The sequence below is a fragment of the Agromyces seonyuensis genome (assembly GCF_009789225.1).
GTDB lineage: Bacteria > Actinomycetota > Actinomycetes > Actinomycetales > Microbacteriaceae > Agromyces > Agromyces seonyuensis.
This window is the reverse complement of record NZ_WSTA01000001.1, coordinates 57,672-112,120: the sequence shown is the minus strand read 5'-3', so window position 1 is coordinate 112,120 and position 54,449 is coordinate 57,672. Positions and strand designations below refer to the sequence as shown.

Below are 54,449 nucleotides of genomic sequence, written 5' to 3'. Positions count from 1 at the left end.
CCGGCCGCTGTACGTGCGGCCGAGCTCGGCCAGCTCGTGCTGGAACGTCGGGTCGAGTTTGGCGAGGTCGTACGCCTCGGCGATCTCGTCGATGGCCTGCACGAGCGACTCGGGGACGAAGCGTCCGCCGAAGTCGCCGAAGTAGGGACCGGTCTGGTCGCGGAGAGCCATGTCGCGCCTCCAAAGGAGCAAGGGATCGGGAAGTCGGGAGCGCCGCCGGAGCGACGGAGGTCAGACCGCGCGGAACGCGGCGAGGTTGGCGACCGGGTCGCCGCCCGTGACGAGCGCCTCGCCGACGAGCACGGCGTCGGCGCCGGCCGCGCGGTAGTGCGCCACGTCGGCGGGCGAGAGCACCGCGGATTCGGCGACCTTGATCGCGCCGGCCGGGAAGCGGGCGACGAGGGTGCCAAAGAGATCGCGGTCGAGCTCGAACGTCGAGAGGTTGCGCGCGTTGACGCCGATGAGCCCCGCACCGAGCTGCGCGGCCCGGTCGAGCTCCTCGGCCGAGTGGGTCTCGACGAGCGGCGTCATGCCGAGTTCGACGATGAGGTCGTACAGCGTGCGCAGGGTGGCGTCGTCGAGCGCCGCCACGATGAGCAGCACCAGGTCGGCGCCGGCCGCCCGGGCTTCGAAGACCTGGTAAGCGGTCGCGATGAAGTCCTTGCGGAGCACCGGCAGCGACACGGCTCGACGGACGGCCATGAGATCGTCGAGCGATCCGCCGAACTTGCGCTGCTCGGTGAGCACGCTGATCGCGCTCGCCCCACCGGTCTCGTAGAGCGAGGCGAGGGCCGCCGGGTCCGGGATGCTCGCGAGCGCGCCCCGCGAGGGGCTCGACCGCTTGATCTCCGCGATGACCTTCACGCGCTCCGCCGGGGCGAGCGCCGCGAGGGCGTCGACGGCTGCGGGCGCGGCGAGCGCCTCCCGTTCGACCACGTCGAAGGGTCGGAGCTGCCGGCGCGTTTCGGCGTCGGCGACGGAGCCCGCCGTCAGATCGGCGAGCACGACTCAGTGGCCCTTGGGCTGGTACTTCGGTCCGTCGACGCCGTAGCCGGCGCGCTTCAGCAGCCAGCCGGCGAGGAGGCCGACGACCACGAGCGCGGCGGAGGCCCAGACGAGCCACACCACCGAGAAGAAGAAGGCCACCGTGCCGATCGTGAAGGCGACGAGCATGATGACGACCGCGGTCCAGGCCGCCGGCGAGTGTCCGTGGCCGGGTTCGATGGACTCAGAGGTCATGTGTTGCTCCTTGATGTTCGATGGGGATGCGGGGGAAGTCTATCGTGCGGCCTCGGACCGCCACGTGCGTGTGACCGGGGCCGGTCGCGCCTGCGCGGCCTGCTCGGCGCCTCACGTCGGGTCGTCGCCGCGGGTCAGCTCGTCCCAGTCGTCGACGGCGCGATCGCGTGCGTTGCCCGCGGGACGCTCGCCCTCGAGGCGGACCGCGCGGTACTTGCGGGAGGCTGCCGGCCAGCGCTTCGACGTGACGAGCACGAAGACGCCGACGGCGACGAGCACGGCGCCCGCGAAGATGCCGACGATCGGCCAGAAGGTCGGAGCCAGGGAGTCGACGAGTTCGGCGGTGCCCGATCCCGCGACCCCCGTGGCATCCGTCACGACCCGCGCGACCGAGCCGAGCGGGTCGGCGAGACTGAGCGCGGAAGCGAGCACCATGCAGGCGCCGAGCAGCGCCTCGAGCACGGCCAATACGACGCGGATGCCCGGGCCGGCGATGCCGAGCGCGGCGGCCAGCGCCAGCCCGGTGAGCGAGAGCGCGGCGAGCGCCGGCGACGCGACCTCGCCGGCGACGGCGTGGGTCGTCTCGGACCAGGCGCCGGGCACGAGCTCGATCGTGAACCAGGTCTGGCTCCACGCGAGGAAGCCGAGCCCGGCACCGAGGAGGGTCGCGATGATGGAGGTCGACTTGGCGCGGCGCATCACGACTCGATCCGCCGCATCGCGTTCGCGACGGCGACGGCGCGCAGCGGCGCGGCCGCCTTGTTCTGCGACTCGGCGAACTCCGACTCCGGGTCCGAGTCCGCGACGAGCCCGGCACCGGCCTGCACGCGCGCGACCCCGTGGGAGATCGTGGCGGTGCGGATCGCGATCGCGAGGTCGGCGTCGCCGGCGAAGCCGAAGTAGCCCACCACTCCCCCGTAGGCGCCGCGGCTCGCGGGCTCGAGCTCGTCGATGATCTCGAGTGCGCGCGGCTTCGGCGCACCGGAGAGCGTGCCCGCCGGGAACGTCGCCCGGAAGGCGTCGACGGACGTGCGGCCCGGTGCGAGGTCGCCCTCGACGGAGGAGACGATGTGCATGATGTGGCTGAAGCGCTCCACGCGCATGAACTCGGTCACCTCGACGGAGCCGGGCACCGACACCTTCGCGAGGTCGTTGCGGGCGAGGTCGACGAGCATGAGGTGCTCGGCGCGCTCCTTGGGGTCGGCGAGCAGCTCGGTCTCGAGGTCGGCGTCGGCCTCCGGCGTCGCGCCGCGGGGCCGGGAACCGGCGATGGGATGCGAGTAGAGCCGGCCGTCCTGCACCTTCACGAGCGCCTCGGGCGACGAGCCGACGATCCAGTACGGCTCGCCCGCCGCGTCCTCGAGGCTCAGGAGGTACATGTAGGGGCTCGGGTTGAGCGAGCGCAGCACCCGGTAGACGTCGATGGGATGCGCCGTGGCGGGCGTCTCGAAGCGCTGCGAGATCACGACCTGGAAGACGTCGCCGTCGCGCACGTACTCCTTCGACCGTTCGACGGCCGCGATGAAGTCGTCGTGCTCGGTGCGGTGGGCGATCTCTGGGCGGACGTCGAAGTCGATCGCGGCGAGCTGCGCCTCGAGCGGCCGGTTGAGCTGGGACTGCAGTTCGTCGAGCCGCGACTGCGCCTCGCTCCAGAGGCCGTCGGCCTCGGCCGCGCCGTCGTTCAGCACGTTGACGATGAGCTGCACCGTGCCGCTGCGGTGGTCGAGCACGACGAGCTCCGCGACGAAGCCGAAGGCCTGCGCGGGCGCTGCGCCCTCGGCGGGCGGACGGTTCGGCAGGTGCTCGAGCTCCCGCACGGCCTCCCAGCCGATGAAGCCCACGAGACCGCCGGTGAGCGGCGGCAGACCCGGCACGGCCGCCGTCGCCCAGCGCGCGTGCAGGGCGGCGAGTGCGTCGAGCGGTCGCTCGGGGAGCTCGCCGCCGAAGGCGCGCTCGGCGTCGAGGCCTTCGTCGATCCAGCGCGCGCGATCGTCGGCCTCGGTGAGGATGCCCCAGCTCGACACGCCCACGAAGGAGTAGCGCGACCAGATTCCGCCCTGCTCCGCCGACTCCAGCAGGAAGGTGCCGGGTCGGCCCCCGGCGAGCTTCCGGTAGATGCCGACGGGCGTCTCCCCGTCGGCGAAGAGCTCGCGCACGATCGGCACGACCTTGCGCCCGGGGGCGATGCGGTCGAAGTCCTCGCGGCTCGTGGTCTGGGTCATGGCTCCTCGATCGGGGGATGCGTGGGGTGCGGGATCAGGGTGCTGAGTCAGGTGACCGGGAGTTCGCCCTGCACGACGGCGAGCGGGTCGCCGTCGAAGCAGGTGCGGGTGCCGGTGTGGCAGGCCGCGCCGACCTGCTCGACGCTCACGAGCAGCGTGTCGCCGTCGCAGTCGAGGGCGGCGCCGCGCACGTACTGGGCGTGGCCGGACGTGTCGCCCTTGCGCCAGTACTCCTGGCGGGAGCGCGACCAGAAGGTGACGCGGCCCTCGCTGAGCGTGCGGCGCAGGGCCTCTCGGTCCATCCAGGCGAGCATGAGCACCTCGCGGGTGTCCCACTGCTGGATGACCGCGGGCAGCAGCCCGTCGGCGTTGAACGCCGCCCGGTCGAGCACGGACCCGGTCGCATCCCAGTGCTCGCTCGTGAGCTCGAATTCCTCGGCGTCGCCGGCGGCGGCATCCTCGTTCGTCGGATCGGTCATCGCACGATCGCCCCCTCGGCGGCGAGGGCCCGCTTGACCTCGCCGACGGTCACCTCGCGGTTGTGGAAGATCGATGCGGCGAGCATCGCGTCGGCGCCCGCGCGCCAGGCGGGGGCGAAGTCGGCGGCCGAACCGGCACCGCCGGAGGCGATCACCGGCACGCTCGAGAGCTCGTGCATGAGCGCCGTGAGCTCGAGGTCGAAGCCGGCCTTCGTGCCGTCGGCGTCGATGGAGTTGACGAGCAGTTCGCCGGCGCCGAGCTCGACGGCGTGCTTCGCCCACGCGAGCGCGTCGAGCGCCGTCTCGGTGCGGCCGCCGTGCGTCGTGACGACGAACCCGGACTCGGTGCGATCGGAGCGCTTCACGTCGAGCGAGAGCACCAGCACCTGGGCGCCGAAGCGGTCGGCGATCTCGGAGAGCAGCGCAGGCCGGGCGATCGCCGCCGAGTTGACGCCGATCTTGTCGGCGCCGTGGCCGAGCAGGCGCGCGACGTCCTCCGAGGAGCGCACACCGCCGCCGACGGTCAGCGGGATGAACACCTGCTCGGCGACGCGCTGCACCATCTCGTAGGTGGTGGCGCGCTCGTCGACGGTCGCGGTGACGTCGAGGAACGTCAGCTCGTCGGCGCCCTGGCCGGCGTAGAGCGCCGCGAGCTCGACGGGGTCGCCCGCATCGCGCAGGTCGAGGAAGTTGACGCCCTTGACGACGCGGCCCGCGGCGACGTCGAGACACGGGATGACGCGGACGGCGAGGCTCATCGAGACCCTCCCTTACAACCGCGCCGCGTGGATGGCCGAGACGAGGATGGCCCGCGCGCCGAGCGCGTAGAGGTCGTCCATCACCCGGTTCATGCCCTTGCGCTTGATCATGACGCGCACGGCGACCCACTCGGGATCGTGCAGCGGCGACACCGTCGGCGACTCGAAGCCCGGCACGGCCGCCGTGGCGTGCTCGAGCTCGGCGACCGGCACGTCGTAGTCGAGGAGCACCCAGTCGCGGGCGACGACGACGCCCTGGAGACGACGAACGAGCGTCGCGATGCCGGGGATCGTCTCGTCGGTGCCGATGAGCACGGCATCCGATTCGAGGATGACCGGGCCGAAGATCTCGAGGCCCGCCTTGCGGAGGGTCGAGCCGGTCGACACGACGTCGGCGACGGCGTCGGCGACGCCGAGCTGCACGGCCGACTCCACGGCGCCGTCGAGCTTGACGAGCGTCGCGCTCACGCCGCTGCGGGCGAGGAACTCGCCGACGAGGCCCGGGTAGCTCGTGGCGATGCGGACGCCCTCGAGCTCGGCGAGCTCGCTGAAGGCGCCCGCCGGTGCCGCGAAGCGGAACGTGGAGCCGCCGAAGCCGAGCGCGGCGATCTCATGCGCCTCGCTGCCGGAGTCGAGCAGCAGATCGCGGCCCGTGAGGCCGACGTCGAGCGCCCCCGAGCCCACGTACGTGGCGATGTCGCGGGGACGGAGGTAGAAGAACTCGACCCCGTTGGCGGGGTCGGAGACGACGAGGTCGCGCGGGTCCTTGCGGCCCGTGTACCCGGCCTCCCAGAGCATCTGGGCGGCGGTTTCGGAGAGGGCGCCCTTGTTGGGCACGGCGATACGGAGCATTCCCTGGCTTTCGTGACGGTACGGATCGGACATCTGGGCGGACCTCAGAGATGTCGGTACACGTCGGCCGGGCTCAGGCCTTTGGCGAGCAGGAGCACCTGCAGGTGGTAGAGGAGCTGGGAGATCTCCTCGGCGGTCTCGTCGTCGCTCTGGTATTCGGCGGCCATCCAGACCTCGGCCGCCTCCTCGACGATCTTCTTGCCGATGGCATGCACGCCGGCGTCGAGTTCGCGGACCGTGCCGGAACCCTCGGGGCGCGTGCGAGCCTTCTCGGACAGCTCGATGAAGAGCTCGTCGAACGTTTTCACGCGTTCTAGGCTATCCGCCTTTCGCGCACGACCCGGACCGGATGACGACGCGCGACCCCGCCTCCGCTCAGTGCGCGTGCGCGGCGGCGAGCGCCCGCAGTTCCTCGATGCGGTCGGCGGGCACCTCCCCGCCGTAGACGGCGGAGCCCGCGACGAACGTGTCGGCGCCGGCCTCCGCCGCGATCGCGATCGTGTCGGCGGCGATGCCGCCGTCGACCTGCAGCCACACGTCGAGCCCCGACGCGTCGACCGCCTCGCGCAACCGACGCAGCTTCGGCATCGTCGCCGGCATGAACGACTGGCCGCCGAACCCGGGCTCGACCGTCATCACGAGGATCTGGTCGAACTCCGGGAGCAGTTCGAGATAGGCATCCAAGTCGGTGCCGGGCTTCAGCGCGATGCCGGCGCGCGCACCGATCTCGCGGAGTCGACGCGCGAGCGCGACCGGCTCGGCCGCCGCCTCGGCGTGGAAGGTCACCGAGTAGGCGCCGGTCTCGGCGTAGATCGGGGCCCAGCGATCGGGGTCGTCGATCATGAGGTGCAGATCGAGCGGGATCGGCGTGACCTGCTGGAGCCGCTCGACCATCGCGAGTCCGAACGTGAGGTTCGGCACGAAGTGGTTGTCCATGACGTCGATGTGCGCGAGGTCGGCGTTGGCGATGCGCCCGAGCTCGCGCTCGAAGTTGGCGAAATCGGCGGCCAGGATGCTCGGATTGATCCGCGTCGTCATGGCCGCCAGCCTACTTCGGCCGGATCAGGAGCCTGCGACGTCCCGCTTGCGGAGCAGCGCGATGAACATCGCGTCGGTGCCGTGCCGGTGCGGCCAGAGCTGCACCGTGAACGGGTCGCCCGCGAGATCGAGCTCCGTGTTCGCGACGCCCTGCACGACCTCGGCGGTCGGCAGCTGCTCGAGCACCCCGGCGTGGCGGGCGAGCGCGCCGCCGAGCGAACCGAAGGTCTCGGCCGTGTGCGGCGAGCACGTCACGTAGGCCAGGATGCCGCCGGGCTTCAAGGCCGCGATCGCCGCGTCGACGAGCTCGCCCTGCAGCTTCGTGAGCTCGGGGACGTCGGTCGGCGCCTTGCGCCAGCGCGCCTCGGGTCGGCGGCGGAGGGCGCCGAGGCCGGTGCACGGGGCATCCAGGAGAATGCGGTCGTAGCCGCCGGCGCTCTCGGGGACGTCCGCGATCGCGCGGCCGTCGCCGACGAGCACCGGATGCTCGCTCGGCACGGCCGCCAAGGCATTGCGCACGAGGTCGGCGCGCACCGGCACCGCCTCGTTGGAGACGAGGACCGCCCCGCCCGCGAGCGCCTCGGCCGCGAGCAGCGCGGCCTTGCCGCCGGGACCGGCGCAGAGGTCGAGCCAGCGCTCCCCCGGCCGCACCGGCGTCGCCCGGCTGAGCGCGAGGGCGGCGAGCTGCGAGCCCTCGTCCTGCACGCGCACGCGCCCCTCGTGGCCGGCGACGAGGTCGAGCGGGTCGGCCGCGGTGAAGCCGACCGGCGAGTAGGAGTCGGCGGTGCCGAGCTCGGCGGGCTCCGGCAGGCCGAGGCCCGGCAGGGCGACGAGGTTGACGCGGGGCGAGGCGTTGTCGGCGTCGAGCAGGTCGCGGATCTCCTCGCCACGGCCCTCCCGGTCGAGTGCGGCGCGCAGGGCGCGGATGATCCATTCGGGGTGCGAGGTCAGCACCGACAGGCGGCCATCCTCGTCGAGGGCGTCCTCGGCGAGCCAGGTCTCCCACTGCTCCGCGGTCGAGCGGGAGACGGTGCGCAGCACGGCGTTCACGAAGCCCGTCGCCCACGGCGCGAACTTGTGCGCGAGGCCGACCGACTCGTCGACGGCCGCATGCGTCGGCACGCGCATCGAGAGCAGCTGATGGACGCCGAGCCGGAGGATGTCGAGCGCGTCGGGATCGATGCGGTCGGTCGGCCGGTCGGCGGCGAGTTCGATGATCGCGTCGTAGGTGCCGCGGCGCCGGAGCGTGCCGTAGGTCAGCTCGGTCGCGAGCCCGGCGTCCGCACGGTCGAGCTTGGCGCGCTCGATGCGCACGGGCAGCAGGAGGTTCGCGTACGCCTCGTCGTCGCGCACGGCCTGCAGCACCTCGAGCGCGACGATGCGCGAGAGCGCGACGTAGTTCCGACTCGTCTGCCGGCGGGGACCGGAGCCGCCGCGGCGATCGCCCTGGCGTCCGCCGGAACCGCCGCCCTGGCGGCCTCCGTGTCGCTGTCGTCCGCCTTCGCCGCCCTGCCGCGGGCCGCCGCGTCGCTCGTCACTCACCTCTCAAGCGTAGGCGACTCGCCTCCGCCTCCCCTGGGCTACGAATACCCCTTTCGCGCCGGCCGCGCTCCGTCCCCTCCGCGAGTGGGTAGATCTCGCGGGTCGAGCGGGGCCGCAACCGACCACACCTACCCGCTCGCGGGAATGGCGCGGTCAGGCGGGATCGACCGCGAGGGCGGCCGGGAGTCCCCGGCCCCAGTCGGCCGCGTGCATCGGCCCTTTGCCCGCGGGCTGGACGCGCACGAGCTCGAGCGCGCCGTCGGCCGTGCCGACGAGGACGCGGCGCTTCTCAGCGCGGAACTCCCCCGGTTCAAGATCGGGCGCGTCGACGGCGGGTCGGGCCTCGAGCACCTTCAGACGGGCGCCGGCCACCGGCATCCAGGCGCCGGGCTCGGGCGTGACGCCCCGGTAGCGGGCGAGGAGTTCGGCCGCCGGTCGGGTCGGGTCGAGGCGGCCGTCCTCGATCGAGAGCTTCGGTGCGAGGGTCGGCTCGCCCGTCTGCGGCACCAAGACCGCCGTGCCGTCGGCGATACCGTCGACGACCCCGGCGAGCAGCTCGCCGCCGACGACCGCGAGATGCGCGAGCAGCTCCCCCGCGGTGCGCTCGCCCGCCGCCTCGCGGAGCTCCGCGAAGACGTCGCCCGCGTCGAGCGCCGGGACGAGCTGGAACACGGCCGCGCCGACCTCGGCGTCGCCCGCGATGAGGGAGTGCTGCACGGGCGCGGCACCGCGCCACTTCGGCAGCAGCGAGAAGTGCAGATTGATCCACCCGTGGGACGGGGTCGAGAGCAGCGGTTCCCGCACGAGTCCCCCGTACGCGACGATGACGCCGAGATCGGGCTCGAGGGCGGCGATCGCGGCCGTCGCCTCGGCATCCAGCTTCGCCGCCTTCACGACCGGCAACCCCAAGCGCTCGGCCGCCTGCGCGACCGGGCTCGGCGTGAGCACGCGCTTGCGTCCGAGGGGCGCATCCGGCCGGGTCACGACCGCGACGATCTCGTGCCCGGATGCGGCGAGCCGTTCCAGGGACGGGACGGCGGCATCGGGGGTTCCGGCGAAGACGAGACGCAGAGCGGGCATCCCTCCATCATCCCGGATGCGGGATGATCGTCGCGCGGGGGCGGAGGCCGACCCGGCTCCCCACGCCTGACCCGACCTGAGAGGCGCACGCATGGAACCGCAGCACACCGATCCGACCCGCGAACGGAGCATCCACTGGGAGGACACCGCCGTCGGCCTCGCCGCCCTGCCGACGACGTCCGGCATCGACTACCTCCGCGCCATCCGCGACGGGGAGTTGCCGCCCGCGCCGATCGCGAGCGCCGTGCTGATGCGGCTGACGACCGTCGAGGACGGCCGTGCAGAGTTCGAGTGCACCCCCGACGAGTCGCTCTACAACCCGATCGGTTCGGTGCACGGCGGCCTGCTGTGCACCATCCTCGACTCCGCACTCGGCTGCGCCGGGCACACGACGCTGCCCGCCGGCACCGGCTACACGACGATCGAGCTCAAGGTCAGCTTCCTGCGGCCCGCCCGCGCCGGCCACCGGCTCACCGCGCGCGGCCGCGTCGTCAAGCCGGGCCGGCGCGTGATCTTCGTCGAGGGCGAGGTCGTGGATGCCGACGGCGAGACGATCGCGACGGCGACCGCGTCGCTGCTGGCGTTCCCGATCGGCTGAGGCCGTTCTCCCGAATCGCCTCGCGTCCAGTCACCGGACGAGGGCCTCCCGCATGGCCGGCTGGAGCAATCGTATTGCGCGGCGACCGAGATACCGGCGGGATGTGCGCTCACGGCACCTCGGGGTCGTCGAAGCGCACCCGGAGCTTGCGGGCGCGCTGCGGCGGTCGACCGGCCACCGGCTTGCGGCGCTCGGTCGCGAGGCGCACGAGTTCGGCGCGCACCGCCCGCGCGAGCAGCGCGCCGTGGCCGTAGTCGACGCGGACGATCGCCCGCAGCCGTCCCTCGTCGACCGGGCTCGGACCGAGCACGTCGATCACTGCCCCGGCGTCGCCCGCCTGGAGCCGCTCGAGCACCTCGGTGAGCGTCTCGGGGAGCGCCTCGAGGCTCACGGCGCGGACCGCGGGCGGGAAGCGGAGCTCGCGACGGGCGGCGAGTTCGGCGGCGACCCAGCGGTCGTGCCGCCAGGTCGCGAGCGTCGTGCCGAGCGCCCCGCCCACGCCGACGAGGGCCACCGGTGCACCGGGCGCCGCGAGGGCGGCGGCGTTCGACCACCAGCGCAGGCAGTCTTCGGCGACGCGCAGGCTCTCGCGCAGCAGCATCCGCTCGCCGTCGAGCAGGAGCACGGCGCGGTAGCCGCCCGCGGCAACGGGCTCGGCGCCGCGCGTGGCGACGACGAGCCGCGGCGAGGCATCCACGTGCTCGATCGTGCGCTCGCCATCTGAGCGGACGATGCGCACGTTCGGGAAGGCGCGGCCGAGCTCCTCGGCGGTGCGCGCGGAGCCGGCGCCGGCCGGGACGAGCTTCGCTCCCCCGCAGTTCTGGCACTTCCAGCCGCCCGCACCGGCGCCGCACAGGCGGCACTGCGGCGCACGGCCCGCCGTCGGCAGCGCGAGCGTGCCGCCGCAGCGGAGGCAGTGCGCGGCCTCCCGGCAGTCGCCGCAGACGACGAGCGGCGCATAGCCCGGCTGCGCCACCTGCACGAGCACCGGTCCTTCGCGCAGCGCGTCGCTCGCCGCCTTCCAGGCGCCGGACGGGATGCGGGCGTGCTCGCGCGGGTCATCGGCATCGCCCTGATGGGCCGTGAGGATGACGTGGGGCTTGGTCGCACGCTCGCGCGGGATCGCCCGCACCCAGCCGACCTCCACGAGCCGCTGCACCTCGACGGTGCGGGTGTGCCCGAGGAAGAGGAGGGCCGAGCCGGTGAGCTCCTGGCGCAGCAGCGCGGCGTCGCGCGCATGGATGCCCGGCGCGAGGGGTTCGCGATGCAGCGCGTCGCCGTCGTCCCAGATCGCGATGAGGCCGAGCCGCTCGGCGGGCGCGTAGACGGTGGACCGGTTGCCGACGAGGATGCGGGCGTGCGGCTCGGTCGCGGCGAGGAACGACCGGTATCGGTCGGCTCCGGACTGGCGCGCATCGGTGCGCAGCACGCGCGACGGGTCGACGAGCGTCTCGAGCGCCGCCTCGACCTGCGCCTGGTCGCGGGCGTCCGGCACGATGATCAGCGCAGTGCGGTCGTTCGCGAGCGTCGCAGCAGCGGCCTGCGCGAGCGTGAGCGCCCACGCGCCGACCCAGCGTCCGTCCGGCAGCGCGACCGGGGCGGGGATCGCCGCCAGCGTCATCCGCTCCCCCGCCGCGAGCGCCGCCTCGACGGCTCCGGGCGCGTAGCCCGTCACCGCAGGACCGCCGTCGGCGGCAGGCGCCGGCAGCGGGCCGGGCTCGGGATGCCCCGCGAGCCACGCCTTCTCGGCGCGCACGTACCGCGACGGGATCGCGAGGCGCACGACGTCGCTCGCGGTGCCCGCCGCGCGGTCGGCCGCGCGGCGGGCCAACTCGTACACGGCGGGCCGGAGCAGTCCGACGGCGCCGACGACCTGCTCGACCTCGCTGAGGCGTCCCTCGTACTCGCTCGTCTCGACGAGCTCGACGATCCACCCCTGCGCGATGCGCCCGCCCGTGCGGAGCGGCACGCGCACGCGCGCGCCGACCACCGCCTCCGCCGCCATCGCTGCGGGGACCCGGTAGTCGAACAGCTGGTCGAGCTGCGGCAGCGGCGAGTCGACGAGCACCCGGGCGACGGGGCCCTCGCTCATCAGAGCTTGGCTGCGGCCCTGAGGTCGTCGACGCGGTCGAGGCGCTCCCACGTGAAGTCCGGCAGTTCGCGGCCGAAGTGGCCGTAGGCCGCCGTCTGCGCGTAGATCGGACGCAGCAGGTTGAGGTCGCGGATGATCGCGGCCGGGCGGAAGTCGAACACTTCGGAGATCGCGGCGCTGATGACGTCGTCGGCGACGTGGCCGGTGCCGAACGTCTCGACGTAGAGGCCGACGGGCGACGCCTTGCCGATCGCGTAGGCGACCTGCAGCTCGAGGCGGTCGGCGAGCCCCGCGGCGACCGCGTTCTTCGCGGCCCAGCGCATGGCGTAGGCGGCCGAGCGGTCGACCTTCGACGGGTCCTTGCCCGAGAAGGCGCCGCCGCCGTGGCGGGACGCGCCGCCGTAGGTGTCGATGATGATCTTGCGGCCGGTGAGGCCGGCGTCGCCCTGGGGGCCGCCGATCTCGAAGCGGCCGGTCGGGTTGATGAGGATCTTCAGGTCGGGCGTCGCGAGGTCGACGCGCTCGATCACGGGCCGGATGACGAGTTCCTCGACCTCGGCGCGCAGCTGCTCGGTCGAGACCGCCGGCGAGTGCTGCGTCGACAGCACGACGGTGTCGATCGTCTTCGGCACGAGTCCGTCGTAGCCGATGGTGACCTGGGTCTTGCCGTCGGGACGGAGGTAGTCGAGCTCGCCCTGCTTGCGCACGAACGCGAGCCGCTCGGAGAGCCGGTGCGCGAGCCAGATCGGCAGCGGCATGAGCTGCTCGGTCTCGCGCACGGCGTAGCCGAACATGATGCCCTGGTCGCCGGCGCCCTGGCGGTCGAGCTCGTCGGCGCTGAACTCCTCGCGCGACTCGAAGGCCGAGTCCACGCCCTGGGCGATGTCGGGCGACTGCCCGCCGATCGAGACGGAGACGCCGCACGAGCGGCCGTCGAACCAGACGTCGGACGAGTTGTAGCCGATGGAGGTGACGCGCTCGCGCACGATCGACGGGATCTCGACGTAGCCCGAGGTCGAGACTTCGCCGGCGACGTGCACGAGGCCCGTGGTGACGAGGGTCTCGACGGCGACCCGGGCGGTCGGGTCGACCGTGAGGATCGCGTCGAGGATGCTGTCGGAGATCTGGTCGCAGATCTTGTCGGGGTGCCCCTCGGTGACGGACTCCGACGTGAACAGGCGCAGAGCGCTCATACGTGCATCTCCTCGATTCGGTCTTGCAGCGGTTCGGGTTTCGGGCTCGGGATGCGCCCCGCCATAGTCTGTCGTACCCGCGGCTTCGGGGGCAGTGTGTTTCCCCCGACTCCGCCGGACTCGGGTTTCGGGTCAGCGCCGATCGGCGAGCACGGCATCCAGGATGCGGTGCGCCACCGACAGTTTGTCGCCGTGCGCCCGGTCGACGACGGCGTCGTCCGGTCCGACGACGACGATCCGGTTCTCGTCCGCGGCGAACCCATCGTTCCAGCCGACCCGGTTGACGACGAGGAAGTCCGCGCCCTTGCGTCGGCGCTTGTCGCGGCCGAGTTCGAGGAGGCGCTCGTCGTCGGGCTCGGTCTCGGCGGCGAAGCCGACGAGCGTCGTGCCCGCGTGCGGGCGCTGTCCGAGTTCGGCGAGGATGTCCGGGTTGCGCACGAGCTCCAGCGTGAGCCCCGAGCCGGAGTCGTCCTTCTTGATCTTGCCCTCGCTGACGTCGGCGGGGCGGAAATCGGCGACCGCGGCGGCCATGACGACGAGGTCGGCGCCCTCGGCCGCGTCGAGCACCGCGGCGCGCAGCTCGGCGGTGGTCGACACGGGCACGACCCCGCAGCCCGCGGGGGTGCGCGTCTCGAGGTTCGCCGCGATGAGCGTCACCGACGCACCGCGAGCGGCTGCGGCGGCGGCGATGGCCGCCCCCTGCTTTCCGCTCGAACGGTTGCCGAGGAAGCGCACGGGGTCGAGGGGCTCGCGGGTGCCGCCGGCGGTCACGACGACGCGCTTGCCGGCGAGGTCGCCCGGGCGCGCGGTGTCCTGGACGACCGCGAGCGCCGCCGCGACGATGTCGTGCGGCTCGCTCATGCGGCCGGGTCCGGAATCGGTGCCCGTGAGCTGCCCCGAGGCGGGGCCGACGAAGGTCACCCCGCGCGCGAGCAGCGTCGCGACGTTGGCCTGGGTGGCGGCGTTGCGCCACATCTCGGTGTGCATCGCGGGCGCCACGACGAGCGGCGCCTCGCTCGCGAGCACGGTCGTGCCGAGCAGGTCGCCGGCGAACCCGTTCGCGAGTTTCGCGAGGAAGTCCGCGGTCGCGGGCGCGATGACGATGAGGTCGGCGCGCTGCCCGAGTGCGACGTGGCGGACCTCGGCGACGCCGTCGTAGAGGTCGGCCGTCACCGGATTGCGGCTGATCGCCTCGAGGGTCGGCGTGCCGACGAAGCGCAGTGCGGCCTCGGTCGGCACGACGTGGACGTCGTGGCCCGCGAGCACGAGCTCGCGGACCACTCCCACCGCCTTGTAGGCGGCGATGCCGCCGGTGATGCCGACGACGACGTTGAGCCCCACGGGCGGCGGACGCGCTTACTCGGTGGGTGCGGCGAGCGGGCGGAGGACGAGCTTGTCCTCGTTGATCTCGTGCATCGCCACGGTGAGCGGCTTGTCGTCGATCGACGAGTCGACGAGCGGGCCGACGTTCTGGAAGAGCGAGCCCTCGTGGAGGTCGGCGTAGTAGTCGTTGATCTGGCGGGCGCGCTTGGACGCGAAGATCACGAGCTGGTACTTCGAGTCGACCTTGGAGAGCAGGTCGTCGATGGGCGGGTCGATGATGCCGGAGAGGTGTTCGGCCATGGGATTGCTCCTTGCTCGGTGGCTGAGTCGGCGCGGTGCGCCGGGACGGATGCCGGGTGGCCCGGCTCCGTCGGTACGGAAAGCTCGGCGCTAGGGGCGCTGCGTCGCCCCGCGCGGATTCATCAATTCTACGACCTTCTCGGCGGCCTCGCCCACATCGCGGTTCACGACGGCGTGGTCGAACTCCTCGACGGCCGCCAATTCGACCTTCGCGGTCTCGAGCCGGCGCTGCTGCTCGGCGGGCGATTCGGTGCCGCGGCCGACGAGCCGGCGCACGAGTTCGTCCCACGTCGGCGGCTCGAGGAACACCAGGGTCGCCTCGGGCATCGCGCGGCGCACTTGCCGTGCGCCCTGGATGTCGATCTCCAGGAGGACGGGGTTGCCCGAGGAGATCGCGGCCTCGACGGGCCGGCGCGGCGTGCCGTAGCGGTAGGAGTTGTGCACGGTCGCGTGCTCGAGGAGCTGCTCCTCGGCGATGAGCCGGTCGAACTCGGCGTCGTCGACGAAGAAGTAGTGCTTGCCCTCGACCTCGCCGGGACGCGGCGCGCGCGTCGTCGCGGAGACCGAGATCGCGACCTCGGGGAAGTGCTCGCGGATGTACTGCGCGACCGTGCCCTTGCCGACGGCCGTCGGCCCCGCCAGCACGACGAGCCGGTTGCCCGTGCCGCCGTGCGCGGCGATCCACGTCGCGATGTACTCGCGCAGCCGGCGCCGCTGGAGGCGGCCCAGGCCGCCGACGCGCTTGGCGTCGGCGATGCCGAGCTGGTCCATGATGCGTGCGGCCTTCGTCACGCCGATCGCGGGGATCGACGTCAGGTACTCGGTCACGCGGAGCCGGCCCTCGGGGCTGTCGGGCTCGGCGAAGGCGACGCGCAGCACGTCGAGCGGACTGCGCTCCCCCGACGCGATCTCGGCCTTCACCGCGGCGCGGGCGCGACGGGCCGCGACGGCGGCGCGGGACGCGGCGACGCGGTCGACCTCCGGCGGACGGCGGTGGGCGGCGGCGCCCTCGGGCTCAGACATCGAGACCTCCGATCTCTTCGACGCGACGGGAGACGGCGTCGACGATCCCGTCGGGACCGGCGCCGAGCACCGAACGCGACTCGCTGACGATCACCCCGCGCGCGAGCGCGCCGAAGATCGTCTTCGTGTCGGCCGGCCGGGCGCCCTGGGCGCCATAGCCGGGTGCGAGGACGGGGACGACGGGGCCGTCGGGCGGCGACTGCCGGTCGATGCCGAAGTCCTCGAGGCGCAGGGTGGCGCCGATGACGACGCCCATCGAACCGGTCGACTTCGCGCTCGCCTCGGGCTGCGCGGCGTTGAACGCGGCGACGCCCGAGAGCATCGCCGCCGCGACCGTCGAGCCGGCGCGGCTCGAGGTCTGGAGCACGGCCTGCTGGAGCGCCGCGGCCTCCGGATTCGAGGTGGCCGCGAGCACGAACGCGCCCTTGCCGCGCTCGGCGGCGTACGCGAGCGTCGAAGCGAGGGAGCCCAGGCCGAGGTAGGGCGACAGGGTCACCGCGTCGACCTCGAGCGGCGAGCCCGGCCGGAGCCACGCCTCGCCGTACGCCTCGACCGTGGAGCCGATGTCGCCGCGCTTCGCGTCGCCGATGACGACGAGGCCCGCGTCGCGCGCCCGGGCGAGCACGCGTTCGAGGGCGGCGAAGCCGGCGGCGCCGTGGCGCTCGAAGAACGAGACCTGGGGCTTCAGGATGCCCGCGCGGCCGTACACCGCGTCGACGACCCGGAGGCCGAACTCGCGGACGCCGGCGGCGGAGTCATCCAGCCCCCACGCGTCCAGGAGCGACGCATGCGGGTCGACGCCCACGCACAGGCGCCCGCGCTCGGCGAACGCCTGCTCGAGGCGATCGCCGAACGTGGTCGTTTCGGTCGCCGTCACGCCGGCGCCTCCGCGCGACGGTCGGCGTATTCCTGCAGCGAGGTCACCTCGAACCCGCGGACCTCGAGGGAGGCGACGGCCGCCTGGAGTTCGGCGATCGTCGTGAACAACGGGAGGTTGGAGGACACGGCGGCCGCGCGGATCTCGTAGCCGTCGGCGCGGGACGAACCGCCCGCGGGCGTGTTGATGACGACGTCGACCTCGCCCCGGTGGATGAGCTCGACGATCGACTCCTCGCCGGAGGCGCCCTTCTCGCTGTACTTGCGCACGGTGCGCGCGGCGATGCCGTTGCGGCTCAGCACCTCGGCGGTGCCCTCGGTGGCGAGGAGCTCGTAGCCCAGTTCGCGCAGGCGCAGCACGGGCAGCACGATGGTGCGCTTGTCGCGGTCGGCGACCGAGACGAAGACGGTGCCCGACTTGGGCATCCCGCCGTACGCGGCGAGCTGGCTCTTCGCGAAGGCCCGCGGGAAGTCGCGGTCGATGCCCATGACCTCGCCGGTCGAGCGCATCTCCGGGCCGAGGAGGGAGTCGACCATGCGGCCGTCCTTGGTACGGAAGCGGTGGAAGGGCAGCACGGCCTCCTTGACGGAGACGGGCGAGTCGAGCGGCTGGCGCGAGCCGTCGGCCTCGGGCAGGAGCCCCTCGGCCTTCAGGTCGGCGATCGACGAACCGGTCATGATGCGCGAGGCCGCCTTCGCGAGCGGGATGCCGAGCGCCTTCGAGACGAAGGGCACGGTCCGGCTCGCGCGGGGGTTCGCCTCGAGGACGTAGAGCACGCCCGCGCCGATGGCGAACTGCACGTTGAGCAGGCCCTGGACGCCGATGCCCTGCGCGATCGCGAGGGTCGCCTCGCGGACGCGGTCGATCTCGGCGCGGCCGAGGGTGACGGGCGGGAGCGTGCAGCTCGAGTCGCCGGAGTGGATGCCGGCCTCCTCGATGTGCTCCATGATGCCGCCGACGTAGAGCTCGGTGCCGTCGTAGAGGGCGTCGACGTCGATCTCGGTCGCGTCGTCGAGGAAGCGGTCGACGAGCAGCGGGTGGCCGGGGCCGACGATGCCCTGCCCGGCGATGCGGGCGAAGTAGTCGCTGAGCGACGCCGTGTCGTAGACGATCTCCATGCCGCGGCCGCCGAGCACGTAGCTCGGGCGCACGAGCACCGGGTAGCCGATCTCCTCGGCGACCTTGATCGCGCGGGCCTCGTCGGTGGCGGTGCCGTTGCGCGGTGCGAGCAGGCCCGCGGCGTCGAGGATGCCGGAGAAGAGCCCGCGCTCCTCGGCGAGGTCGATCGCGTCGGGGGTCGTGCCGAGGATCGTGATGCCCGCGGCTTCGAGGCCCTTGGCCAGGCCGAGTGCGGTCTGGCCGCCGAGCTGCACGACGACGCCGACGAGCTCGCCCGAGGCGGACTCGGCGTGGATGACCTCGAGCACGTCTTCCAGCGTGAGCGGCTCGAAGTAGAGGCGGTCGCTCGTGTCGTAGTCGGTCGAGACCGTCTCGGGGTTGCAGTTGATCATGATCGTCTCGAAGCCGGCGTCCGCGAGGGCGAACGAGGCGTGCACGCACGAGTAGTCGAACTCGACGCCCTGGCCGATGCGGTTCGGGCCGGAGCCGAGGATGACGACCTTCTTGCGGTCCGAGGGCTCGACCTCGGTCTCGGCGTCGTAGCTCGAGTAGTGGTACGGCGTGAGCGCGGGGAACTCGCCGGCGCACGTGTCGACCGTCTTGAAGACCGGGCGGATGCCGAGGCCGTGGCGCAGGCCCCGCACCTCCGCTTCCTGGAGGCCGCGGAGCTGGCCGATCTGGGCGTCCGAGAAGCCGTGGTCCTTGGCGAGGCGGATCGCCTCGGCGTCGAGCTCGGGGGCGGCCGCGATGGCGGCGGCGACCTCGTTGATGAGCACGATCTGGTCGAGGAACCAGGGGTCGATCTTGGTGGCCTCGAACGCCTGCTCGACGGTCGCGCCCTTGCGCAGCGCCTGCTGCAGCACGACGATGCGGCCGTCGGTCGGGGTCTTCGAGATCTCGAGCAGCTCGGCGACCTCGCGGGGCTCGGCCTCCCAGTGGAAGGACGAGCCGCGCTTCTCGAGGGAGCGCAGCGACTTCTGCAGCGCGGTCGTGAAGTTGCGGCCGATCGCCATCGCCTCGCCGACCGACTTCATGGTCGTCGTGAGCGTCGGGTCGGCGGCGGGGAACTTCTCGAACGCGAAGCGCGGGGTCTTCACGACGATGTAGTCGAGCGTCGGCTCGAACGAGGCCGGCGTGACGCGCGTGATGTCGTTGGGGATCTCGTCGAGGCGGTAGCCGATGGCGAGCTTCGCGGCGATCTTGGCGATCGGGAAGCCCGTCGCCTTCGACGCGAGGGCCGACGAGCGGGAGACGCGCGGGTTCATCTCGATGACGATGACGCGGCCGTCGACGGGGTCGATCGCGTACTGGATGTTGCAGCCGCCGGTCTCGACCCCGACGGCGCGGATGATGTCGATGCCGATGTCGCGCAGCTTCTGGTACTCGCGGTCGGTGAGCGTGAGCGCCGGGGCGACCGTGATGGAGTCGCCCGTGTGGACGCCGACCGGGTCGACGTTCTCGATCGAGCAGATGACGACCGTGTTGTCGGCCGTGTCGCGCATGAGCTCGAGCTCGTACTCCTTCCAGCCGAGGATCGACTCCTCGAGGAGCACCTCGGTCGTGGGCGAGTCGTGGAGGCCGGCGCCCGCGATGCGGCGGAGGTCCTCCTCGTCGTAGGCGAAGCCCGAGCCGAGGCCGCCCATCGTGAAGGAGGGGCGCACGACGAGCGGGTAACCGAGGTCCTCGGCGGCGGCGAGCACCTCGTCCATAGTGTGGGCGATGTGCGAACGGGCCACGTCGGCGCCGCAGTCGAGCACGAGCTGCTTGAAGAGCTGACGGTCCTCGCCGCGGCGGATCGCGTCGGTCTTGGCGCCGATGAGCTCGACGTCGTACTTGGCGAGGATGCCCGCCTCCTCGAGCGCGATGGCCGCGTTGAGCGCGGTCTGGCCGCCGAGGGTCGGCAGGACGGCGTCCGGACGCTCCTTGGCGATGATGCGCTCGAGCACCTCGGAGGTGATCGGCTCGACGTAGGTCGCGTCGGCGAAGTCGGGGTCGGTCATGATCGTGGCCGGGTTCGGGTTCACGAGGATGACGCGCACGCCGTCTTCGCGGAGCACGCGGCACGCCTGGGTGCCGGAGTAGTCGAACTCGGCGGCCTGGCCGATGACGATCGGGCCGGAGCCGATGACGAGGACGGAGTTGATGTCGTCGCGCTTGGGCATTACTTGCGGTTCTCCTTGCTCGCAGCGTCGTCGGCTGGGTCTCGATACGCGGCTCCGCCGCTACTCGACCCGCCTCGCCGGTGCTGACGCACCATCTCGGCGAAGCGGTCGAAGAGGTAGTTGGCGTCGTGGGGGCCCGCGGCGGACTCGGGGTGGTACTGCACCGAGAACGCGGGGATGTCGAGGCAGTTCAGTCCCTCGACGACGTCGTCGTTGAGGTCGTAGTGGCTGACCTCGACGCGGCCGAAGCCGGCGGCCGACTCGCTGATCTCGCCGATGGGCGCGCGCACGGCGAAGCCGTGGTTGTGGGCCGTGATCTCGACCTTGCCCGTCTTGGTGTCGAGCACCGGCTGGTTGATGCCGCGGTGGCCGAAGGGCAGCTTGTAGGTCTCGTAGCCGAGCGCGCGGCCGAGGAGTTGGTTGCCGAAGCAGATGCCGAAGTAAGGCAGGCCGTCGCGCAGACCCTCGCGGAGCAACTCGACGTGGCGGTCGGAGGCCGAGGGGTCGCCGGGGCCGTTCGAGAAGAACAGGGCGTCGGGCGCCAGGGCGCGGACGTCGTCGATCGTGACGGTCTGCGGCAGGACGTGCACGTCGAACCCGCGCTCGGCGAGGAAGTGCAGGGTGGAGGCCTTGACGCCGAGGTCGAGCACCGCGACCGAGCCGACGCGCTCGCCCGTGGCGGGCAGCGTGTAGGGCTCGGCGGTGGAGACGGCGCCCGAGAGGTTCTGGCCGCTCATCTCGGCGCCGCCCTGCACGAGGGCGAGCTGCTCGTCGGCCGCGAGGGCGGCATCCTCGCCGGAGAAGACGCCCGCGCGCATGGCGCCGGCCGATCGGAGGTGGCGCGTGAGCGCGCGGGTGTCGATGCCGGAGATGCCGACGACGCCCTGGGCGATCAGGTCGTCGTCGAGCGAGCGCTCGGAGCGGAAGTTCGAGACGACACGGGAGGGGTCGCGGACGATGAAGCCGGCGACCCAGATGCGGGCCGACTCCTCGTCTTCGGTGTTCATGCCGGTGTTGCCGATGTGCGGCGCCGTCATGAGGACGATCTGGCCGGCGTACGAGGGGTCGGTGAGCGTCTCCTGGTAGCCGGTCATGCCGGTGGCGAAGACGGCCTCGCCGAGCGTGCGGCCTCGGGCGCCGTAGGCGCGCCCCTCGTAGCGGGTGCCGTCCTCGAGGACGAGTACGGCGGGTTCGCGGTCGAGCAGGGGCATCATGCCTCGCTTTCGGTGTTGATCGAGTGCTGGGAAGCGGTCGTGGCGGCCGCGGGCGTGGGGACGGCGGGCTCGGCCGCCGTGTCGTCGTTCGGAACGGCGTCGGCGGCGGCTTCCTCGTCGGCGGCCGCGGGGACCGCCTCGACGGGCGCCTCGCCGGAGGCGATCGCCTCGACGGCGTCGATGAGCCGGGAGGCGTCGCGCTCTTCGCGGGCGCGCAGCGAGCTCGTCAAGAGGGCCGGGCCGGCGTTCTCGCCGTCGGCGAGCGGCTCGCCGCCCGTGCGCTCGGCGAGCCAGGTGATCGCGACGAGGCCTCCGGCCTCGACGCCGCGGTCGATGGTCCAGCTCTGCCGCTCCGCGCCGACGATGCGGTCGGCGGGCAGCCAGATCGCGGCCTCGCCGGCGACGCGGAGTTCGACGCCGGCCTCCTCGACGCGCACGCGCGCCGTGCCGCGGAAGGCGAGCCCGGAGATGGCCAGGCGCTCGATCGGGTCCTCCGCCGGGGTCGTCGCGACGTAGAGGACTTCGCCCTCCCACGTCGCGGATCCCTCCGTCACGGGCAGCGGGTAGGCCGAGAGCACCTCGTCGCGCTGCACGCGGCGACGCCAGGAGCGCAGCATGAGGAGCACGGCTCCCACGACGATCGCGATCGACACGACCGCGCCGACGACCATGTACGGCTCCATGTTCAGCGCTCCGAACCCGCGGCGAGGGCCGCGATCTCATCGGCCGGACGCAGCGCGCCGTCGCGCACGGTCGCGTAGCCCTGGTGGAAGGTGTGCACGACCGCGCCGGGGAGGGTGCGGCCGAGGTAGGGCGAGTTCACCGAGCGGCCGCGCAGATCGCCGAGGCCGAACTCGCGCGAGGCGGCCGGGTCGACGAGCGTGAGCTCGGCGGGAACGCCCGCGACGAGGTCGGCGCCCTGACCGGCGAGGCGGCCGATTCGCGCCGGCGTCGCTGACATGACGCGGGCGACGCCCGCCCAGTCGAGGTGGCCGGGCTCGACGAGCGCGGCCTGCACGACCGAGAGCGCCGACTCGAGGCCGACCATGCCGTTGGCGGCGGCGTCCCACTCGACCTCTTTGGCCTCGAGCGGGTGCGGGGCGTGGTCGGTGGCGACGATGTCGATCGTGCCGTCGGCGACCGCCTCGCGCAGCGCCTGCACGTCCTCGGCCGTGCGCAGCGGCGGGTTCACCTTGAACCGGGCGTCGTACCCGGCGATCAGATCTTCGGTGAGGAGCAGGTGGTGGGGCGTGACCTCGGCGGTCACGGCGATGCCGCGGGCCTTGGCCCAGCGCACGACCTCCACCGAGCCGGCGGTCGAGAGGTGGCAGATGTGTAGGCGCGAGCCGACGTGCTCGGCGAGCAGGACGTCGCGCGCGATGATCGATTCCTCGGCGACCGCGGGCCAGCCGGCGAGGCCGAGCTCCCCGGAGAGGGCGCCCTCGTTCATCTGGGCGCCCTGCGTGAGGCGGGGCTCCTGGGCGTGCTGGGCGACGACGCCGTCGAACGCCTTGACGTACTCGAGCGCACGGCGCATGAGCAGGGGGTCGAAGACGCAGAAGCCGTCGTCGCTGAAGACGCGCACGTTCGCCTGCGAGGCGGCCATCGCGCCGATCTCGGCGAGCCGCTCGCCCTTGAGGCCGACCGTGACGGCGCCGATGGGCTGCACGGTCGCGTAGCCGGCGGCGCGGCCGATGCGCGCCTCCTGCTCGACGACGCCCGCGGTGTCGGCGACGGGATACGTGTTCGCCATCGCGAAGACCGCCGTGTAGCCGCCCGCGGCCGCGGCCTGCGTGCCGGTGAGGATCGTCTCGGACGCCTCGTAGCCGGGCTCCCGCAGGTGCGTGTGGAGGTCGACGAGGCCGGGCAGGGCGATGAGGCCGTCGGCGTCGATGGTCTCGGCCCCGGAGGCCCCCGCGATCGAGCCGACCTCGGCGATGAGCCCGCCCTCGAGCTTCAGGTCCGCGCGCGTGCCGTCGGGCAGCGTCGCGCCCCGGATGATCGTCGCGGCCATCAGTCGAGTCCTCCGGAGAGCAAGAGGTAGAGGGCGGCCATTCTCACTGAAACTCCGTTCGCAACCTGCTCGCGCACCGTGGACTGCGGCGAGTCGGCGGCCGCCGCAGCGATTTCGAGGCCGCGGTTCATCGGGCCGGGGTGCATCACCATGGTAGTCGCCGGAAGCTGGGCGAATCGTCCGTCGTCCAGCCCCCAGAGACGGGAATACTCCCGACTGTCGGGGAAAAACGCCCCGTGCATGCGCTCGGCCTGGATGCGCAGCATCATGACGACGTCGGGATGCTCCGCCAGCGAGGCATCCAGGTCGTGCGAGATCTGCGCGGGCCAGCCGGCGGTGTCGACGGGGACGAGCGTGGGCGGCGCGACGAGGGTCGTCTCGGCGCCGAGGGTCTCGAGCAGCCACACGTTCGAACGGGCGACGCGCGAGTGCAGGATGTCGCCCACGATGACGACGCGGATGCCGTCGAGGCCCTTGCCGCGGGCCGCCGCGCCGTGGATGCGCCGGCGCATCGTGAAGGCGTCGAGGAGCGCCTGGGTCGGGTGCTCGTGGGTGCCGTCGCCCGCGTTCACGACGCCCGCGTCGATCCAGCCGCTCGTCGCGAGCAGGTGCGGGGCGCCGGAGGCGGGGTGGCGGATGACGACGCCGTCGGCGCCCATCGCCTGCAGGGTCTGCGCGGTGTCCTTCAGGGACTCGCCCTTGGAGACGCTCGAGCCCTTCGCCGAGAAGTTGATGACGTCGGCGGAGAGGCGCTTCGCAGCGGCCTCGAACGAGATGCGCGTGCGGGTCGAGTCCTCGAAGAAGAGGTTGACCACGGTCTTGCCGCGCAGCGTCGGGAGCTTCTTGACCTCGCGCTCCTGCACCGCCGCCATGTCCTCGGCGATGTCGAGGAGGCCGATCGCCTCGTCGCGGGTCAGGGCCTTCGTGGAGAGCAGGTGGCGCATCAACGGCCCCCTTCGATCGTCACGGCGTCCTCGCCGTCGATCGCGGCGACGCGCACGTTGATGCGTTCGTCGGTCGAGGACGGCAGGTTCTTGCCGACGAAGTCGGCGCGGATCGGGAACTCGCGGTGCCCGCGGTCGACGAGGACGGCGAGGCGCACGGCGCGGGCCCGTCCGAAGTCGGCCAATGCGTCGAATGCGGCCCGGATCGTGCGGCCAGAATAGAGCACGTCGTCGACGAGCACGACCGTCTTGCCGTCGATGCCGCCGGCCGGCAGCTCCGTGGGGTGCGGGGTGCGGGTCGTCGTGCGGGCGAGGTCGTCCCGGTACATCGTGACGTCGAGCGATCCGGCTTCGATCGTCGAGCCGGGCTCGATGCGGCGGATCTCGGCGGCGATGCGCCGGGCCAGATCGACGCCGCGCGTCGGAATACCGAGGATGACGAGATCCGAACTGCCGCGATTGGATTCGAGGATCTCGTGGGAGATGCGGGTCAGAGCCCGTTGAACGTCGGCTTGGTTCAGCACGGTGCGCGCCAAAGCAGCGACTCCCTTCTCCGCCTCACAGGACGGTCTTCAAGGTTGCCTAACGGTCTGAGAGCCTATCAGCCCTCCGGACGCCGATCCGGCGCGCGGCCCGCGGTGAGGAGACGCGGGAACGGGAAAGGGCGGAGCGCCTGCGCGCTCCGCCCCGTCTCGCTCGCGGGGGTGCTCGTGCTCATCGGGCCGTCCGGCCCCGCAGCGCCTTGGAGGCGATGACGAGCGCCGCGGCGATCAGCACGACGTTCTTCGCGATGTACTGGCCGGTCAGGCTCGGGCCGGTCTCGGTGACGAGCTCGGCCGGGAAGAGCACCACCGGCGAGAGGATGCCGACGAAGCAGAGCGCGAGGACGACGAGTCCGGCGCGGGCGAACTTCCCCGAGATCAGCAGGAGGCCGGCGGCCGTCTCCATGACCGCGGTGACGACGAGCGCCGCGTACCCGGTGACGAGGCCGAAGGACAGTGCGGCCCAGGTCGACTGCACGAGTTCGTCCATGGGGCTGACGCCCGGGAAGAACTTGAGCACGCCGAAGGCGACGAAGACGGCGCCGAGGCTCACGCGGAGCGCCGCGATGCTCCAGCGCTCGAGGAACGCCTTGAGCGCGGCTTCGGCGCGGGCGCCGCGGTCGAGGATCCCGGCGACGACGACCGGGACGGGGCGGTGCCCGACCGGCTGGATACCGGGCGTGGGGGCGATCGACGTGGACATGGCGAAGCAGCTCCTTCCAGAGCATCGGTGCAAGGCGGGGACGGGACGCGAGGTGCGACGACGATCAGTGAACCGCTCCCCCGGAACCCCGGCATCGGGGCTGGCGCCGAGGTTTCCTCAGCGTTCCCACTGGGCTTGCGAGCGACGATCTGCTCATGTGCGCGGAATGCTCCGCTGCGCGCACGCCGTTCACCTCGTGCGGGCAGAATCGCGGCGTGGACGACCCCGCGCACCCCGGCGCCCCCGACGATCACCCCGGCGCCCCCGGCGAAGTGTTCAGCGCGTTCCTGCGCCTCGGCCTCACCTCGTTCGGCGGGCCGATCGCCCACCTCGGCTACTTCCGCGCGGAACTCGTCGAGCGCCGGCGCTGGATCGCGGATCGGGACTACGCCGAGCTCGTCGCCCTCGCGCAGTTCCTGCCCGGTCCCGCGTCGAGCCAGGTCGGGTTCGCACTCGGTCTCCGCCGGGCGGGCTGGCGCGGCGCGCTCGCCGCGTGGAGCGCGTTCACCCTGCCCTCGGCCGTGCTCATGGTCGCGGTCGCCCTCGGGGCGCCGCTGTTCGGCAGCACCGTCGGCGCGGGCATCCTGCTCGGCCTGCAGCTCGTCGCCGTCGCCGTCGTCGCGCACGCGGTGCTCGGCATGGCGCGCACCCTCGCCCCGGATGCCGCGCGCGCGAGCATCGCCGTCGGCGCGGCCGTCCTCGTGCTGCTGACGGGGCTCGCGTTCGCTCCGGTCCTCGCCATCGCCCTCGGCGCGCTCGCCGGGCTCCGCTGGTGCCGGGACGCGTTCGCCTCCGACGATGCGGGAGCGTCATCGGCCGCCCCGGCGACCGCATCTGGCTTCGGGGTCTCCCGCCGAGCCGGCCTCGTCGCGCTCTCGGTGTTCGCGGCGCTGCTCGTCGCTCTGCCCGCCGCGGCCGCCCTGCTGCCGGGGAGCCTCCTCGATCTCGCCGACGGCTTCTTCCGGGCCGGCGCGCTCGTCTTCGGCGGCGGGCACGTCGTGCTGCCACTGCTCGAGGGCGTCGCGGTCGACGGCGGTCTCGTGACGCCCGCGGAGTTCCTCGCCGGGTACGGTGCGGCGCAGGCGGTGCCCGGTCCGCTGTTCACGTTCGCCGCCTACCTCGGCGCGTTCGCCGCCCCCTGGCCGCTCGCGCTCGTGAGTGCGGCCATCGCGCTCGTCGCAGTCTTCCTGCCCGGGATGCTCCTCCTCGTCGCCGCCCTGCCGTTCTGGGACCGGCTCCGAGCCCGACCGGCCGCGCGGGCCGCGATGGCCGGCGCGAACGCGGCCGTCGTCGGGGTGCTCGGCGCCGCCCTCTACGACCCGGTCTTCACGACGGCGGTCACGGACCCGGCATCCTTCGCGCTGGCGCTCGCCTGCTTCGCGCTCCTCGTCGCCTGGCGCATCCCGCCGTGGGTCGTCGTCATCGTCGGTGCGGCCGGCGGCGTGCTGCTCGCCCTCGCGCAAGGCGGGTGACGAGCGACGCCTCCCCCGGAGCACGACGACGGCCGGCCCCCTGCGGGAACCGGCCGTCCTCGAGGTGTCGCCGTCCGTGCGACTCCGTGCGCGCGATGCGTCCTAGGACTGCCCGCCCGACGTTATGAAGTCGATGATCGCGTCCGCGTCGGAGACCGAGCCCTGATAGCTCGTACCGTTCACGATGAGCGTCGGCGTGCCCTGGATCGCCTCGACGTCCGCGCCCTCGATGCCGGCGAGGGCCGCGTCGTTGGAGGCCTGCACCCAGGACGTGTAGGGCATCTCGTCGACGCACTCCCCGAGGCCCTCGATCCCGCCGTCCTCGAGCACGCCGTTGATCTCGGTGTTCGTCAGGCCCTCGGTGCCCTCTTCGGGCTGCGCCTCGTAGAGCACCTGCATCGCGTCGAGCAGGGCGTCGGGGTCCTCGACGGCGACGCACGTGAGCGCGGAGCCCGCGCGCGACGAATAGTAGGTGCCCGCGGAGACGCGGTCGAGGAAGTTCATGGGGTGCAACGAGTACGTGATCGTGCCGTCGTCGACGAGGCCGGCGATCTGCTCGCCCGCGGCCTCCTCGAACTGCTGGCAGATCGGGCAACGCAGATCGAACCAGAGCTGCACGTCGATCGAGCCCTCGCCGGTGACGAGCGCATAGTCGTCGAAGTGCGCCGCGCCCTCCGTACCGGTCGGGACGGCCTGATCGCTCGGCAGCACGTCGCCGCCGCTCCCGCCGCTGCCCCCGCTCGCGCAGCCGACGAGCAGCAGTGCGGCCAGCAGGGCGGTGCCGAGCGCTCCGGCGCGGCGTGTTCCTCGAGTCATCGGTGTTCCCCTCTCACTTCTACCGAGCGTAGTCGTCACCTCGGCGGGTCGCGAGGGCGAGCGATCCTCAGCTCCGAGGAGGCGCGATACGGTCGGAAGCATGCGGAATCTCCCGTCTCGCACCTGGTCGGTCGCGCTGGCCCTGCTCGCGGGACTCTGGTCGCTCGTGCTGCTGCCGCTCATGCACCTGGAGTTCTCGGGCTCCGGGATGCCGGGGTGGGCGACGGACGTCCTCGACCTGGCGCCGTACGACGCGCTCGTGACGGCGACCGCGGACCTCGACGGCTACTTCCTGTACGGCTCGCTCGCGGCCGTCTCGTTCGCGCTGCTCTGGTTCGCGACCGGTCCGGTCCTCGCCCGGCTCGGTTGGAGCGGTCGGGTGCTCGGCGCGCTCCTGCTCGCCGGGGCGCCCGTCACCGTGCTGAGCTACGTGAGCTGGCCCGAGGATGCCCCGCTGCATCCGATCTGGGGCGCCGAGGGGCTCCTGCTCATCGTGATCGGCGCCTGGGGGTTCATCATCGCCGCCGTCGCCCCGCGGGAGCGGGTGCCGCTCTGGGAGCGTCTCGTCGTCGGGCTCACGCTCGTCGTCGCCGCGCTCGCCACGGTGCTCCTCGGCTACTGGCCGCACGGCACCCTCGTCGGACTCTCCGTCGAGTTCGCCGCGCTCGCCGCCTGGGCGCCGCGCGCCGACGCGCCGGACTTCGACGACGCGGACCGTGCGGGCTGACAGCTGACACGCGAACGGCGGCCGCGAGGCATCCTCGGATGCCCGCGACCGCCGTCGGATCGTCGTCGCCGGGGTCAGCCCCGCGAGTGCGAGATGGCCGCCAGGAGGCCGTTCACGAAGCTCGACGAGTCCTCGGTCGAGAGCTCCGTGGCCTGATCGACCGCTTCGGAGATCGCGACCGCGTCGGGCACGTTCGGGTTGTGCAGGATCTCCCACGCGCCGACGCGGAGGATCGCACGGTCGACGGCGGGCATGCGCTCGAGCGTCCAGCCACGGGCGTGCGTCTGGATGAGCTCGTCGATCTCGACGCGGTGGTCGACGATGCCGTCGACGATCTCGCGCGCGTAGAGCCACGACGCCTGACGCTCGGGCTCGTTCGCCGCGCGCTCGGCCTCCGCGAGGAGGAGCTGTTCGACGGGGACCTGGCGGACGTCGGCTGCGTAGAGCAGGTCGATCGCGCGCTTGCGGGCCTTGGTGCGGGCGCTCACTAGTCGTTCACACGGCCGAGGTAGTCGCCCGAACGGGTGTCGACCTTGACCTTCGTGCCGGTCTCGAGGAAGAGCGGCACCTGGATCTCGTAGCCGGTCTCGACGGTGGCGGCCTTGGTGCCACCGGTCGAACGGTCGCCCTGGAGGCCCGGCTCGGTGTAGGTGATCTCGAGCACCACGGACGCGGGCAGCTCGACGTAGAGCGGGTTGCCGTTGTTCAGGGCGATCGTGACCGACTGGTTCTCGAGCATGAAGTTCGCGGCGTCGCCCACGACGACGTCGGGGACCGTGATCTGGTCGTAGTCCGACTGGTCCATGAACACGAAGCCGGAGCCGTCGTTGTAGAGGTAGGTGAAGTCGCGGCGGTCGACGTTCTCGATGTCGATCTTCGCGCCCGCGTTGTAGGTGCGGTCGACGACCTTGCCGGTGACGACGTTCTTGAGCTTGGTGCGCACGAAGGCACCGCCCTTGCCCGGCTTGACGTGCTGGAACTCGATGACGCTCCAGAGCTGTCCGTCGATGTTGAGGACGATGCCGTTCTTGATGTCAGCGGTCGAAGCCATGGAGTGATCCGTTCGTGGGGTTCAGTTGCAGGAAGATGCTCGGGCGGAAAAAACGCCCCGTCAAGCCTAGTCCGGCGCGCCGTCCCGTTGCCACTCGCGGGGCTGGCGATCCGCCGGGAATCCCGCGCCCGGCACGGATGCCGATCACCGGTCCCGTCGTCGTTCCAACTCACAGCCCGTTTTCAGGTTCGCGGGACCAAACCGGCCCCCTGAGGGGTTTCATCCTGTGACGCCGGAACGACCGGCGCATGGACGCCGCAGCCGGCGGCGCACCGAAGGGGGTCCACACCAGATGCCACGCGAGTACCGCAAGACCGACGACGCCATCGCCCGCCTCACGCCGAACCAGTTCGCCGTGACGCAGGAGGCCGGCACGGAGCCGGCCTTCCGCAACGCCTACTGGAACCTCCACGACGACGGCATCTACGTCGACGTGGTCTCCGGACAGCCGCTCTTCAGCTCCGCCGACAAGTACGACAGCCGATCCGGCTGGCCGAGCTTCACCCGACCCATCCAGTCGGACGCCGTCACCGAGCACGTCGACCGCACCCTCTGGATGAAGCGCGTCGAGGTGCGCTCGAGCGGAGCCGACAGCCACCTCGGCCACGTGTTCGACGACGGACCCGCCGACCAGGGCGGGCTGCGATACTGCATGAACTCCGCCGCCCTGCGGTTCGTGCCGGCCGAGGAGCTGACCGAGCAGGGCTACGGCGAGTACGCCGACCGTTTCGGAGCCGCCGGCTCCGAGGCATCCATTCAGACGAACGCGCCGGCCGAGACCGGCGACGAGGAGGACGCATCATGACGAGCGGACCCGCCGACACCGGCGCCGTCACGCACCGCGACGGCACCGCGACCGCGGTGCTCGCGGGCGGCTGTTTCTGGGGCATGGAGGACCTCGTCCGGAAGCTCCCCGGCGTGCTGGGCACGCGCGTGGGCTACACGGGCGGCTCCAACGACCACGCCACCTACCGCAACCACCCCGGCCACGCCGAGGCCCTCGAGATCGTCTACGACCCGGCGAAGACGGACTACCGGAGCCTCCTGGAGTTCTTCTTCCAGATCCACGACCCGTCGACCCTGAACCGCCAGGGCAACGACGTCGGCACGAGCTACCGCTCGGCGATCTTCCCGCAGGACCCGGAGCAGGAGCAGATCGCCCGCGACACCATCGCCGACGTGGATGCCTCCGGCCTCTGGCCGGGGCCGGCCGTGACGACGATCGAGCCCGCCGCCCCCTTCTGGGAGGCCGAGCCCGAGCACCAGGACTACCTGGAGCGCATCCCCTGGGGCTACACGTGCCACTTCGTGCGCCCCGGTTGGAAGCTGCCCCGTCGCGAGAGCGCCGAGGCCTGAGTCCAGGAACGAACGCCGACGAACGAAGGACGGCCGTCCCGCACGTGCGGGGCGGCCGTTCCGCGTGCCGGGGGCTCAGCCGCCCGCGCCGACGCACGTCACGACCGCGGCGGGCCCGGTCGCACTGCGTTCCGTGATCGATTCGCCGTCGACGAGGATGCGGCAGGTGATCGACGTCGCGTCGTTCGACGCCTGCGCGACGAGGGAGACGAATCGAGCGTCGGCATCGGCGACGACCTCGTAGGTGCGCTCGAACGGCGGGATGACGTCGTGCTCGGTCTCCTGACCGAACGACGCGCCCGCGAGCGTCGCATAGGCGACCGTGCGGATCGTCGACCCGTCGGTCTCGACCTCGTAGACGACCACGGTCGCGCCGGCCCGAGGCACCCCCGGCTCGCTCGGCACGGGCTCCAACGGCGCGACGGTCGCGGACTCGATGATCCGTCCGATCACGCTCGCCGTGCCGACGATCGTCACGATCGAGATGACGACGACGACGAGCACCGCGAGGATGCCGACGACGAGACCCGCGATCGACGTGCCGCGCGGCCGATTGCGCACCGCGAGCCCGCCGACGGCCAGCCCGACCGCCACGAGCCCGAGCACCCAGGCTCCGAAGCTCGCGAACGGGATGACCGCCAGGACGAGCGCCGCGATGCCCACGATGAGCGCGGCGAGCCCGAGGCCGTTGCCCGGTCGGTCCGCCGGCCCCCCGCCGGTGCTCGAGGGCGGGAACCCGCCGACGCCGCTCCGCCCTGGAGGCTGCGCTCCGCTCATCCCGCGCTCCTCTCCGATACCGGAAGTCTCCCGTCGCCGCGACCGCGCGGCAACCGGGTCCGATCCTCAGTCCACGTGGGCGTCGAGCCAGGCGAGCAACGACGGGATGGCGGCATAGGCGATCTCCCCGTGGTCGACGTCGGGGATGCGCCGGCTCGTCACCTCCAGGCCGAGCGAGCGCTCGTGCTCCACGAACTCGGCGGTCGCCGTGGGCGGCACGAGTTCGTCGGCGAGTCCCTGCGCGACGAACAGCGGCGCGTCGAAGCCGACCGATCCGGCCGAGTTCTCCTCGAGCAGGCTCGCCCACGGTTCGAGCGTCGTCGGATCGGCGGCGAGGAAACCGCCGACGAGCGGTCTCGCGATCGCGTGCAGGGCGTCGAGATCGGTCAGCAGGCAGGGCTGTTGGAGCTCCGGCAGGGCCGCCCGTGCCGCCGGCGTGAGGATGTCCGCCAGGTCGGCGCCCCGGTCGGCATAGGCGTCGGCATACGCGCCGAAGGCGTAGGAACCGATCGTGACGCCCGACACATCGTCGGTGTGGGCGAGGAAGAGGGCATCGAGGTCGGCGGCGGGCGCGGCGACGGCGACGCCCAGGAGTTCGAGCTCGGGCGCGTACGACGCGGCGCGCTCCGCCGCGAAGAGCACGGCCTGACCGCCCTGGGAGTGCCCCCAGAGGATGACGCGGTCGCTCGCCTGGGCGGCGTCGATCGTGGTGGCGGCGCGTGCGGCATCGAGCACGTTGGCGCCCTCCGTCGTACCGATCAGATACGAGTCGGGTCCGTCGGTCCCCATGCCGGCGTAGTCGGTCGCGACGACCGCGTACCCGCGGTCGAGCAGGGGGCGCAGGCCCTCGATGCCGATCGTGGAGTCCGCGGCCCTCGAGGGCGCGCAATGCTCGGCGACGCCGGTGGTGGGATGCCCCCACGAGACGACCGTGCGCCCGCCCGGAGGCGCCGGCCCGAGCGGTACGACGAGGATGCCCGTCACGACGACGGTCTCCCCCGCGTGATCGGTCGAGCGGTACATGAGCCGCCACGCGCGGCTCGCCGCGGGCACCCCGTGCAGCTCCTGCGACTTGACGAGAGAGCCCGGCTCGCCGTCCGCCGCGCCGGCGTGCTGCTCGGCGAACGCGGCGGCCGTCGGCGCATCGAGGACGTCGCCCACGACCCGGGTCGCCTCGACGGCCACGACGCCGCCCAGCAGCGCGAGCGCGGCGGCGGTCACTCCGACCGTCCAGCGGAACGCTCTCCCCGACCCCATCCGCCCAGTGTGGCCGAAACGGCGCGCGGCGCGCCCGCGCGCTTCCGGACACGGGCGAGCGGATGAGCGCTCCGGCGACACGCACCCCGTCGATGGATGCCGTGCACGCCCACGGCTCAGGCGCTCGCGCACTCCAGCGCCGTGATCGCGGCGAGCGGCGCGGACTGCGGCGCGATGCTGAGCACGACTTCAACCGGCACCCCGGCCGCCCATCCCGTCTGCGAGCCGGTCGACCGGGCGACGGGCTCGCCGCCCTCGGTCGCGTACAGCGCGAACTCGATCTGCACGAGCGCGCAGTCCTCGGCCGGCGTGACCGTCCAGGCCCAGCAGTCGTCGCCGATGCCGCAGCTCGCCGAGGTGCCGAGGAAGTCGATCTGCGCGGGGATGCCCGTACCGGGAGCGACGCCGGGAAGGGTCTCGGAGTCGAAGCGGGCTCCGCCCCCGATCAGTCCGCCGTCACCGGCACCGACGGCCGTCGGGCCCCACGGCGGCGCCGGGAGCCGGGGCAGGTCGGGGAGGAACGCCGCCGCGACCGTCCAGAGGCTGAGCCCGAAGCCGAGCACGCCGAGGACTCCCCCGAGCACCGAGGCGACCGAACTCCGTCCGCGCCGGGCACGGCTCGCGCGGTTCGCGCCGATCGCGAGTCCGAGCGCGAACAGGCCGACTGTGGAGAGCAGCCAGCCGCCGCCGGACGCCGCGAAGGGCAGCACGCAGGCGACCAGGCCGAGCACCACCGCGCCCGCCGCCGGCCAACCCCAGCGGCCGGCCCGGACGGGCGGCGGCGCGAACGCCGTACGGGATGCTGCGCCCTTCGGGGCCTCGTCCCAGTAGCCGTCGGGCGACCAGTCCCTCGGTCCGTTTCCGCCCAGGCTCACGCGCACTCCTCCGTCGATGACGGAGGCATCCTCCCGGCGGGCGAGTGCTGCGGGCAAGGCCCTGGTTCGGGGGGATTGACGCAGCTCTCCGGCATCCGGCCGCCGCGGGCCCGTTCAGCCGGCGCGGGCGGCCAGTTCCTCGGCGGCGGGGACCGGAACGGCCGCAGCCGTGCGTGCGGGCGTGAGCTTCCAGTTCGCGATGCCGGCACCGACGACGATCGCGGCAGCGACGGCGGGCATCCAGAGGGCGACGCCCGTGCCGACTGACTCGGCCAGCTCGCCCGTGATCGCGGAGGCGAGCGACTGGCCGACGATGATCGCCGAGCCGAGGATGGTCATGACCGTCGCGGAGCGGCCGATCGGCGCCCGCTCGCCGCCGAATGCGTACTGCGTGACGAGGGTCGGGCCGACGCCGATGCCGATGATCGCGAGCGCCGCGACCATGCCGCCGACGCTGCCGACGAACGGGAGGGCGAGCGTGCCGACGAGCATGAGGGAGGCGAACGCGATCCAGCGGGCCCGACGCGTGAAGCCCGCCGGCATGAGGGCGACGCCGAGGGCGAAGGCAGCCGAGCCGATGCCCATGACGCCGTAGACGAGTCCCGCCTGCTCCCCCGCGCCGCGGTCGCCCATGAACGCGGTGAGCGAGGTCAGCGTCGCCCCGAAGAAGAGCCCGACGCCGAAGATACCGACGACGGTCGCGACGAGGTCGGGGCGCAGCAGCTCGCGCTTCGGGCCGACCGGGCGATCGCCGGCCGAGCCGAGCAGGCGGGCCGCGCCGGTCGGGTGCAGGGCGAACGCGGTGACGAAGACGAGCTCCAGGATGCCCGCACCCACGACGGGCGCCCACGGCGCGATGCCGGCGGCGAGGATGCCGACGAGGAACGGCCCGAAGACGAAGACCGTCTCGTCGGCGGCCGACTCGTACGCCATGGTGCGCTCGTAGGTGCGCTCGCGACGGCCGGGCGCGACGCGCGCGCCGATGATGCCGACGAGGCGCGCACGCGACATGGGGGCGACCTGCGGCGCAGTGGCACCGATCACGAAGGCGAGGGCGAGCACCGCGGCGTCGGGGGCGCTGCTGTAGACGACCCAGGCGAACGCGCCGAGCACGAGGCCGTTGAGGATGCCCGTGAGCGCGACGACCGTGCGCTGGCCGAAGCGGTCGGCGGCCGCGCCGATGAGCGGGCCGACGCAGGCGGCGCCGAGGCCGACCATCGCGGAGTTGAGGCCCCCGAGACCGACGGAGCCGCGGGCGGCGACGACGAGCGTCAGCACGCCGACGACCATCATCGCGTAGGGCAGACGCGCGATGAACGCGGTCGGGAAGTAGGAGACGCCGGTGTGGCGGATGAGCGGCGCGTCGGCGTTCGTCATGGCGGTGACCTCGAGCGGTAGCGGTGCCGCCATAGTCAGCCGTCCGGGCTGCCGGTAGATGCACGTCGGAAATCGGGCTCGCGAAACAAGCCCGAAACAATGGTAGCGCCGTTCCGGCCGAAGGCGGCTGAGTATCCGCCGGGCGTGTCAGGCGGCCAGCACGCCGTCGAAGAGCAGCACGGGCATCCCGAGCGGCCCCCGGCCCGTGACCGTGTGCCGCCGCACGTCCAGCCCGGCGAAGCCCGCTTCCGCGAGCGCCGACGCGGGGTCGCGGTTCCAATGGCAGCCGTGCTGGAAGTGCGCGGTGAACGGGGTCACCGTGTGCTGGACGAACCGCTTGAGCGTGCGGGGCGGAGCGATGACGTGGTCGACGAAGACGACGCGACCGCCGGGCACGAGCACGCGCCGCACCTCGACGAGGGCCGCGGGCAGGTCGTCGACCGAGCAGAGCACCCAGGTGGCGAGCACGGCGTCGACGCTCTCGTCCGGCAGCGGCAGCTCCTCGGCGCGGGCGGCGAACGGTGCCGGCCGGCCGTGGGCGTCGGCCGCCGCGGCGAGGCGGTCGCGCCGCTCGTCGTCGGGTTCGATGCCCGCCCAGATCACGCCCGCCGACAGCAGGTCGAGATTCTCCCCCTCGCCGGCGCCGAGCTCCAGGACACGCCCATGGAGCCGCCCGACGTAGTCGGCCCGGAGTTCCGCGAGCCGATCGTCGTCGATCCTCTCCCCCGCATCCATCACGGAGGGATGATGCCCCCGCGCGCCGCCGACGGCAACGGGCGCGTGACGCTCGGGCGGGACTGCTCGAACTTGTTCTAGTTGTACTAGAATTAGCGAGTGCTCATTCGAATCGACCCGACCGGCGACGCGCCGATCTTCGCGCAGGTCGCCGCCTCGGTGCGGGCCGACGCCGCCGCCGGGCGCCTCCGGCCCGGCGATCGGCTCCCGTCCGCACGCGATGTCGCCGCCTCGCTCGGCGTCAACGTCCACACCGTGCTGCACGCCTACCAGGACCTCCGCGACCACGGCCTCATCGAGCTGCGCCGCGGCCGCGGCGCCGTCGTGACGGAGGCGGCGCTCCCGCTCGCGACGCTGCGTCGCGACATCCTCGCCCTGACGGCCAAGGCCCGCACTGCCGGACTCTCCCCCGCCGCCCTCGCCGCCCTCGTCAAGGAGCTCGCCGCCGAGACTCCCGAAGCCGGCAGCGACGCCCCGACCCCCGACCGGAAGGACCGCGCCGATGACGCGAACTGACCCGACCCAGAACGCCGACCACGCCGTCGGCCGCTTCGTCCTCGTCGCCCTCGGCATCCCCGCCGCGATCACGATCGTCGCGCTCGCCGTGCAGTTCGCGATCCTGCCGCAGCTGCCGGATCCCGTCGCGACGCACTGGGGTGCGGACGGCGTCGACGGCTACGGCCCGGTCTGGGTGCCGCTGCTGCTGACCGCGGTCGTCGGGTTCGGGCTGCCGGCGCTCATCGCCCTCGCCTGCCTGCCCGGCCTGCGCCGCGGCGACCGCGGACCGACCTATCGGTTCATGGGCGCCAACGCCGCATCCCTCTCCATGCTGCTCGGCGCGACGACGACCATCGGGCTCCTGCTCCAGCGCGGGCTGGACGATGCCGCCGACACCCCCGGCATCGGGCCGTGGATGCTCCTCGCCTTCGCGCTCGCGATCCTGATCGGCGTGCTGGCCTGGTTCCTCCAGCCCCGGCAGGAGCACCCGGTCGCCGCGCCGTCCACGGACACGGGCCCCCTGCCGCTCGCGCCCGCCGAGCGCGCCGTCTGGATCCGCAGCGTCTCGATCGCCCGCGGGGCCTCGATCGTCCTCGGCGCCGTCGTGCTCCTGCTCGTCGTGCTCACGGCGGTCACGTGGGTCGTCGCCGATGCCGCCGTCGGCTGGCTCCTCGCGGGCATCAGCGCGTTCCTGCTCGCGCTCATCGCGACGTCCCTCGTCTTCCGGGTGAGCGTCGACGAGCACGGCCTGTCGGTCGTCTCAGTCGCGGGGGTGCCGCGGTTCCAGGTGCCGCTCGCCGAAGTGGAGGCGGTGCGGGTCGTGCCGGTGAACCCGATGGGCGAATTCGGCGGCTGGGGACTGCGGTGGGCGCCGGGCAGGTTCGGCGTCGTGCTGCGCACCGGTCCCGCGATCGAGGTTGACCGGGCGAACGGCAGGCAGTTCGTCGTGACCGTCGACGACGCCGAGACCGGCGCCCGGCTCCTCCAGGCGCTCGCCGACCGCGCGGCGACGGCGGACGGCGGCGACGGACCGATGGAGCACCGCCATGGCCGCTGAGACCCGCACCGCCGGGGCTGCGGACGTCCTCCGCGCCGACGGCCTCGCCAAGCGATACGGCGACCGCGACGCCGTCGCCGACCTCACCCTCGCCGTCGGCACCGGCCGCGCGTTCGGGCTGCTCGGCCCCAACGGCGCCGGCAAGACCACCTCCGTGCGCCTGCTCACCGGACTGCTGCCCGCCAGCGCCGGACGCGTCGAGCTGTTCGGCGAGACGCTCGGCCCGGGCAACGCGAGCCGCCTCCGCGCCCGCGTCGGGGTGCAGACCGACACGGAACTCTACGCGACCCTCAGCGCCCGGGAGAACCTGCGCATCTGGGGCGACCTCTTCGACGTCGACCGCCGCCGACTCCCAGGCCGCATCGACGAGGTGCTCGAGATGCTCGGCCTTGCGAGCCGCGCCGACTCCCTCGTGGGCGAGTTCAGCAAGGGCATGCGGCAGAAGCTCGCCGTCGCCCGCGCCGTGCTGCACGAGCCCGAGCTGCTCTTCCTCGACGAGCCGACCGCTGACCTCGACCCGGAGGCGGCCGCGGACCTCGTCGACTACCTGCGGTCGCTGATCCGCGCGGGCGGCACCACCGTCGTGCTCTGCACGCACCAGCTCCACGGCCTCGAGGCGCTCTGCGACGACCTCGGCATCCTCGTCGACGGCCGCCTCGTCGCGACCGGCCCCGTCGACGACCTGCTCGCCGCGCGCTGGCCGACCCCCGGGTTCCGACTCGAGGTCGGCGGCGACCCCGCCGCCGCGGCACGCACCATCGCGGCAGCGGGCGGCGCTCCCGTCCTCGAGTCAGACGGCGCCCTCACGGTCGCCCTCCCGACCGAGGACCGCGTCCCGGCGCTCGTCGCCGCGCTCGTGGCCGCGGGGGTGCCCGTGCACGCCGTCGTGCCGCTGCGCCCCACCATCACCGACTACTACTTCGCGACCGTCGACGACGCAGCCGCCCGACGCGAGGAGGCCCGCGCATGAGCACCCGACGACGAGTCCTCGCCCTCGCGCGCAAGGACTGGCACGAACTCGCCCGCAACCCGCAGGCCATCGCCCCGCTCATCGTCGTGCCGCTACTGCTCGTCGTGCTGCTGCCGGCAGGCGTCATCCTCTTCGGCGCGAACCCGGCGCTCACGTCGACGGTGACGGGCCTGCAGTCCTTCCTCGACCACCTGCCGGAGGGCATGCTGCCCGCCGGCCTCGATCCGTCGCAGACGATCGTCTACGCCGTCGTCGTCTACTTCCTCGCCCCGCTGTTCCTCGTCATCCCCGTGATGGTCGCGAGCGTGACGGCCGCCTCGAGCTTCGTCGGCGAGAAGGAGCGGCGCACCGTCGAGGGGCTGCTCTACACGCCGCTGACCGACCGCGAACTCGTGTTCGGCAAGGTGCTCGCGGCCATGCTGCCGGCCGTCGGCATCGCGTGGGCGTCGTTCCTGGTCTACGCCGTGCTCGTCAACGTGCTCGGCGGTCCGCTCCTCGGCGGGATCTTCTTCCCGACCTGGACGTGGGCGATCATCGTCGTGCTCCTCGTGCCCCTCGTCGCGTTCCTCGCGACGGCCCTCATCGTCATGGTCTCAGGGCGCGCGACGACGATGCAGGGCGCGCAGGGCATCGCCGTGCTCGTCGTGCTGCCGGTCGTCGCGATCGTCGTCGGTCAGGCCACGGGCCTGCTGCTCTTCGACGTCGGGATCGCGCTCGCCGCGGCGGCGGTGCTCGCGCTCCTCGATCTCGCGGTGTTCGGCTTCGTCGTGCGCTCGGTGAGCCGGGAGCGGATCGTCACGCGTCTCTGAGCGGTGCCGGTCAGCCGTGCGTCGCGTACGGGCGTCGGGCGCGCTCGGCGTACGCGTCGAGGGCGTTCAGGATGCCCGTGTGCTGCCACACCCGATTGCGCCGGTAGCCCGTGCGCTCCTCGAGCACGCCGCGCTCGGCGAGCAGGTCGAGGGCGCGCTGGGCGCTCGCGTCGCCGATGCCGAGCTCGCGCTTGACGTACTTGGCGTTGACGACGGGCTGCCCGACGAGCTTCGGCAGGAGCCGGCGCGCGAGGGCGTGCGAGCGCACCCCGGCGAGCTTCTGCTCGTCCTCCTCGACGATGAGCGCGAGCGTCTCGACGAGTTCCCGGCCGGTGACGGCGGCGAAGCGGGATGCCGCGGCGAAGCGCCGCACGATCGGTTCGGCGTCGCCGGCGCGGAATGCGGTGAGCGCATCGAAGTAGGCGTCGATCTCGGCGAGCAGGCCCGCGGAGAGCGGCACGGTCGTGTGCGAGGAGAGCTCCTTGCCGCGCAGCATCGCCTGCACGAACGCGCGACCGGTGCGGCCGTTGCCGTCGACGAACGGGTGCACGGTCTCGAACTGCGCGTGCGCGACCGCGATCTGCACGAGCGGCGGCAGGTCGTCGCGCGCGGCGAAGGCGAACAGGTCGGCGAGCGCCCCGGGCACGCGCTCGGGCTGCGGTCCGACGAAGTCGGCGGTGCGCGGTCCGCCGCGCCCGATCCACACGACGACCTCGCGCAGCCGCCCCGCGTACTGCTCGTAGCCGCGCTGCCGTCGCAGCAGCTCGCGGTGCATGGCGAGCACCGAGTCGAGGTCGAGCCGGTTCGAGAGCTCGATCGCCGCTTCCATCGCCCGCACGTTGCCCGTCACGGTGAGCGCGTTGGCGCCGCTGCCCTCGTCGAGTTCCGCGAGGGCGAGCTGGCGGGCGCTGACCGTCAGGTGCTCGATCTGCGAGCTCGAGGCGCTCTCGGTGCGCAGGAGGATCGAGGACATCGGCCCGACCGCGGGATCCTCGGCCCCGAGGGTGCGCAGCGCGTACGTGTCGAAGTCGGCGAGGGCGCGGGTGGCGTCGTCGACGTCGGCGCTGAGTTCGCCCGTCCACACGGGCTCCCAGTCGACGAGCACCGCCGGGACGGTCGACTCGTACGGGCCGGTCTCGCGGCGGCGCTGGGTCTTGGAGAGCATGCCGCCGTCGCTCGGCACCCAGACGGCCGTCTCGGTCGTGACGGCCGGGATGGGCAGTCCGGCCGATTCCGGAGCGGGAACTGCGATCATGACCGCAGTATACTTTCACTTTCAGTGAAAACGGAAGTATGGATGCCGGTGGCTCCCGGATCCCGCTCCGGTGCGGATCGGCATCCGGAACCCCGCGTTCAGCGACCGCGACGCCCCTGCGTGATGCGCGTCTCGAGCGCCCACGTGAGCGAGGGAGAGAACCGGCGCATCGCGTAGAGCGCCCGACCGCCCGGCACGACCACCGTTCGGCCGCGCTCGAGCGCGCGGTCGATGTCGTCGAGCACCCGGTCGACGCTCAGCATGAGCGGCGACGACTCCCGGTCGGCGAGGTCGGTGATGAGCTTCGCCGCGCCGGTCGCCTGCGCGAGCAGCGGGGTCTTGACGGCGTTCGGCGCGGCCAGCAGCACGCGGATGCCGTTCGGCCGCTCCTCGGCGGCGAGCGTCTCGACGTAGGTGTTCACAGCCGCCTTGCTCGCCGAGTACGCCGCGAACCCGTGGGTCGGCAGGTAGCCCGTGAGGGAGCCGAGCACGACGATGCGACCGGCGCCGCGCTCGCGCATCCCCGGCAGCACGGCCTTGGTGACGTTGACCATGCCGCCGTAGTTGACGTCCATGACGTCGTGGAAGCGCTCGGCGGGCGAATCCGCGATGCGGCCGCCCGGCATGATGCCGGCGCAGTGGAAGAGCAGTTCGACGGGGCCGAACGCCTGCTCGGCGGTCGCGACGAGCTGCGCCGCATGGGCGGGCTCGCGCACGTCGCCGGCGAGCGGCACGACGCCGGGGTCGCCCGCGAACCTCGTCTCGACGGCGAGGTCGCGGTCGGCCGCGACGACGCGCACGCCGGCCGCACGCAGGCGCACCACCTGGCGGGCGCCGATCCCCGACGCGGCGCCGGTGACGACGGCGGTCTCGACGGCCGAGCGCCGCACGGACTCGGTCGCGCGGCTCATCGGGCCGACTCCCGCCGCAGCACGAACAGGAACGGCTGGTCGAGGCCGCGCAGATCCATGGCGCCGACGAGGGTGTCGACGTCGACCCGCCGGAACGCATCGACGATCGGCAGGGCGTCGTAGAGCATCGCGCCGCTCGCACGGCCTCGGTACTCGACGAGCCGGGCGCGCGCCCCGGGCTTCCGCGTGCGGAGCACCGGCTTCAGCCAGCGGAAGACCCGGGCCACGGTCGGGTGATGGGCGAAGCGCGGGAACCGGATCGCGATGCCGAGCGGGATGCGGGCGGGGTCGACCGAATACGTGCGGCCTCGGGCGTCCGCGAAGACGAGCGGGTGGACCTCGTCGGCGGACTCGAAGCGCTTGCCGTGCCAGCCGTAGGCCTCGAGCAGCCCGTCGAACGGGTTGCCGGTCGGCAGCCCGGAGCCCTTCCAGGAGCCCAGCAGGTCGCCGACGGCGACGGCGGGCAGCTCGTCGTAGAACGCGAGGGCCGCGAGCACCGAGGTGCCGCGCTCGAGCTCGACGAGGCGATCGCGGCGTTCGCGCGCGGCCTCGACGGCGTTCGGGTTCCGGCCGGTACTGGTCATCGGGTCCTCTCGTCCTCCCCCGCGGCGATTCTCCGGCACGGCGGCGGCCCTGTCGAGGCGCGCGGCCGGACTCAGCCGATCGGCTCTGCTGCGGCCCGCGCTCCCCCGCCCGACACTGCGCCCGTCGCCCCGGCGAGGCCGCCGCGCTCGACGGCGAGCAGCGCGAGCAGCCGGTCTCGCGTGCCGCGGCCGTGGGCGACGACGAGGTCGCGGGCGCGTGCGGCATCGCGGGCGGCGACGGCCTCGGCGATCGCGAGGTGCTCGGCCTGGGCGCCGGCACGCGATTCGGGGGTCGCCGCCTCGAGCCGTCGCGTGCGGGAGAGCCGGGTCAGCGTCTCCCCGAGTCCGACGATGAGGAACGGGTTGCCGGCCGCCCGTGCGAGCGCGAGGTGGAAGTCGCCGCCCTCCCGCAGCCCCGCGTCGGGATCGCTCGCCTCGTGCCCGGCGAGCTCACGCAGGGCCTGGAGCTGCTCGTCGGAGGCCCGTTCGGCGGCGAGGGCGACGACGGCGACCTCGATCGCCTCCCGGTACTCCATGACCGCACCGAGCTCATCGAGGTCGATGGGGGCGATCCGCCAGCCGCGCGGCTCGCGTCGCACGAGCCCCTCGGTCTCGAGCCGGTGCAGCGCGGCCCGCACCGGGGTGCGCGAGGCGCCCGCGACGACCTCGAGCCCGCGCTCGCTCACGGCGGCCCCGGGCGCGAGGCCGAAGTCGAGGATCGCGGCGCGAAGACGCGCATAGGCGCCGGACTCCTGCGTCTGCGACGGTGCGACGGCGTCGGACATAGGGCCTCCCGGGTGGTATACCAGTACGGTACCCCATTTCGACCGAACGGACGGGACCATGACGACGACCACGCCGGCGCACGCGCCGAACGCCGTCCGCACGCCGGCGAAAGCGTGGCGGATGCTCGCGCTCGCCGTCGCCGGACAGGCCGTCGCGACCTTCCTCGTCTCCACGCCCGCGTTCCTCATCCCCCAGCTCCACCTCGAGCAGGGCGTGCCGCTCGGACTCGCCGGTCTGCTCTCGGCCGCGCCGACCGTCGGCATGGTCGCCACGCTCGTACTCTGGGGCGCCCTCGCTGACCGGCGCGGCGAACGGTCGGTGATCGCGGGCGGTCTCGCCCTCACCGCGGTGTTCGCCGCCGCGACCGCGCTCGCCGCCGACGTCTTCGGACTCCTCGTCGCGATGCTCGTGCTCGGCGGCGCCGCCTCGGCCGCGACGAACTCCGCGAGCGGCCGCGTCGTGATCGGCTGGTTCCCGCGGGAGCGCCGGGGCCTCGCGATGGGCATCCGGCAGATGTGCCAGCCGCTCGGCGTGGCGCTCGCCGCGGCCGTGGTGCCCTCCCTCGCCGAGTTGCACGGCATCGCCGCGCCGTTCTGGCTCGCAGCCGCACTCACGGGCATCCTCGCGATCGCGTGCTTCCTCGGCATCCGGAACCCGCCCCGCCCGCCGGCCCGGCCGCTCGCCGACACCGTGACGGGTGCGGTGCGGGACGCCCGCGCCGCGAACCCCTATCGGGGCCAGTGGTTCCTCCAGCGCATCCACGCCGTGTCGGTGCTGCTCGTCGTGCCCCAGTTCGCGCTCTCGACGTTCGGCCTCGTGTGGCTCATCACCGACCTCGGCTACAGCGCGGGCGCGGCGGGCGCCGTCGTGGCGGTCTCGCAGCTCGTGGGCGCGTTCGGCCGCATCGGCATCGGGGCGCTGAGCGACCGCGTCGGCAGCCGGGTGCGGGTGCTGCGCCTCGTCGCCGTCGCCGTGGTCGGGCTGCTGCTCGCCACCGCGCTCGTCGGGGAGCTGCACTGGGCCGTCGCCGGCGCGATCGTCTTCGTCATCGCGACGACCGCGTCCGTCGCCGACAACGGCCTCGCGTTCACCTCGGTCGCCGAGGCCGCCGGTCACGCGTGGTCGGGCAAGGCGCTCGGCATCCAGAACACCGGCCAGTTCGTCGCCGCCTCGGCAGTCGGGCCGCTCGTCGGCGTGCTGATCACCGCCGTCGGCTACCCGCTGGCGTTCGCCCTGCTGGCCATCGCACCTGCGGCCGCGCTCCCCCTCGTGCCGGGGCACGACGAGCACCGGGACTGACGCCCGATCGTCGATGGGCCGAGCCGGCCGGGGTCAGCGTCGACGGCGCCCGCCCGAGTCGCCCGCGTCTGCCTCGGCCTCGACGTCGGCATCCGGCTTCGGCCGCTCGACCGCGACGCGCCGCACCCGGAGGCGGTCGGCCTCGATGACGTCGAGGACCCATCCGCCGATCTCGACGCGGTCGCCGACGCGCGCGAGGCGGCCGAGCCGATCGACGATGAAGCCCGCCACGGTCTCGTACGGCCCCTCGGGCAGCGCCATCCCGGTGACGGACTCGAACTCCTGCAGGATCAGTCCGCCGTCGACCTCGAAGCGTCCGCCGAGCTGCGCGGTCGCGTCCTCGGGGTCGAAGCCGACGTCGTACTCGTCGTAGATCTCCCCGACGAGCTCCTCGAGCAGGTCCTCGAGGGTGACGATCCCGTCGGTGCCGCCGAACTCGTCGAGCACGAGGGCGATCTGGTGGCCTTCGACGCGCATGAGCGCGAGGGAGGCGAGCACGCGGTTCGAGGCGGGCAGCATGAGGATCGGCCGGGTGACCGTGCGCACGGCGGTGCCGGGCGACTCGAGGTGGGCGCGCGTGAGGTCGCGCACGTGGACGAACCCGATGACGTCGTCCATGGACTCCCCCATGACCGGGAACCGCGAGTAGTGGCGCTGCAGGCACTCCAGGAGGGCGGCGTCCACGGTCTCGTCGGCGGCGACGAAGTCGACGTCGGGGCGCGGGCGCATGACCTCGCCGAGGCGGCGGTCGTCGGCCTCGAGCACATCGGCGAGGATCGTGCGCTCCTCCTCCTGGATGGTCGGCGTCGAGACGATGAGGGCGCGGATCTCGTCGGCCGTGACCTGGTCGCCGCCCTCCCCCGGCCGCTGGCCGAACAGGCGGAGCACCCCGTCGGTCGAGACCGAGAGCAACCAGATCACCGGGCGCATGACGACCGAGAACCAGCGCAGCGGCGGCGCGAGCGTCTTGGTGAATCTGACCGAGTTGAGCATCGCGAGGCGCTTGGGCACGAGTTCGCCGAAGACGAGCGAGAGGTAGGCGATGACGAAGGTGAGGATGATGAGGGCGACGGCCTCCGAGGTGCCCGTCGGCCAGCCCCACCCCTCGAACACCGGCGAGAGGCGCGGTGCGATCGTCGAGGCCCCGTAGGCCGAGGAGAGGAACCCGGCGACGGTCACGCCGACCTGCACGCTCGAGAGGAACACGTTCGGGTTGCGCACGAGCGCCCCGATGCGCGCGCCCGACGGCCCGGACTCCTCGATCTGGCTGATCTGCGTCTCCCGGAGGGACACGATCGCCATCTCGGTCGCCGCGAACACGCCGCCGATCAGCACGAACAGCACGATGAGCGCGAGGTTCAGCCAGAGTTCGCCGTCCATGCTCGGATGCTAGCGAGGCCGCGTCGCCGTCGGCCTCCGGCGGGCGGGGTTCAGGCGAGAGAGTCGGGCGGCAGGGCGTCGAAGTCGGCGGCGAGCCCGAGGTCGGCGACGAGGACGCGTCCGGCGAGACTGCGACCGGGCTCGCGGAGGAATCCGGCCTTCATCGCGAGCATCGTGACCGTGACGTCGGCCGGGAGCACGGCGGAACGGCCGTCCTCGCCACGCCCGACCGTGCCGGTGTCGGCGTCGAGCCCGCTCGGCAGGTCGACGGCGACGACGAGGGGGCGCTCGCTCGCGGGCGACGCGTCGAGCGCGCCGGCGACCGCGAGCACGACCGCACGAGTGCGGCCCCGCAGCGGCCCGGATGCCCCGAGCCCGACGAGCCCGTCGACGACGAGGTCGGCGGACGCGGCGCGCTCCGCGGCGTCGGAGGCCGCCTCCGCATCGTCGTCGACGCCGATCCCCGCGACGTCGACGCCCGCGGCGAGCGCGGCGGCGAGTCCGCCCTCGTGGATGCGCGGGGACGTGCGCAGGAGTTCGACGCGGGCGCCGTCCGCGGCGAGCGCGGCGCCGGCGTAGAGGGCGTCGCCGCCGTTGTCGCCGCCGCCGGCGAGGAGCAGGATGCGCCGATCGGCCGGTCTCCCGTCGAGGAGGGCGCGCAGTTCGTCGGCGAGCGCGGCGGCGGCGCGTTGCATGAGGGGTTCGCCGGCATCCAGGTGGGCGCGTTCGATCGCGCGGATCGCGGCGCTCGTGTATCCCCGGGGCATGGGCCCATCCTGCTCCCCCGCGCTCGCGGGCGGGACCGGGCGCGGGGTCAGTGTTCGGGGACGAGTTCGACGGGTGCGGGGAACGGCAGTCGGTAGCGGTCGGGGTCGGCGCCGACGGCGGAGGCGGCGCCGTACTCGTCGGCGACGACGGTGATGCCCTGCATGCTCGCCTCGCCGATGCGGACGGGCCGTACGGCGCCGTCGGGCAGCGCGAGGAGGTAGCGCTCGGCGAGGTAGCCGATGCCGAGTCCGTCGAGGAGGGTTTCGGCCTCGAGCCAGTCGACGGGGGCGTCGGTACGGGTGCGGCCGAGGAGGTCGACGACGTGGAAGCCTTCGCCGGCGGGGACGATCCAGCCGAGCAGTTCCCGGTCGGTGCGTCGGTGTTCGATCCAGTCCTCGTGCGACATCCGGGTGACGCTACCCGAGGGGAAGGCTCCGGGCAACGCGGGTCCGGCCGACGGCGGGCAGGATGGGTGCATGCACCTCTCGCAGCGCGCCGCCGACGTCGAACCCTTCCACGCGATGGATATCGGCCGGCGCGCCTCCGAGTTGGAGGCGGCGGGGCATCCGGTGGCGAAGCTGAGCCTCGGCGAGCCGGACTTCGGAGCGCCGCCGGCGGTGCGGGCGGCGATGCGGGAGGTCATGGACGGGCGGCCGCTGCCGTACACGCCGGCGATGGGGCTGCCCGCGCTGCGTGCGGCGATCGCGGGGTTCACGCGGGACCGCCACGGCGTGGAGGTGGATCCCTCGCGCGTGCTCGTGACGAACGGGGCGTCGTCGGCGCTGCTGCTCGCGCTCGCGGCGACGGTCGACGTGGGCGACGACGTGCTGCTCGCCGATCCCGCGTACCCGTGCAATCGGCAGCTCGTGGCGACGTTCGGCGGCCGGGTGGTGGACGTGCCGACGAGTGCGCACGGGCGCTACCAGCCCGAGGTCGAGGCGGTGCAGCGGGCGTGGACGGACCGCACGAACGCGGTGATGCTCGCGTCTCCGGCGAATCCGACGGGCACGGGCATCCCGCTCGCCGAGCTCGCCGCGATCTGCGGGCTCGCCCGGGATCGGGGCGCGTGGCGCATCGTGGACGAGATCTACCTGGAGCTCGCCGATCCGCGGCCGGACGGGGTGAGCGCGCCGTCGGTGCTGACGGTGGATCCGGAGGCGATCGTCATCTCGAGCTTCTCGAAGTATTTCGGGATGACGGGGTGGCGGCTCGGGTGGATGATCCTGCCGGAGTCGCTCGTCGTGCCGGTGGAGCGTCTCGCGATGAACTACTTCCTGTGCGCGTCGACGCCGGCGCAGCACGCGGCGCTCGCCGCGTTCACGCCGGAGTCCCTGGCGGTCTGCGAGGAGCGGCGTCTCGAACTGCTGGCACGGCGCGGGATCGCGCTCGACGGGCTCGCGGAGTTCGGCCTGCCGGTGCCGGCGTCCCCCGACGGCGCGTTCTACGTCTACTTCGACGTCTCGGGCACGGGGCTGGACTCGTGGACGTTCTGCGAGCGCGCCCTCGAGGAGGCGCGGGTGGCCCTCACCCCCGGGCGCGACTTCGGGCAGGGCACGGCCGACACGCACGTCCGGCTCTCCTATGCGGCGTCCCGGGACGAGCTGCGCGAGGGGCTGCACCGCCTGGGCGCATTCGTCGGGTCGCTCAGGCGCTGAGCGCTTCGGCGGGACTCCGCCAGGGCGCGGGGAACGCCGATGCACAGCCCATGTTCGGCGAGGGCTGCTAGGTTGTCCCGCATGGAGATCGAGGTCGACAGGATCTAGCCGCCGGACTGCCGGCGGCCGCCCACCCGCGCAGGGCTCTCCTGCGCCGTGGATGTCCGTCCCCCGATCAGCCTCACCGCCTCCGCCGTTCCCGGCGTCGAGGCATCCGGAGGCGCTCGATCCGGCACGTCCGCGCACTGCGCACCGATCCGCTCCCCGTCCGGGCAGCGCGGTGCTCCTCCCGCACGTTCCGACGAAAGACCGATGCCCCATGTCACCGCGTTCCGCGATCACCCTCCACGACCTGACCTTCGAGTGGCCCGACGGCGCCCTCGCCCTCGACGGCCTGAACGGCACGTTCGGCGCCGGTCGCACGGGCCTCATCGGCCGCAACGGCGCCGGCAAGTCGACCCTCCTGAAACTCATCGCCGGGCGCCTCGCGCCGACGTCCGGCCGCATCGACACGACGGGCGACGTCGGCTACCTCCCGCAGACGCTCACGCTCACGCGGGAGACGACGATCGCCGGGCTGCTCGGCATCGAGGCGATCCTCGCGGCGATCCGGGCCGTCGAGTCGGGCGACGTCGACGCGGCGCACTTCGACACGATCGGCGACGAGTGGGACGTCGAGTCGCGCGCCGACGAGGCCCTGCACCGCCTCGGCTTCTCGGCGGCGGACCTCGACCGGCGCGTGGCCGAGGTCTCCGGCGGGGAGGCGATGCTCATCGCCATCACGGGGCTGCGGCTCGGCCGCACGCCCATCACCCTCCTCGACGAGCCGACGAACAACCTCGACCGGCCGACGCGCGCCAAGCTCGCCGAGTTCGTCGACGACTGGCCGGGGGCGCTCGTCGTCGTCAGCCACGACCTCGACCTGCTCGAACGGATGGACGAGACGGCCGAGCTCTACCGCGGCGGCCTCGAGACGTTCGGCGGCCCCTACAGCGCCTGGGCGGCGCACCAGGAGCAGGAGCAGGCCGCCGCCGCCCAGGCCGCGCGCTCCGCGCAGCAGACCCTGAAGGCCGAGAAGCGGCAGCGCATCGAGGCGGAGACGAAGCTCGCCCGACGCGAGCGCACCGCCAAGCAGGCGCAGCGGGACGGCGGCATCCCGAAGATCTTCGCCGGCAACCTCGCGAACAAGGCGCAGGGGTCGGCGGCGTCGCTGCGCGCCACGCTCGACGATCGCGTGTCCGCGGCGCAGTCCGCCGTGGACGCCGCCGACGCCCGGCTCCGCGACGACGAGCGCATCAGCCTCGTGCTGCCCGACCCGGGCGTGCCGCGGAGCCGTCGCATCGCCGAGTTCGAGGACGACGGCAGCACGATCGTCGTGCAGGGCCCCGAGCGGGTCGCCCTGGTCGGGCCGAACGGCGCCGGCAAGTCGACGTTCATCGAGGGCCTGCTGGCGGGCGCCCCGCCGGTACCGGGACGTCCGCACGGCCGGCTCCTCGTGGAGCACGTCGGGTACCTGCCCCAGCGCCTGGACGGCCTCGACGACACGGCGAGCGCGATCGCCAACGTGCAGTCGGCCGCACCGGGGATGACGCCGGGCGATATCCGGAACCGGCTGGCGCGGCTGCTGCTGCGCGGCGACACGGCCGACCGGCCCGTCGGCTCGCTCTCGGGCGGCGAACGGTTCCGGGTGGTGCTCGCGCGGCTGCTGCTGGCGACCCCGCCGGCGCAGCTGCTCGTCCTCGACGAGCCGACGAACAACCTCGATCTCTCGAGCGTCGACCAGCTCGCGCAGGCGCTGGACGCCTACCGGGGCGCACTCCTCGTCGTCAGCCACGACGAGCGCTTCCTCGCGCGGCTCGGCATCGACACCGTCATCGAACTGGATGCCGGCGGGCGGATGCGCGAGGGACGGCCCCTGCGGGAGTGAGCCCGCGGCGCCTGGGCCCGTGCCGTCGCCGGTGCGGGCTCAGGCGCGCAGGACCTTCGCCATGGCCTTGCCGCGGGCGAGCTCGTCGACGAGCTTGTCGAGGTAGCGGATCTGCTGCATGAGGGGGTCCTCGATCTCCTCGACGCGGATGCCGCAGATCACCCCGGTGATGAGGCCCGCGTTGGGGTTGAGCTCGGCCTCGGCGAAGAACGCCTCCAGGGTCGTGCCGTCCTGAATGAGGCGGCGGAGGTCGTCCTCGTCGAACCCGGTGAGCCACTCGATGACCTCGTCGAGTTCCGCGGTCGTGCGGCCCTTGCGCTCGAGCTTCGCCTCGTAGAGCGGGTAGAGGTTCGCGAAGGGCAGTGCGAAGATCCGGTGGGCCATGGCGCTCAGCCTAGTTCGCCGCGCCTGACCGCAGCCGTGAGGGCGGACGGCCCGTTCCGCGGCGCGCACCGGGGCGGCTCCCGGCCTCCTACGCTGGAGGCATGGTCGACGCTCACTCGCACGCGCACGGCGGTTCCCCGACGAGACTGCGGGTGCAGGGCTGGCCGAAGGTCCTCATCCTCGGGCTCATCGCCCTCTGCGGCATCGCCGCGGTCGCGGGGATCGTCGCGTGGTGGCCGGACTCCGACCGCGTCGACGAGGTGCGCGGCCTCGTGCCGTTCGCCGTCGAGGGCCTCGAAGTCGTGCACGGCGAACTCGTCGAGGTGCAGCCCGCCTGCACGGGCGCGGAGACCGAGACCGAGGCGGTCGAGTGCGGCCCGTCCCAGGTCGAGGTGCTCGACGGGCCGAACGCGGGCTCGACCGTGCCCATCACGCTCGCGCCGTCCGTCGCGGCGACCGGACTGTCGCCGGGCGACCGGGTGCTCCTCTTCGACGCGACCGCCGTGCAGCAGAGCGACGAGGCCGAGGCGATCTCGTTCTACCGGGCCGATCGCGGGGGCTCGATGCTGTGGCTGACGATCCTCTTCGTCGTCGCCGTCGTGCTCGTGGCGTGGCGCCGGGGCGTCCTCGCGCTCATCAGCCTCGGGTTCGCCGGACTCGTCGTGCTCGGCTATCTCATCCCGGCGCTGCTCAGCGGCCAACCGCCGATCCTCGTCACCCTCGCCGCATCCACGGTCATCCTCATCGTCATGCTCTACGTCACGCACGGCATCTCGATGCGCACCTCCGTCGCGCTCGCCGGCGCGCTCATCGGCGTCGGCCTGTCGACCGTGTTCGCCTGGTACGGCGTCATCGGGTCGCGACTCGGCGGGCTCGGCGACGAGGCCGCGGGCCTGCTGCTCTTCAACGTGCCGTGGATCCACATCCAGCAGCTCGTCGTGGCCTCCGTGATCCTCGCCGGGCTCGGCACCCTCAACGACGTCACCGTCACCCAGGCGTCGGCCCTCTGGGAGCTCCGGGCGGCCTCGGCGACCATGACCCGGTGGGAGCTCTTCCGCAGCGCCATGCGGATCGGCCGCGACCACGTCGCCTCGACCGTCTACACGCTCGTCTTCGCCTATCTCGGCACGGCCCTCGTGCTCATCGTCGCGGTGCAGCTCTACGGCGGCACGGCCGCCGACTTCATCACCTCCGAAGACGTCGCCGCCGAGATCGTCCGCGCCCTCGTCGGCGGCCTCGCCCTCGTGCTCGCGATGCCGATCACGACCGCCCTCGGCACGCTCGTCGTCGCCGGTGCGGGCGTCGACGAGCCGCCCGCGCCCGACCCGGACCCCGAACCGGCCCCCGGGCCTCGACGACGCAGCAGCGCCCCGACGCGCTCGAGCGACGAGTTCCGCCACCTGCCCGAGTATTGAACCTCCCGGCCGCCTCCGGAGGACTCCGGGGCGTCACGGAAGCGAGCGGAGAAACATGCACCCCAAGGAAGCCGACACCCGCAACCGGATGCGCGCGCGCATCGCGCGCCTCGCCCGGGCGCTGCTGCCCCTCGCCGACGTCGCCACCGAGCGCCTCGTCGACGAACTGTGCCGGCAGACCGACATCTCGGTGCGGGCGTTCCGCGGGCTCTTCCCCACCGACGACGACCTCATCCGCGCCGTGAACCAGCAGATCCTCGACGAGTGCGCCGAACGGCTCCAGGGCGCGGCCGGCGGCGTCGAGGCATCCGGCGACGAGGCCCTCGACCTCCAGAGCGCCGCCCGGGCCCTCGCCGAGGCGTGGCCCATGGACTGGGCGACGCTGACGATCCGCAGCCGCGAACGGGCCGCCGCCCTGATGGCGCGCGACGGGAGCCGCCCCGACGCCCTCCTCGACACCGAGCGCGGCTACGCGCCCGCCATCCTCGAGGCGCTCGTCGGCGTCTTCACGCGCATCGGGCGCGAGTTCGTGTGGGAGCCGCTCCTGGCGGCGCGGGTCATCACCCTCGCCTACGAGCGATCGTTCGAGGCCTGGGCGCTCGCCGGCGGCGACGAACGCGACTTCCCCGCCTCGCCGTTCACGACGCACACGCTGCCGAGGATCCTGGCCGGCGTGAGCCGCCCGATCGCCGTCCGCGCCTGAGCGGTCCGGTCCGGATCCTCAGCCGCAGGACGCCAGGCCCGCCTCGACCTTGAGTGCGAGCACCCGTTCTGCGGCGGCCTGAACCTTCGCCGCGAACACCGGGTCGGCGGCGGCCGCGACGAGGTCCTGCTGGAACTGGCCGGCCGTGTCCGCGCTCGCGGAGAGGAGGATGTCGCCGCCGGCGCCCACGAACGCCGTCGCCCGCTCGGCGATCGGCACCGACGCGACCGAGGCCGCCGCACCGAGATCGTCGCTGATGACGACGCCCTCGAATCCGAGGCTCCCGCGCAGCAGATCGGTGATGATCGCGGGCGAGAAGACCGCCTGATTCGCGGGGTCGAGCTGCGGGTAGTCCGCGGAGCTCACCATGACGACGGGCGCACCGGCCCGGATGCCGGCCGCGAACGGATCGAGGTACGGGTCGGACGCGTTCGTCTGCGCGTCGGTGATGCCCTGGGAGGTGACGTCGGTATTGCCGGTCACCCGGCCGAGACCCGGGAAGTGCTTGAGCGTCGAGGCGACGCCGCCCTGCGTCATCCCGGCGACGAACGCCGACACGTGCGGTGCGACGACGGCGGGGTCGTGGCCGTACTCGCGGTCGTAGGCGCCGATCGGCGCGTTGGCCGCGCCGAGTTCGGCCGGCACCGTGTCGGCGACGGGCGCGAGGTTGAGGCCGATGCCCGCGTCCACCAGCTCGCCCGCCCAGACGGCCGCGTCGGCGGTGAGGGTCGCCGGGTCGAGGGCGCCCTGCTCGAGCGCCGAGGGGATGTCGCTGAACCCGTCGCCCTGCAACTGCTGGATCTGCCCGCCCTCCTGGTCGGCGGCGAGGAGGATGCCGGGCCCGCCGTCCGGGACGAGGGACTGCAGGTGGTCGGCGAGCCCCCGCACCGGTGCCGCCCCGTCGTGCCAACCGCCGAGCAGCACCGCGCCGCCGAGGTGGTGCTGGGTCACGACGCCGTCGAGCGCGTCGACCGGATGCCCCGCGTTCGCGCCCACCATGACGAGCTGTCCCGCCTGCTCGTCGAGGCTCATGGCGGCGACGAGGCGCTCCGCGCAGGTCGGCTCCGGGGTGGGCGTCGGGGTCGGCGTCGGAGTGCGCGTCGCGATCGGCGAAGCGGTGGGCTCGGGGGCCGCCGCCGCGCACCCGGCGAGCGCGAGGACGAGCGCCGAGGCGCCCACGAGACGGATGCCCCGTGCGCGGCGCCGGACCGGGACGTGCGTCGGAGTGAGCGGTCGGACCCGTCGGTGCAGCATGCGGTCCACGCTACCGGCGAGGGTCGGCAGCCCCCGGCCCGACGGGTGCGGTCCCGTGACCGCCCCGGGGCCGCCCCCGTGGTATCCCCGGGGGCGTCCCGCGGCGACCTGGGCAGCGCCGGCCGTGATGGACTCCGGGCGGCCGGGGCGGCCCGTTGCTCAGGCGACCCGGGCGATGCCGGCGATCTGGGTGTTGAACGTGACGAACGGGGTCCGGATCCGGTAGCGCTCCAGGTCGTCGAGCACGAATCCGGCCTGCCGCAGCAGCCCCTCGAGATCGCGTTCGCACGAGCATCCTTCGAAGGCCCACGCCCAGGGGCGGCGGAGCGCGCGCTGGAGGGCGCGGGTCGCGGTGCCGGGCGGGGCGGCGACGTGCTCGACGAAGCGGAACGTGCCGCCGGGGCGGAGGATGCGGCGGATCTCGGCGAGCGCGGCCGCCGGGTCGGCGACGGAGCACAGCACGAGGGAGGAGATCACGGCGTCCGCGCTCCCGTCCGACAGGCCGGTGCGCTCGGCGCCGACGGCGTGCAATCGGAGGCGCACGCCCCGGCGGCGGGCGGCGGCGCGCAGCGCGGGGTGCATGTGCGGGTTGGGTTCCAACGCGATGAGCGTCGTGCCCGGCGGGACGTGCCGCAGGTTCGCTCCGGCGCCGGGCCCGATCTCGACCAGGTCGCTCGGCAGGTCCGCGTAGACCCGGCGCTTGCGCGGGCCGAGGCTGCGTTCGAGCACGGGTGCGAGGGCGTGGAAGAACGCGGCGTTCGCGCGTCCGCGGATGGGATGGGGACGGAAGCGGCCGGGCGGCGGCGGCGGGTACGTGGTCGTGATCATGCGTGCCACGCTCCCGGGAGGTGGCGGCGGCCGCACGGGTGGAATCACCCCACCTGGCCGCTCGCCGTGGAGTCGGTCTCGGCGGCGTACCAGGCGGCGATCTCGCTGCGGGTGCGGAACCCGAGCCGATCGCGGATGCGTTCGACGTGCCCTTCCGCCGACCGTTCGGCGATGCCGAGCCGCAGGCCGATCTCGCGGTTCGTGCAGCC

At 73.1% G+C, this 54,449-nt stretch carries 58 protein-coding genes (2 of these 58 cut by a window edge); 14 read left to right on the top strand and 44 right to left on the bottom strand.

Annotated features, from left to right (window positions below):
• From trpB to fmt, 12 genes are all read right to left on the bottom strand, one after another.
• Positions 1–171 carry the beginning of a tryptophan synthase subunit beta gene (gene trpB, locus GB864_RS00520; RefSeq protein ID WP_160422318.1) on the bottom strand. It extends 1,044 nt beyond the left edge of the window, so only the first 171 of its 1,215 coding nucleotides appear in the window; its start codon is at positions 169–171; its stop codon lies beyond the left edge, outside the window.
• A 60-nt stretch (positions 172–231) separates the two neighbouring features.
• Positions 232–1,005: an indole-3-glycerol phosphate synthase TrpC gene (trpC, locus tag GB864_RS00515; protein ID WP_160422317.1), complete on the bottom strand. Its 774-nt coding sequence runs from the start codon at positions 1,003–1,005 to the stop codon at positions 232–234.
• A 3-nt stretch (positions 1,006–1,008) separates the two neighbouring features.
• Positions 1,009–1,239, bottom strand: a complete 231-nt coding sequence (locus GB864_RS00510; RefSeq protein WP_160422316.1) for a DUF6704 family protein — start codon at positions 1,237–1,239, stop codon at positions 1,009–1,011.
• A 111-nt stretch (positions 1,240–1,350) separates the two neighbouring features.
• Positions 1,351–1,938: a Trp biosynthesis-associated membrane protein gene (locus tag GB864_RS00505; RefSeq protein WP_236778788.1), complete on the bottom strand. Its 588-nt coding sequence runs from the start codon at positions 1,936–1,938 to the stop codon at positions 1,351–1,353.
• Positions 1,938–3,461 (bottom strand): anthranilate synthase component I, encoded by a 1,524-nt coding sequence (locus GB864_RS00500; protein WP_160422314.1) that lies wholly within the window; start codon positions 3,459–3,461, stop codon positions 1,938–1,940. The genes GB864_RS00505 and GB864_RS00500 overlap by 1 nt, the downstream gene beginning before the upstream one ends.
• A gap of 47 nt (positions 3,462–3,508) precedes the next feature.
• Entirely contained in the window at positions 3,509–3,940 is a 432-nt protein-coding gene (hisI, locus tag GB864_RS00495; protein ID WP_160422313.1) for a phosphoribosyl-AMP cyclohydrolase, read from the bottom strand.
• Positions 3,937–4,698 (bottom strand): imidazole glycerol phosphate synthase subunit HisF, encoded by a 762-nt coding sequence (gene hisF, locus GB864_RS00490; protein ID WP_160422312.1) that lies wholly within the window; start codon positions 4,696–4,698, stop codon positions 3,937–3,939. Before hisF ends, hisI begins: the two co-directional genes overlap by 4 nt.
• A gap of 12 nt (positions 4,699–4,710) precedes the next feature.
• Positions 4,711–5,550 (bottom strand): ATP phosphoribosyltransferase, encoded by an 840-nt coding sequence (gene hisG / locus GB864_RS00485; RefSeq protein WP_160422311.1) that lies wholly within the window; start codon positions 5,548–5,550, stop codon positions 4,711–4,713.
• Between the two features lie 44 nt (positions 5,551–5,594).
• The gene (locus GB864_RS00480; RefSeq protein ID WP_160422310.1) at positions 5,595–5,858 is read right to left on the bottom strand and encodes a phosphoribosyl-ATP diphosphatase; all 264 of its coding nucleotides are present in this window, start codon (positions 5,856–5,858) and stop codon (positions 5,595–5,597) included.
• Between the two features lie 67 nt (positions 5,859–5,925).
• Positions 5,926–6,588: a ribulose-phosphate 3-epimerase gene (rpe, locus tag GB864_RS00475; RefSeq protein ID WP_160422309.1), complete on the bottom strand. Its 663-nt coding sequence runs from the start codon at positions 6,586–6,588 to the stop codon at positions 5,926–5,928.
• 24 nt (positions 6,589–6,612) lie between these two features.
• On the bottom strand, positions 6,613–8,130 hold the full coding sequence (locus GB864_RS00470; RefSeq protein ID WP_160422308.1) for an RsmB/NOP family class I SAM-dependent RNA methyltransferase: 1,518 nt from the start codon (positions 8,128–8,130) through the stop codon (positions 6,613–6,615).
• 153 nt (positions 8,131–8,283) lie between these two features.
• Positions 8,284–9,201 (bottom strand): methionyl-tRNA formyltransferase, encoded by a 918-nt coding sequence (fmt, locus tag GB864_RS00465; RefSeq protein WP_160422368.1) that lies wholly within the window; start codon positions 9,199–9,201, stop codon positions 8,284–8,286.
• A gap of 100 nt (positions 9,202–9,301) precedes the next feature.
• On the opposite strand from fmt, the gene GB864_RS00460 reads away from it, so the two are divergent.
• Positions 9,302–9,808: a PaaI family thioesterase gene (locus GB864_RS00460; protein ID WP_160422307.1), complete on the top strand. Its 507-nt coding sequence runs from the start codon at positions 9,302–9,304 to the stop codon at positions 9,806–9,808.
• 109 nt (positions 9,809–9,917) lie between these two features.
• Here GB864_RS00460 and GB864_RS00455 read toward each other — a convergent pair whose 3' ends face one another.
• The 13 genes from GB864_RS00455 to GB864_RS00395 form a co-directional block, all read right to left on the bottom strand.
• Positions 9,918–11,900 carry a primosomal protein N' family DNA-binding protein gene (locus tag GB864_RS00455; RefSeq protein WP_236778779.1) on the bottom strand — a complete coding sequence of 661 codons (1,983 nt, stop codon included), beginning with the start codon at positions 11,898–11,900 and terminating at the stop codon, positions 9,918–9,920.
• The gene (gene metK, locus GB864_RS00450) at positions 11,900–13,093 is read right to left on the bottom strand and encodes a methionine adenosyltransferase (RefSeq protein WP_160422306.1); all 1,194 of its coding nucleotides are present in this window, start codon (positions 13,091–13,093) and stop codon (positions 11,900–11,902) included. Before metK ends, GB864_RS00455 begins: the two co-directional genes overlap by 1 nt.
• 132 nt (positions 13,094–13,225) lie before the next feature.
• Positions 13,226–14,434, bottom strand: coding sequence for a bifunctional phosphopantothenoylcysteine decarboxylase/phosphopantothenate--cysteine ligase CoaBC (gene coaBC, locus GB864_RS00445; RefSeq protein ID WP_160422305.1), 1,209 nt, complete (start codon positions 14,432–14,434; stop codon positions 13,226–13,228).
• A 15-nt stretch (positions 14,435–14,449) separates the two neighbouring features.
• Entirely contained in the window at positions 14,450–14,716 is a 267-nt protein-coding gene (gene rpoZ / locus GB864_RS00440) for a DNA-directed RNA polymerase subunit omega (protein WP_160422304.1), read from the bottom strand.
• Positions 14,717–14,806: 90 nt separating this feature from the next.
• Positions 14,807–15,739: a guanylate kinase gene (gene gmk / locus GB864_RS00435; protein ID WP_160422303.1), complete on the bottom strand. Its 933-nt coding sequence runs from the start codon at positions 15,737–15,739 to the stop codon at positions 14,807–14,809.
• The gene (gene pyrF / locus GB864_RS00430; RefSeq protein ID WP_160422302.1) at positions 15,732–16,616 is read right to left on the bottom strand and encodes an orotidine-5'-phosphate decarboxylase; all 885 of its coding nucleotides are present in this window, start codon (positions 16,614–16,616) and stop codon (positions 15,732–15,734) included. The genes gmk and pyrF overlap by 8 nt, the downstream gene beginning before the upstream one ends.
• Entirely contained in the window at positions 16,613–19,897 is a 3,285-nt protein-coding gene (carB, locus tag GB864_RS00425) for a carbamoyl-phosphate synthase large subunit (RefSeq protein ID WP_160422301.1), read from the bottom strand. Before carB ends, pyrF begins: the two co-directional genes overlap by 4 nt.
• Complete coding sequence (carA, locus tag GB864_RS00420; RefSeq protein ID WP_160422300.1) at positions 19,897–21,108, bottom strand: glutamine-hydrolyzing carbamoyl-phosphate synthase small subunit; 1,212 nt, start codon at positions 21,106–21,108, stop codon at positions 19,897–19,899. The genes carB and carA overlap by 1 nt, the downstream gene beginning before the upstream one ends.
• Positions 21,108–21,794, bottom strand: a complete 687-nt coding sequence (locus GB864_RS00415; protein ID WP_160422299.1) for a PH-like domain-containing protein — start codon at positions 21,792–21,794, stop codon at positions 21,108–21,110. The genes carA and GB864_RS00415 overlap by 1 nt, the downstream gene beginning before the upstream one ends.
• A gap of 2 nt (positions 21,795–21,796) precedes the next feature.
• The gene (locus GB864_RS00410; RefSeq protein WP_160422298.1) at positions 21,797–23,125 is read right to left on the bottom strand and encodes a dihydroorotase; all 1,329 of its coding nucleotides are present in this window, start codon (positions 23,123–23,125) and stop codon (positions 21,797–21,799) included.
• Positions 23,125–24,069: an aspartate carbamoyltransferase catalytic subunit gene (locus tag GB864_RS00405; RefSeq protein WP_160422297.1), complete on the bottom strand. Its 945-nt coding sequence runs from the start codon at positions 24,067–24,069 to the stop codon at positions 23,125–23,127. Before GB864_RS00405 ends, GB864_RS00410 begins: the two co-directional genes overlap by 1 nt.
• Entirely contained in the window at positions 24,069–24,605 is a 537-nt protein-coding gene (pyrR, locus tag GB864_RS00400; RefSeq protein ID WP_160422296.1) for a bifunctional pyr operon transcriptional regulator/uracil phosphoribosyltransferase PyrR, read from the bottom strand. The genes GB864_RS00405 and pyrR overlap by 1 nt, the downstream gene beginning before the upstream one ends.
• A gap of 178 nt (positions 24,606–24,783) precedes the next feature.
• Positions 24,784–25,314, bottom strand: coding sequence for a DoxX family protein (locus GB864_RS00395; protein WP_160422295.1), 531 nt, complete (start codon positions 25,312–25,314; stop codon positions 24,784–24,786).
• A gap of 215 nt (positions 25,315–25,529) precedes the next feature.
• Here GB864_RS00395 and chrA point away from each other — a divergent pair, with 215 nt between their 5' ends.
• The gene (gene chrA / locus GB864_RS00390; protein WP_336603823.1) at positions 25,530–26,786 is read left to right on the top strand and encodes a chromate efflux transporter; all 1,257 of its coding nucleotides are present in this window, start codon (positions 25,530–25,532) and stop codon (positions 26,784–26,786) included.
• A 102-nt stretch (positions 26,787–26,888) separates the two neighbouring features.
• On the opposite strand, the gene GB864_RS00385 is transcribed toward chrA, so the two are convergent.
• Positions 26,889–27,602 carry a DsbA family protein gene (locus tag GB864_RS00385; protein ID WP_160422293.1) on the bottom strand — a complete coding sequence of 238 codons (714 nt, stop codon included), beginning with the start codon at positions 27,600–27,602 and terminating at the stop codon, positions 26,889–26,891.
• A gap of 100 nt (positions 27,603–27,702) precedes the next feature.
• Between GB864_RS00385 and GB864_RS00380 the strand changes: the two genes are divergently transcribed.
• Entirely contained in the window at positions 27,703–28,329 is a 627-nt protein-coding gene (locus GB864_RS00380; RefSeq protein WP_160422292.1) for a hypothetical protein, read from the top strand.
• 74 nt (positions 28,330–28,403) lie between these two features.
• Here the strand turns inward: GB864_RS00380 and nusB are convergent, their stop codons facing one another.
• Both nusB and efp read right to left on the bottom strand, forming a co-directional pair.
• A complete protein-coding gene (gene nusB, locus GB864_RS00375; protein ID WP_160422291.1) occupies positions 28,404–28,817 on the bottom strand; it encodes a transcription antitermination factor NusB in 414 nt (137 codons plus the stop codon).
• Positions 28,817–29,380, bottom strand: a complete 564-nt coding sequence (gene efp / locus GB864_RS00370) for an elongation factor P (protein WP_160422290.1) — start codon at positions 29,378–29,380, stop codon at positions 28,817–28,819. The genes nusB and efp overlap by 1 nt, the downstream gene beginning before the upstream one ends.
• Positions 29,381–29,672: 292 nt before the next feature.
• On the opposite strand from efp, the gene msrB reads away from it, so the two are divergent.
• Together msrB and msrA are read left to right on the top strand one after the other, a co-directional pair.
• Positions 29,673–30,185 (top strand): peptide-methionine (R)-S-oxide reductase MsrB, encoded by a 513-nt coding sequence (gene msrB, locus GB864_RS00365; protein ID WP_160422289.1) that lies wholly within the window; start codon positions 29,673–29,675, stop codon positions 30,183–30,185.
• Positions 30,182–30,736: a peptide-methionine (S)-S-oxide reductase MsrA gene (msrA, locus tag GB864_RS00360; protein WP_160422288.1), complete on the top strand. Its 555-nt coding sequence runs from the start codon at positions 30,182–30,184 to the stop codon at positions 30,734–30,736. Before msrB ends, msrA begins: the two co-directional genes overlap by 4 nt.
• A 75-nt stretch (positions 30,737–30,811) precedes the next feature.
• Here the strand turns inward: msrA and GB864_RS00355 are convergent, their stop codons facing one another.
• From GB864_RS00355 to GB864_RS00335, 5 genes are all read right to left on the bottom strand, one after another.
• A complete protein-coding gene (locus tag GB864_RS00355; protein WP_160422287.1) occupies positions 30,812–31,513 on the bottom strand; it encodes an MmpS family transport accessory protein in 702 nt (233 codons plus the stop codon).
• Positions 31,514–31,579: 66 nt separating this feature from the next.
• Positions 31,580–32,770, bottom strand: coding sequence for an alpha/beta fold hydrolase (locus GB864_RS00350; protein ID WP_160422286.1), 1,191 nt, complete (start codon positions 32,768–32,770; stop codon positions 31,580–31,582).
• A 116-nt stretch (positions 32,771–32,886) separates the two neighbouring features.
• Positions 32,887–33,645: a hypothetical protein gene (locus GB864_RS00345; RefSeq protein ID WP_160422285.1), complete on the bottom strand. Its 759-nt coding sequence runs from the start codon at positions 33,643–33,645 to the stop codon at positions 32,887–32,889.
• A 114-nt stretch (positions 33,646–33,759) separates the two neighbouring features.
• Positions 33,760–35,055 (bottom strand): MFS transporter, encoded by a 1,296-nt coding sequence (locus GB864_RS00340; protein WP_236778778.1) that lies wholly within the window; start codon positions 35,053–35,055, stop codon positions 33,760–33,762.
• A gap of 114 nt (positions 35,056–35,169) precedes the next feature.
• A complete protein-coding gene (locus GB864_RS00335) occupies positions 35,170–35,757 on the bottom strand; it encodes a class I SAM-dependent methyltransferase (protein ID WP_160422284.1) in 588 nt (195 codons plus the stop codon).
• Positions 35,758–35,856: 99 nt separating this feature from the next.
• Here GB864_RS00335 and GB864_RS00330 point away from each other — a divergent pair, with 99 nt between their 5' ends.
• Genes GB864_RS00330 through GB864_RS00315 form a run of 4 tightly spaced genes read left to right on the top strand, consistent with a single transcriptional unit; the run spans position 35,857 to position 39,091 of the window.
• Positions 35,857–36,273, top strand: coding sequence for a GntR family transcriptional regulator (locus GB864_RS00330; protein ID WP_160422283.1), 417 nt, complete (start codon positions 35,857–35,859; stop codon positions 36,271–36,273).
• Positions 36,260–37,312: a DUF1648 domain-containing protein gene (locus tag GB864_RS00325; protein ID WP_160422282.1), complete on the top strand. Its 1,053-nt coding sequence runs from the start codon at positions 36,260–36,262 to the stop codon at positions 37,310–37,312. Before GB864_RS00330 ends, GB864_RS00325 begins: the two co-directional genes overlap by 14 nt.
• On the top strand, positions 37,302–38,282 hold the full coding sequence (locus tag GB864_RS00320) for an ABC transporter ATP-binding protein (RefSeq protein WP_160422281.1): 981 nt from the start codon (positions 37,302–37,304) through the stop codon (positions 38,280–38,282). Before GB864_RS00325 ends, GB864_RS00320 begins: the two co-directional genes overlap by 11 nt.
• Positions 38,279–39,091, top strand: a complete 813-nt coding sequence (locus GB864_RS00315) for an ABC transporter permease subunit (protein WP_160422280.1) — start codon at positions 38,279–38,281, stop codon at positions 39,089–39,091. Before GB864_RS00320 ends, GB864_RS00315 begins: the two co-directional genes overlap by 4 nt.
• Before the next feature lie 10 nt (positions 39,092–39,101).
• Here GB864_RS00315 and GB864_RS00310 read toward each other — a convergent pair whose 3' ends face one another.
• From GB864_RS00310 to GB864_RS00295, 4 genes are all read right to left on the bottom strand, one after another.
• Positions 39,102–40,346 (bottom strand): Fic family protein, encoded by a 1,245-nt coding sequence (locus GB864_RS00310; protein WP_160422279.1) that lies wholly within the window; start codon positions 40,344–40,346, stop codon positions 39,102–39,104.
• A gap of 98 nt (positions 40,347–40,444) precedes the next feature.
• On the bottom strand, positions 40,445–41,257 hold the full coding sequence (locus GB864_RS00305) for an SDR family NAD(P)-dependent oxidoreductase (protein ID WP_160422278.1): 813 nt from the start codon (positions 41,255–41,257) through the stop codon (positions 40,445–40,447).
• A complete protein-coding gene (locus GB864_RS00300) occupies positions 41,254–41,841 on the bottom strand; it encodes a GXWXG domain-containing protein (RefSeq protein ID WP_160422277.1) in 588 nt (195 codons plus the stop codon). The genes GB864_RS00305 and GB864_RS00300 overlap by 4 nt, the downstream gene beginning before the upstream one ends.
• Before the next feature lie 71 nt (positions 41,842–41,912).
• Positions 41,913–42,626, bottom strand: coding sequence for a GntR family transcriptional regulator (locus GB864_RS00295; RefSeq protein ID WP_160422276.1), 714 nt, complete (start codon positions 42,624–42,626; stop codon positions 41,913–41,915).
• Positions 42,627–42,684: 58 nt separating this feature from the next.
• Here GB864_RS00295 and GB864_RS00290 point away from each other — a divergent pair, with 58 nt between their 5' ends.
• Entirely contained in the window at positions 42,685–43,926 is a 1,242-nt protein-coding gene (locus GB864_RS00290; protein ID WP_202106873.1) for an MFS transporter, read from the top strand.
• A 33-nt stretch (positions 43,927–43,959) separates the two neighbouring features.
• Here the strand turns inward: GB864_RS00290 and GB864_RS00285 are convergent, their stop codons facing one another.
• The 3 genes from GB864_RS00285 to GB864_RS00275 are packed head-to-tail and all read right to left on the bottom strand — an operon-like array spanning position 43,960 to position 46,480.
• Complete coding sequence (locus GB864_RS00285; protein WP_160422275.1) at positions 43,960–45,306, bottom strand: hemolysin family protein; 1,347 nt, start codon at positions 45,304–45,306, stop codon at positions 43,960–43,962.
• Positions 45,307–45,356: 50 nt separating this feature from the next.
• Complete coding sequence (locus GB864_RS00280; protein ID WP_160422274.1) at positions 45,357–46,073, bottom strand: NAD(P)H-hydrate epimerase; 717 nt, start codon at positions 46,071–46,073, stop codon at positions 45,357–45,359.
• A gap of 47 nt (positions 46,074–46,120) precedes the next feature.
• Complete coding sequence (locus tag GB864_RS00275; RefSeq protein WP_160422273.1) at positions 46,121–46,480, bottom strand: hypothetical protein; 360 nt, start codon at positions 46,478–46,480, stop codon at positions 46,121–46,123.
• Between the two features lie 70 nt (positions 46,481–46,550).
• On the opposite strand from GB864_RS00275, the gene GB864_RS00270 reads away from it, so the two are divergent.
• Both GB864_RS00270 and GB864_RS00265 read left to right on the top strand, forming a co-directional pair.
• Entirely contained in the window at positions 46,551–47,729 is a 1,179-nt protein-coding gene (locus tag GB864_RS00270) for an aminotransferase class I/II-fold pyridoxal phosphate-dependent enzyme (protein ID WP_160422272.1), read from the top strand.
• A 319-nt stretch (positions 47,730–48,048) separates the two neighbouring features.
• Positions 48,049–49,656 (top strand): ABC-F family ATP-binding cassette domain-containing protein, encoded by a 1,608-nt coding sequence (locus GB864_RS00265; RefSeq protein WP_160422271.1) that lies wholly within the window; start codon positions 48,049–48,051, stop codon positions 49,654–49,656.
• A 39-nt stretch (positions 49,657–49,695) separates the two neighbouring features.
• Here GB864_RS00265 and GB864_RS00260 read toward each other — a convergent pair whose 3' ends face one another.
• Positions 49,696–50,040, bottom strand: a complete 345-nt coding sequence (locus GB864_RS00260; protein ID WP_160422270.1) for a DUF2200 domain-containing protein — start codon at positions 50,038–50,040, stop codon at positions 49,696–49,698.
• A gap of 101 nt (positions 50,041–50,141) precedes the next feature.
• On the opposite strand from GB864_RS00260, the gene GB864_RS00255 reads away from it, so the two are divergent.
• Both GB864_RS00255 and GB864_RS00250 read left to right on the top strand, forming a co-directional pair.
• Positions 50,142–51,455, top strand: coding sequence for a YibE/F family protein (locus GB864_RS00255; RefSeq protein WP_160422269.1), 1,314 nt, complete (start codon positions 50,142–50,144; stop codon positions 51,453–51,455).
• Between the two features lie 55 nt (positions 51,456–51,510).
• Positions 51,511–52,158 (top strand): hypothetical protein, encoded by a 648-nt coding sequence (locus tag GB864_RS00250; protein WP_160422268.1) that lies wholly within the window; start codon positions 51,511–51,513, stop codon positions 52,156–52,158.
• Positions 52,159–52,176: 18 nt separating this feature from the next.
• On the opposite strand, the gene GB864_RS00245 is transcribed toward GB864_RS00250, so the two are convergent.
• From GB864_RS00245 to GB864_RS00235, 3 genes are all read right to left on the bottom strand, one after another.
• Positions 52,177–53,412: a glycoside hydrolase family 3 protein gene (locus GB864_RS00245; RefSeq protein WP_160422267.1), complete on the bottom strand. Its 1,236-nt coding sequence runs from the start codon at positions 53,410–53,412 to the stop codon at positions 52,177–52,179.
• A 159-nt stretch (positions 53,413–53,571) separates the two neighbouring features.
• A complete protein-coding gene (locus tag GB864_RS00240; RefSeq protein ID WP_160422266.1) occupies positions 53,572–54,240 on the bottom strand; it encodes a class I SAM-dependent methyltransferase in 669 nt (222 codons plus the stop codon).
• 44 nt (positions 54,241–54,284) lie between these two features.
• Positions 54,285–54,449, bottom strand: partial view of an alpha/beta fold hydrolase gene (locus tag GB864_RS00235; RefSeq protein WP_336603826.1) — the 3' portion only. Its footprint extends 786 nt past the window's final position; only the last 165 of its 951 coding nucleotides appear in the window; its start codon lies off the right edge, out of view — the gene reads right to left on this strand; the stop codon is at positions 54,285–54,287.

What these genes read in the sequence shown, in the direction of transcription:
- GB864_RS00380 (WP_160422292.1), top strand. Translation starts at nt 27,703, where the DNA reads ATGCGGAATCTCCCGTCTCGCACCTGGTCGGTCGCGCTGGCCCTGCTC.
- GB864_RS00355 (WP_160422287.1), bottom strand. Translation starts at nt 31,513, where the DNA reads ATGAGCGGAGCGCAGCCTCCAGGGCGGAGCGGCGTCGGCGGGTTCCCG.
- GB864_RS00415 (WP_160422299.1), bottom strand. Translation starts at nt 21,794, where the DNA reads ATGGAGCCGTACATGGTCGTCGGCGCGGTCGTGTCGATCGCGATCGTC.
- hisI (WP_160422313.1), bottom strand. Translation starts at nt 3,940, where the DNA reads ATGACCGATCCGACGAACGAGGATGCCGCCGCCGGCGACGCCGAGGAA.
- GB864_RS00350 (WP_160422286.1), bottom strand. Translation starts at nt 32,770, where the DNA reads ATGGGGTCGGGGAGAGCGTTCCGCTGGACGGTCGGAGTGACCGCCGCC.
- GB864_RS00505 (WP_236778788.1), bottom strand. Translation starts at nt 1,938, where the DNA reads ATGCGCCGCGCCAAGTCGACCTCCATCATCGCGACCCTCCTCGGTGCC.
- GB864_RS00405 (WP_160422297.1), bottom strand. Translation starts at nt 24,069, where the DNA reads ATGCGCCACCTGCTCTCCACGAAGGCCCTGACCCGCGACGAGGCGATC.
- GB864_RS00240 (WP_160422266.1), bottom strand. Translation starts at nt 54,240, where the DNA reads ATGATCACGACCACGTACCCGCCGCCGCCGCCCGGCCGCTTCCGTCCC.
- rpoZ (WP_160422304.1), bottom strand. Translation starts at nt 14,716, where the DNA reads ATGGCCGAACACCTCTCCGGCATCATCGACCCGCCCATCGACGACCTG.
- gmk (WP_160422303.1), bottom strand. Translation starts at nt 15,739, where the DNA reads ATGTCTGAGCCCGAGGGCGCCGCCGCCCACCGCCGTCCGCCGGAGGTC.
- GB864_RS00280 (WP_160422274.1), bottom strand. Translation starts at nt 46,073, where the DNA reads ATGCCCCGGGGATACACGAGCGCCGCGATCCGCGCGATCGAACGCGCC.
- GB864_RS00260 (WP_160422270.1), bottom strand. Translation starts at nt 50,040, where the DNA reads ATGGCCCACCGGATCTTCGCACTGCCCTTCGCGAACCTCTACCCGCTC.
- GB864_RS00265 (WP_160422271.1), top strand. Translation starts at nt 48,049, where the DNA reads ATGTCACCGCGTTCCGCGATCACCCTCCACGACCTGACCTTCGAGTGG.
- GB864_RS00275 (WP_160422273.1), bottom strand. Translation starts at nt 46,480, where the DNA reads ATGTCGCACGAGGACTGGATCGAACACCGACGCACCGACCGGGAACTG.
- GB864_RS00460 (WP_160422307.1), top strand. Translation starts at nt 9,302, where the DNA reads ATGGAACCGCAGCACACCGATCCGACCCGCGAACGGAGCATCCACTGG.
- GB864_RS00335 (WP_160422284.1), bottom strand. Translation starts at nt 35,757, where the DNA reads ATGGATGCGGGGGAGAGGATCGACGACGATCGGCTCGCGGAACTCCGG.
- rpe (WP_160422309.1), bottom strand. Translation starts at nt 6,588, where the DNA reads ATGACGACGCGGATCAATCCGAGCATCCTGGCCGCCGATTTCGCCAAC.
- msrB (WP_160422289.1), top strand. Translation starts at nt 29,673, where the DNA reads ATGCCACGCGAGTACCGCAAGACCGACGACGCCATCGCCCGCCTCACG.
- GB864_RS00340 (WP_236778778.1), bottom strand. Translation starts at nt 35,055, where the DNA reads ATGGCGGCACCGCTACCGCTCGAGGTCACCGCCATGACGAACGCCGAC.
- GB864_RS00410 (WP_160422298.1), bottom strand. Translation starts at nt 23,125, where the DNA reads ATGGCCGCGACGATCATCCGGGGCGCGACGCTGCCCGACGGCACGCGC.
- GB864_RS00320 (WP_160422281.1), top strand. Translation starts at nt 37,302, where the DNA reads ATGGCCGCTGAGACCCGCACCGCCGGGGCTGCGGACGTCCTCCGCGCC.
- GB864_RS00325 (WP_160422282.1), top strand. Translation starts at nt 36,260, where the DNA reads ATGACGCGAACTGACCCGACCCAGAACGCCGACCACGCCGTCGGCCGC.
- GB864_RS00270 (WP_160422272.1), top strand. Translation starts at nt 46,551, where the DNA reads ATGCACCTCTCGCAGCGCGCCGCCGACGTCGAACCCTTCCACGCGATG.
- efp (WP_160422290.1), bottom strand. Translation starts at nt 29,380, where the DNA reads ATGGCTTCGACCGCTGACATCAAGAACGGCATCGTCCTCAACATCGAC.
- metK (WP_160422306.1), bottom strand. Translation starts at nt 13,093, where the DNA reads ATGAGCGCTCTGCGCCTGTTCACGTCGGAGTCCGTCACCGAGGGGCAC.
- GB864_RS00500 (WP_160422314.1), bottom strand. Translation starts at nt 3,461, where the DNA reads ATGACCCAGACCACGAGCCGCGAGGACTTCGACCGCATCGCCCCCGGG.
- GB864_RS00245 (WP_160422267.1), bottom strand. Translation starts at nt 53,412, where the DNA reads ATGCTGCACCGACGGGTCCGACCGCTCACTCCGACGCACGTCCCGGTC.
- GB864_RS00300 (WP_160422277.1), bottom strand. Translation starts at nt 41,841, where the DNA reads ATGACCAGTACCGGCCGGAACCCGAACGCCGTCGAGGCCGCGCGCGAA.
- GB864_RS00295 (WP_160422276.1), bottom strand. Translation starts at nt 42,626, where the DNA reads ATGTCCGACGCCGTCGCACCGTCGCAGACGCAGGAGTCCGGCGCCTAT.
- GB864_RS00510 (WP_160422316.1), bottom strand. Translation starts at nt 1,239, where the DNA reads ATGACCTCTGAGTCCATCGAACCCGGCCACGGACACTCGCCGGCGGCC.
- GB864_RS00395 (WP_160422295.1), bottom strand. Translation starts at nt 25,314, where the DNA reads ATGTCCACGTCGATCGCCCCCACGCCCGGTATCCAGCCGGTCGGGCAC.
- GB864_RS00310 (WP_160422279.1), bottom strand. Translation starts at nt 40,346, where the DNA reads ATGATCGCAGTTCCCGCTCCGGAATCGGCCGGACTGCCCATCCCGGCC.
- msrA (WP_160422288.1), top strand. Translation starts at nt 30,182, where the DNA reads ATGACGAGCGGACCCGCCGACACCGGCGCCGTCACGCACCGCGACGGC.
- carB (WP_160422301.1), bottom strand. Translation starts at nt 19,897, where the DNA reads ATGCCCAAGCGCGACGACATCAACTCCGTCCTCGTCATCGGCTCCGGC.
- GB864_RS00285 (WP_160422275.1), bottom strand. Translation starts at nt 45,306, where the DNA reads ATGGACGGCGAACTCTGGCTGAACCTCGCGCTCATCGTGCTGTTCGTG.
- GB864_RS00305 (WP_160422278.1), bottom strand. Translation starts at nt 41,257, where the DNA reads ATGAGCCGCGCGACCGAGTCCGTGCGGCGCTCGGCCGTCGAGACCGCC.
- carA (WP_160422300.1), bottom strand. Translation starts at nt 21,108, where the DNA reads ATGCCCCTGCTCGACCGCGAACCCGCCGTACTCGTCCTCGAGGACGGC.
- hisF (WP_160422312.1), bottom strand. Translation starts at nt 4,698, where the DNA reads ATGAGCCTCGCCGTCCGCGTCATCCCGTGTCTCGACGTCGCCGCGGGC.
- GB864_RS00455 (WP_236778779.1), bottom strand. Translation starts at nt 11,900, where the DNA reads ATGAGCGAGGGCCCCGTCGCCCGGGTGCTCGTCGACTCGCCGCTGCCG.
- GB864_RS00315 (WP_160422280.1), top strand. Translation starts at nt 38,279, where the DNA reads ATGAGCACCCGACGACGAGTCCTCGCCCTCGCGCGCAAGGACTGGCAC.
- GB864_RS00250 (WP_160422268.1), top strand. Translation starts at nt 51,511, where the DNA reads ATGCACCCCAAGGAAGCCGACACCCGCAACCGGATGCGCGCGCGCATC.
- hisG (WP_160422311.1), bottom strand. Translation starts at nt 5,550, where the DNA reads ATGCTCCGTATCGCCGTGCCCAACAAGGGCGCCCTCTCCGAAACCGCC.
- GB864_RS00385 (WP_160422293.1), bottom strand. Translation starts at nt 27,602, where the DNA reads ATGACTCGAGGAACACGCCGCGCCGGAGCGCTCGGCACCGCCCTGCTG.
- GB864_RS00255 (WP_160422269.1), top strand. Translation starts at nt 50,142, where the DNA reads ATGGTCGACGCTCACTCGCACGCGCACGGCGGTTCCCCGACGAGACTG.
- GB864_RS00290 (WP_202106873.1), top strand. Translation starts at nt 42,685, where the DNA reads ATGACGACGACCACGCCGGCGCACGCGCCGAACGCCGTCCGCACGCCG.